The organism is Parabacteroides sp. AF18-52 (assembly GCF_003479145.1).
In the GTDB taxonomy this organism is placed as follows: Bacteria; Bacteroidota; Bacteroidia; order Bacteroidales; family Tannerellaceae; genus Parabacteroides; species Parabacteroides faecis.
The window spans coordinates 57,672-115,342 of sequence record NZ_QUGR01000007.1; the positions used below are offsets into that span (position 1 = coordinate 57,672).

Here is a 57,671-nt window from a genome sequence, read left to right on the forward strand (position 1 = left end):
CAGCTTCGAACGGTAATAGTTGAAATTGTGTACAACGGCATCCAGATTTACCTCGAGTATCGTTTCGTGTACTTTCTTTTCCAATAATTCGGAGATACGTTCGAAATGGAAATGGCGCGAACCTTTTATCAGTATCAGTTCGTCCCTGAAATTCTTAAAGGTCGGCGATTTAAGGAAATCATCCGTACTCAGGTAGAATTCCTTTTCTATATCGAATGCATTGCCATATTCTTTCAGATCCCGTCCGATGCCGATAATACGGTCTATGTTTTTACGCCGTACCAGGTCGGCCACCTTTTTATAAAGCGATTTAGGCAGAGTGCCCGATTGCAGGATATCGGAAAGGATCAGCGTACACTTGAGGCTCTTATCCACATGACGGCTCTGCTGGAAGTCGAGGGCGATGTCCAGCGAGTTGATATCCGAATTATATGTATCGTTGATCAGTATGCAGTTGTTGATACCCTGCTTAACGTCCAGGCGCATGGCGACAGGTTCCAGCTGTGTAAATTTATGAGCGTCATTTACACTGGTGGGCTTTAAGTAAAGCATTACCGCCAGGCAGTGGATGACATTCTCGATGGAAGCGTCGTCGATGAAAGGAATGACATATTTCTGAGTCAGTCCGAGCAGCGTGCAACGGATGATCGTTTCCGATTCTTTTTTCTCGATCGTTTCGATATAAAGCGGTGCTTCCGAGTCTGTCCGGCTCCAGGCTATTGCCTTGTGCGAAAGGCAGGCCGATTCGATGCAGTTGGAGATGAAAGCGTCGTCACCGTCATATATGATTGCTTCGCAGTCGTTGAACAGCGTCAGCTTTTCCAGGCATTTCTGGGTAGTAGAAATGAAATTTTCCTGATGCGCCTCTCCTATATTAGTAATGACACCGATGGTTGGGGCAATGATCGGGCGAAGGTTTTCCATCTCGTCCGGCTGTGAAATACCCGCTTCAAAGATACCCAGCGTATTCTTGTCGCTCATCTGCCAGACAGACAGCGGCACACCCAGCTGCGAGTTGTAGCTGCGCGGCGAACGGACAATATTGAATTCCTTATGCAACAGCTGATAAAGAAACTCCTTTACGATCGTCTTTCCGTTACTTCCTGTAATACCTATTACGGGGATATTAAACCGCTTCCGGTGATAGATCGCCAGCTTTTGAAGTGCTTTCAACGTGTCTTTGACCACCAGGAAGTTCGCTTCCTGAAGAGATTCGAACTCCGGAAGCATTTCGCTCACTACAAAATTGCGGACGCGCAGTTTATAGAGCTCTTTTATATATCTGTGTCCGTCGTTGGTCTTTGTCTTTAGGGCAAAGAAGAGACTTTGTTCCGGAAAAGAAAGCCGGCGACTGTCAGTCAGCAAGATACTAATGGTACTATCTTGTAGGTTTCTTGCTTTGGCACCAATAACTCCTACTATTTCTTTTATCGAGTATTCCATTTTTTACATTAGTTTAGACTTTATTATTTCCATCTCTTTTGTACTATCAAAGGAAGGAAATTTCTCGTTAATTCGTTCCATCTTTAACAAAGTTTGCGAGATGAAACGTTTATAGGCTTCACTTTCGGGTTGAAACGGGCGGTGATTAATAGCCTTTTGTATCTCTGCCCATTCTTTAAGAAAACCTTTCGTTTCATCGGATAAGAAATTTTCTGTAAAACGTTGCCAAATATAATCAACAGCCAGCTCCGAAGGGTGTAGCATGTCGTTGGCATAGAAGCGGTAATCGCGCAGCTCGTCCATCATGATCTCGTAGGCAGGGAAGTAAGCGATACGTTCAGGATAGGTCGTTTGAAGCGTATTGACAGCCAGCAGTAGAGTCGCTTTACTGAGCTGGTTCCCATGTGCCCCGTCTTTCCAGTGACGGATAGGGCTGACGGTGAAAAGAATCTTCAGTTCCGGGCATTGCTCCCAAAGGGAAAGCAACAGTTCTTTCCATTCCGACACGATTTCTGCTACGGATAACATCGAGCGGTCGAACATCTTTTCGGGTAGTTTATGGCAGTTTGCCACCACTTCGCCCGTACTTTTCAACCGGTAGACATAAGCTGTCCCCAAGGTAACCACGATGTATTTCGTCTCCCGGAGTTCTCCCGCCGAAGCAAACAGCCTGTCGTTTATATTCTCCAGGCATTCCGTTTCCGAAGTGGAAGAAAAGCGGCTGTGGTGCGTAAAGCTGTGAAATACGCCTTCGTGACGGAACAGATCGTTGGAAGTGAACCGCTCCGGATGCAGCAACCTGCGTAACGCCGCTGCGATGGATGCCGGATTATACAGTGTCCCGAACGGATTAATGTCGACATTGAACCGGTTCTCAGCCAGCTTCGTCCCGATATTTTCTGCAAAGCAGGAGCCGAGCAACAGCGTATGTTCCTGCCACGAAAAGCGGAAAGGCGGCTTGGGTAGTTGGATTGCAGTGTATAGTTCCATATTATTCTGTTGGATCGTTTGGTAACGGATCTGTCGGTGGTTGTTGTGCCGAACGTCTGATATAGAACGCCCGTTTCCCGCACCAGTTTTTTTGTATCTGGTTGTCTTCCAGTAGCTGTTCCAGGTCCTTTTTAGTCTTCTGACGTGTACACTGGTTCAGGCTGGCTGCTACTGTCAGGTTGATCGTTCCGTAGTTCTTTATATACCACAGGATACGTTTCTGCCGGATATCCGAATTGTAGTTTTTTTTCTCGCTGGTCCCTTGCCGCCGTTCGATGCGTACGCCCCGGAAACGCTTCTTCATTTCCGGATCAGCACGGAACTCTATGTTCTTGAACTCGATGGATGCCGACCGGATATCTTTTTTATTTTCCACCTGTTGCTTGCATCTCAGTGTTACGGAAAACGTTCCGATCCCTTCCAGATGTACGCTCTGACTGTTGCTTAGGCAGAAGAACAATTGTTCGCAGATCGCTTTGATGGCTCCCTTGATATCGGCAGACGTAAAGGTACTCATGCTTTCGATCATCCGTGCCAGCTCGTTGGTGTTGACGGTCTGGATATTGATAGCTCTGGCATGTAACGTCGGCTTCTCTTCCCCGTTTTTGGGAGGATTGGCAAATAAGTCGTATTCAATACTCATACACTTCCTTCTGTTTAAGGTTTAACGTCGTAACTATTAAGGATTTTCCTCCCTAATCTTATTTATGAAATAAATTCTCTTCATAAAAGTAAGGTTAAGGATGCAAATAAGTAAGGTATGCTTTTCATTTTCGCAATGTATTCCTTACTTATTTAAAAGTCCGTACCAAAGGTAATAAATCTCCTGATATAAAGAATTAATTGTCCGGTGGTTTTTTCTTGCTTCTGCCGGGTTATTTGTGAAGTGTTGTAAGGTGCTGAAAGAAAAGGAGTATAGTTATATATATAGATGTACGGGCGTACATTATATTAATTGCTATACAATAGAATAAAATATGTGTGTAATTAGCTGAAAAATAGAAATATGAGTGGAATAACGAAGTGACGAATTTAATCGTTCCTTTTTTCTCGTCAACAAAAGTAAGAATTAGTTTCGTATCAACCATTCTTTTTAAGATATTTTTTATTCGTCTATATGCTTTCTTATCAATTGAATAGCAAACAATGTACAAAACGGGGGCTTTCACAAACGAAAGGAAATGCCCTCTAAAAAAATGGCGAGATTAAAGGAACGTTTAAACTCGCCATTTTTAAGGGGAGTGAGGCGTTTCAATTGTGAATTGAACTTATTACACTTTAGTATTAATATTAAATTATTTATTATGAACAAAAAGTTTTCTACTCTTTTTGCAGGTGTAGCATTGTTAGGTGCAACATCTGTTTTTGCAGCAGATAACGTTACTTCTTTAGTTGAAGGAACCAATAGTGGTTTGTATCAATTGGTTGTAGGTGATGGTACTGCTCGTGATCAGTTTTTGTCGGTTAATGCTGACGGAAAGTTGGTCGCTGTTCCTTCTATTGAAGCAGACAATGTAGCGAGTACTTTGTGGTGTGTTACTGTTACAGAAGAAAATAAGGGAAAAGCACCTTATTTTGACTTTGTAAACAAAGGTGCTGAAGCGTTGCTGGCCATTACAATGGAAGAATTTGCAGCTGGTGCCACAGTAACAACTGCTGCTCCTGAAGTTGGTGGTGAAATCAGTGGTTGGGCATTTTCTTCTACTTATGAAACATTGCAATCTAACAAGTCTTTGTATTCTTATTTTACAACAGACTCTGTTGTTGGTTTTGTTGTTGGTGCTGATAATGCAGTAACTTTAAAGAAAGAGTTAGCAAGTAAAGTCGTTGATGGAACTTTCACTTCTTTCTCTTTGGTTGAAGCTGATTCTGTAACTTTGAATGCAACTCAGATCAATACTAAGCTGGGTATCCAGAAGGCAGATGCTGGCGTTACGCTGAAATTTACTCCGGATGCAAACAAAACAAGTTTGAAAAATCCGTTTAGCCAGGAATCTTTCTTAGCTGCTGATGCAGAAGACGGTTTTGTTTATATTACAAGAAAAGCTGATGATAAAGCTTTATTCGTAGATACTGCTTTCATCAACACAACAGGTTCTATGTTCCTTGCATTTAATTATATGGAGGATCTGGATGAGTTGAAAGATAGCGATTTGGAAGGACATGGTCAGTTCTTGTTCACTTATTTCCCGACAAATGACTCTTTGGTTATTCAGGTAAAGAGTATCATTAAAGAACCGACTGCTGGTAGCTGGGCTGCTACGGCTGCTACATCTATCACTGATAATGATGATGATTTTAACTATGTAACAGTTCAGGATTTGGTAAAAGCAGATCAAATTCGTGTCGTAACAATTGGTGAAAAGAAAGAAACTGATATCGTATTAGGTTTCACTTCTTGTAAAGAAAGCGATACAGACAGAGTATCTTTAGAAGATGGTGTATATTTCATCCAGAGTGCTACAAACAATAAGTATTATGCATCTCCGATACATATCGACGGTGAAACAGAAGAATGGGTAAGCGTTGACGCTAACGAACAGAATGTTAACCACATGCCTGCTTATCAGTGGGTTGTTCTGAAAACTAAAACATCTGAATACTTCTCTGCTACTTCTCCGGTAGATGTTACAAATCGTGAATATGCAAGCTTGAATGGAACTTATCAGTTTACTCAGGCAGCCGGTTCTTCTAAATATTTCTGTGAAGCTATCTCTACTACTGACTCTTTGGTTATTACTAAGATTACAGATACAAAAATCTTAGGAGATGAACATCTGGGTTACAAATATCTGACTGACGATGAATTGATGATCACTAACTATGCATTCAACTACTTCAACCCCTACACAATGAAGAAATACATTGCTCAGGTGGCTGGTAGCAACACATTGAATGTATTGCAGGAAACTCCTACTTATTTTGAAATCAAGCCGATTGGTAATAATGTTGCTGCTAATTATGGTTATACAGTAACAGCAGACGTTCAAAAAAGAATCAAAGGATTGGCTCAGTTGAAGAGAGTAGCTTATACAATCAACACTAAAAATGCATCTATCGCATTAGGTGAAGAAAATAACTTTGTGATCACAGACAAAGTTGCTGCAAGCGAATTCTTCTTCAAAGAAAATAACCAATTGGATGCTACTTGCTATTATGCATTTGTAGATGCTGCTAAGCTGGAAGATAATGGTTCATTCAAATTCAAAGCAGGTGTTGCTGACCAGAGTTTAACTGCACTGTTGCAACAGCAGGTTATTAATGAAGTTAGAACATCTGCTTTCTCTATCGGTTTGGCTGACCAGCCTCTGTATCGTCGTTTCAACCATGTTGAATTGGATGGTGCCGTAGAAGGTAATGAAGATGCGACTAAACTCCTGAAGTTCAAAGAAGCATACGTAAATGACTACTTAATGGACGAAACTAACATAAACTTCAAGCGTGAAGGTATGAACTACTTAGGTATCGGCGCTGCTAATATTGCTGCAGCTGGTCTGTCATTCAATGTACGTCCGTTCAACATTGGTAAATCTGCACAGTATCAGATCAAACCGCAATACCTGATCTATGTAGGCGAAACTGTAAATGAAGGTTCTGAAAATATTCCTTGTGATGCAACTAATCACAAGCACATGAATGCTGCCGGCGAAGAATGCGGACCTGAAGATTGTATCCACGCAACTCCGGCTGTAGAAGGATTCAACCGTTACAAACTGTTGGTTAGCTTCGCTGACTCTACAGATGCAAATGTTGTTACAGAAGAACAACTGTACAAATTCGGTAAATATGTTCGCGTAGGTTTCGTTGATGCAGTAGAACAGGATAGCGTAATCTATGTTTTGGGTAACGAATTTGCAGATGTTGCAACTAAAGACTTGAAAATGGATAATGTTAAGGCTGCTTTGAAAGCTAAACAGATCTCTTCTATCAACATGAAAGCTGCTGTTAAGGATGATAAACATCATAACTATACTTGGTCATTCCGTTATATCGATCCGGCTAAGGCTGCTAACGAAGTAGAGGAAGATCGCGCGTTCTTGATCGAATCAAATGCTGAATCTGCTATTGCTCCGAAGAATGCAGCATGGATCAAAAACCAAAATAACTGCTTGGTATTGTCTGATATGGATGCTTCTTTCGATGATGCTAAGACTGGTGGTGATGCAGCCCTGATCTTCAACATCGAAAAGGGTGCTGCAGACGATATGGCAACAGACAATGAAGGTATCAGCACTTCTGAAGTATCAGTAGTTGCTACTAGCGGTGCCGTAATCATTAAGGGTGCAGAAGGTAAGAAAGTTGCTATCAGCAACGTTCTTGGCCAGACAATCGCTAACACAGTTCTTTCTTCTGACAACGCTACAATCTCTGTTCCTGCAGGTGTAGTTGTTGTAGCTGTTGAAGGTGAAGCTGCTGTTAAAGCAATCGTAAAATAAGAGATTTATAATCAAAAATAATTCTAAAATTTCCACGAGGTGGTGTAGAGACGTTGTATTCAACGTCTCTACTATCCCATCAATTACCCTGTGACAGGCGAACAAGTGGTTATTAATATTAAGTAATAAAATAAAGTTCTTACTGTAATTTCTCCCGTGAGGAAGGAATACAGAAAAAAACAGCCTCTGCGATCATGTATCGTGGAGGCTTTGTTGCTTGTAGTTATTTTACATGACGAAATAGGTTGAAAATAAAAAAATGTAATTAATTTAGCTGCCCTAGAGAAAGTGTTAATTCTTAAAATCGATATGGGAAAACTGGAAAAACAACAAGAGAACTTTGTTTTGTCTGCTTTGAAGCAAGACAGTAAGGAGGCCTTCTCGTTATTGTTCCAGACCTATTATACTGACCTAGTCTTATTTTGTGGAAACTTTATAAAAGACAAAGATTCTTGTGAAGATATTGTTCAATCGATCTTCCTGAAGCTTTGGCGTGACCGAAAAAATATACAGATTGAAACATCCTTAAAATCTTATTTGCTGAAGGCTGTCCGTAACAGTTGTTTTGATGAATATCGGCATTTGGAAATCATCCGTCAGCATGAGGCTGAATATGAGAGTACTATGTTGGATTCTTATGATACGGATAATTATATATTATATTCGGATTTATCTGACCATTTACATCGTGCACTCGAGAAAGTGCCTGATTTATATCGGGAGGCCTTTATGCTGAATCGTTTTGAAGGTCTAAGATACAGGGAAATTGCAGAGCAACTGAATGTATCTGAACGTACGGTGGAAGTCCGCGTCAGTAAAACATTGGATTTATTACGGAAATATTTGAAAGACTTCTTTGTACTTTTACTTTCATTCTGTATTCCATAAAAAAAGTTATAAGCTATGTGGAAAATGATTCCTTGCACGTCTTAACACTATAAAAGAGAAAAAATGACAGATAAAGACCAAATACAACTTATTATATCAGCTTATCTATCCGGAAAAGCGACTGTAGAAGAGTGTCGTGAGTTGGAAGAATGGGTAAGACAATCACCTGATAATAATCGTTATTTCCAGGAAATGCGTAATGTCTGGCAAGTGGTGTATCCCGCCTTTAACCCTTCTGAGATTAATGTATTTGAAGCTGAAAAAAATATTATTGCAAATATTGCAGCCACCAAGAGGAATATACCTCATACTATATTGCTCTATTGGCAACGTATAGCTGCTATTCTTATTATTCCTCTATTAGTACTTAGTGCTTATTTATATCTGAATCAGGATAATAGTACGTATGATATCATAGAGTATCAGGAGGTAAGATCTCCCCATGGAACTTTTTCCGAAGTACGTCTGCCTGATGGGACCAATGTATGGCTGAATGGAGGAAGTTCCCTGAAATATCCTTTGACCTTCCGAAAAGGGGAGAGGAAGGTTTTCTTAAGCGGTGAGGGCTACTTTGAAGTACACTCTGATAAAGAAAATCCTTTTGTCGTAAAAACTGATCAAATGACTTTACGAGCTACAGGTACAGCTTTCAATATAGAGGCATATACTAAAGATTCTATCACTGCTGTTACAATGGTTAATGGTAAAATAGATGTAGTTTTTGAAAACTCCTCTCCTGTTACAATGACACCGGGAGAACGCGCTTCTTTTAATAATCAGACAAAGCAATGTCTGATTACGCAAACCGATCCTTATAAATGGTATGCATGGAAAGATGGATTAATGATATTCCGGGACGATCCCCTGGAATTTGTATTTAAAAAGATAGGCCAAACCTTTAATGTCAATATTACAGTCAAAGATTCAGCTATTGCAAAACAATTATATAGAGCGACATTTGAAGATGAGTCTTTGGATGAAATCCTTAATTTATTGAAGCTGACTGCCCCTATCCAATATAAAAAATATGGTCGAAATAAAACATCCGATAACCAGTTTGATAAGTTGCAAATAGACGTTTTTGGGGATAAAAGAAAATAATATGAAAAAAAACGTGTTTAGGATTGTGGCTTTTTATTCATGATCCGTCTTATAATTGAATGACCAGTTGTTTTATTAATTCTTAAAAAATAATTGCCTATGGAGAACCTACTTTCGTAAATTTCTATTCAAAAAGGCAGACAAAAAAGGGAAGGTCTCGTACACCTTCCCTTCACAAGTCTAGCTGAACAAGAGTGTTGTATAACCTTATTTTCTAACTAAACACAACAAAAATATGTATTCAATTCCAATTAGAGAAATTAAAAAGCAAATATTAACCTCTAAGTCTTTTCTGATTATGAGAATATGCTTGTTTTTATTGATTTGTAGTGTACTGCAATCTTTTGCATCTGAAATTCATTCACAGGTTTCCGCTTTATCGCTGAAGATGAAAAATGCCTCAATAGAGGATGTTTTGAATGAAATAGAAGAGCAGACAGAATATAGGTTCCTTTATAATAAAAGGATGGTAGATGTGACTAAACCTGTCAATATTGAAGTGAATAAAGAAAGCCTTGCAAATGTACTGCATGTTCTTTTCAAAGGAACAGATGTTGTTTACACAGTAAGTGACCGCCAGATCGTTTTGGGGCGCAGCAAAACAGTAGAACAGCAAAAGAGAAGAATTACCGGAAAAGTAAATGATAATAATGGTATTTCGGTAATTGGTGCCAATGTCGTTGAAAAAGGAACGACGAATGGAACAATTACCGATGTTAACGGGAATTTTTCTCTTGAAGTGAACAATGAGGCTATTCTGCTGATCTCATATATAGGATATAATACCCAGGAAATTCCAGTTATAGGTAAATCGACGCTGAATATTACTTTGACTGAAGATTCACAGAGTTTGGAAGAAGTTGTCGTGATGGGATATGGTGTCCAAAAGAAAAAACTGGTTACGGGCGCCACAGTCCAGGTTAAAGGTGATGATATTCAAAAGTTAAGTACTATCTCTCCGCTGACAGCTATGCAAAGTCAAACCCCCGGTGTCTTTATTACATCAACTTCCGGTGAACCGGATGGTGGCTATAAAGTGAATATTCGTGGTTTGGGGACGATTGGAGATGCCAGCCCGTTGTATATCATTAATGGGATTGTTGGAGGCGACTTGAATTCTATCAGTGCTTCAGATATCGAATCTATTGATGTTTTGAAAGATGCGGCATCTGCAGCTATTTATGGGTCAAGAGCTGCAAATGGTGTAGTTCTGATTACGACTAAACGTGGAAAGGTAGGTAAACCTGTAATTACTTATGATGGATATTTTGGTATACAAAATGTAGCTAAATATATGGATGTACTGGATGCGCAGCAATATATGGAAATACAAAATGAATCGTTAACGAATGTCGGTATAACTCCTAATGACTATTCGACGCTTGTTCCAGATTATGTATGGAAAGATTTGCAGAACGGGTGGAAAGGCACGAATTGGTTAAAAGAGTTTACAAATAAGAATGCCCCGGTACACAATCATGCTGTTAATATTTCAGGTGGAACTGAACAATCTATTTATTCTACAGGAGTATCTTATTCGTCTCAGGAAGGTATTTATGGAGAACCTGAAACTGCGAAATATAATAGAATAAGTTTCCGTGCCAATACGGAATATACCCTTGTCAAGAATAACGAATTCGATATTGTAAAAGTCGGAGAAAATATTTTATATACATATAAAAAGAAGAACGGAGGAGTCGGTAATGTTAGAAATATGCTGATTGGGAATCCTTTGATGCCGGTATATGATCCGGATGGTAATTTCCATAAAACTATGGTCCTTGATGCAGACCGGGCAAATCCTATCGGACAATATTACTATAATAATGCTTTAACGGAAAATACTAGCCATGATTTGAAAATAAATGCATTTGTAGAGATACAACCGATAAAGAATTTAATAATAAAAAGTAATGCCGGATATTCTCTATGGGCATATTCTAACAGGTATTATGGTCCTGCCTATAATTTGGGAGACAGGTATTTCAGAACAGAAGATGTTGTAAAGCAAAATCAGACAATAAGTAGAAATTTTCAGTGGGAAAATACGATTTCTTATGATTTCACTATTAAAGAGCACAATATTTCAGCTTTATTGGGTCAATCGATTGAAAAACACGGTTTAGGAGAAAGTGTCAGTGGACAAAATATGGGATCTTTGTTCGATTCCTTTGAATATGCTTATTTGAATAATGTGAAAACAATAGTTCCAGGAAAGACTCTTGTAGAAGGAAGTCCGGCTGGTGAGTCTGCAATATCTTCTTTCTTCGGACGTGTTAATTATAATTTTAAAGAAACGTATCTGGCTTCTGTTATTTTGAGAGCTGACGGTTCTTCCAATTTTGCCAGAGGCAATCGGTGGGGGTATTTCCCTTCTGTTTCATTGGGTTGGGTTATGAGCAACGAATCGTTTATGGAGAATACGAAAATGTGGATGGATTTTATGAAAATACGTGCAAGCTGGGGACAAAACGGTAATCAGGCTGTCTCTCCTTTCCAATACTTGGCCACATATTCATTCAATGCATCTGACTATTTCTTTGGTGCAGATAAAAGTGCTTGGACAACGGGAGCTTATCCTAGTATTTTGCCGAATAAAGATATTACCTGGGAAAGATCAGAACAATTAGATTTGGGTTTAGATGCACGTTTCTTGGATAGTCGCCTGGGGGTTGTTTTCGATTGGTATCGTAAAACAACGAAAGACTGGCTGGTCCAGGCTCCTATTTTAGGTTCACAAGGGGCGGCGGCTCCGTTTATTAACGGTGGTGATATAACTAATAAAGGTATTGAACTAAGCTTAAGTTGGAATGATGCAGTGGGTGATTTTTCTTATGGTATCAACACGAATCTGGCAGTAAACAAGAATAAAATTACCCGTATTGCAAATTCCGAAGGTGTAATAGAAGGTACAAATCCTGGTTTTGGAGATGGACAACCTCCTATTTATCGTGCTCAGGTAGGATATCCGATTGGTTATTTTTACGGATTAAAAACCGCGGGTGTTTTCCAGAATCAGGAACAAATAGATAATTATAAAGGGGCTATCTTGAGTGGAACAGCTCCTGGTGATCTGATATTTGTAGATATGAATAACGATGGTGTGATTGATATGGCAGACCGTACAATGATAGGGGATCCTAATCCGAACATGAATCTTGGAGTAACGATAAATCTGGGTTATAAAGGTTTTGATTTTTCTGTTACGGCAAATGGCGTTTTTGGAAATCAGATTGCTTCATCTTTTCATAAAGTCAATCATTATAAAGAAAATTATCCGAGTGTTCTGTTAGGAAGATGGCATGGTGAAGGCACTTCGAACCGATATCCGCGTCTGACAGCTGACTCCAGTCCTAACTTTATGCAGTTTAATGATATTTATATAGATAATGGAGATTTCCTTCGTATACAGAATGTTACGCTGGGGTATGATTTTAAGAAACTCTTTCCCAAGATGCCCTTGCAACAGGCGAGATTCTATGTGACAGTTCAGAATCTTTATACATTTACTGGTTATTATGGATCCGATCCGGAGATTGGTACTGCACCTGAAGGGTGGTCTAAAGGTGTTGATAGTGGATTTTATCCGATCCCCCGTACCGTATTAGTAGGGGCTAATATTAAATTCTAAAATAAAAGAGCCATGAAAAAGTATTATATAGTATTTCTATTAATAGTAGTGTCTTTAGTATCTTGTGATGATTTTCTTGATACAAAAGATTATACCAATAAGAATGATCAGAATTTTCCATTGACAGAGAAGGATGTAAATATGTCGCTGGCATCTTGTTATCATGTTATGGCTACTTGCCAGGAGTTTTCTTCCTATTATATTGGTGATATTCTTTCTGATGACCGGTTTGGTGGAGGTGGTCCGAACGATTTTAATCAACAGGCATGGGACCAAATGAAAAAATCGACAGAGAATATGCAGCAACAAACCTGGATACGGCTTTATCAAGGTGTTTTTCGTGCAAATAAGTTGTTGGAGGCAATGGATCAAATCATTTTTGAAACTGAGACTTCAAAGAATACATTGACGGGCGAAACTTATTTTATGCGGGCTTATTTCTATTTTGAATTGACTAAAATGTTTGGAGATGTGCCATTGTTGGTGACTTCTGAATCAGTAAATATTCCTAGAACTGCAGCTGCGGAAATTTTTGCACAAATTGCATTTGATCTTAAAACTGCCATAGAATTATTACCTTCTACCAGTTATGCATCTCAACTGAAATCAAATTTAGGACATGCAACTAAATGGGCGGCTGAAGGAATGTTGGCACGTGTGTTTTTATTCTATACGGGTTATTATGGGCAAACCTCACTTCCTGTAGCAGGCGGTGGAGAATTGTCTGATACAGATGTGATAGCTTATCTGGAAGATTGTATGAACAATAGCGGACATCAGTTAGTAGAAGAATTTCGGAATATGTGGCCTTATACAAATCAACTGACCGGAGAAGACTATGTCTATAATCAAGGTAAAAACTTATCGTGGGTAGGCGATGATAATAATATAGAAACAGTATTTGCCATAAAATTCGGGACAAAAGGAGATTGGAGCAATAAAGATTATGCAAATATGGTCGCCTTGTGTTGGAGTTTGAGAGGACAGTCAAGTTATGCCAATGTATTTCCGTTTGGGCAGGGATGGGGACAAGGACCTGTTAATCCCAGATTCATTGATGATTGGATTAAATATGAACCAAATGATACAATCAGGCGTAAAGGTAGTGTTGTGGATGTAAAAGATCCGGAGGAAGGTATCGAGTCGTATGAAGATGGAGGTTGGGAACAAATGCAAGATGGCGGTTTCTGGCAAAAGAAATATATTGCAGTTAATGCCTGGACGGATAAAGAGACCCGGAGTTTTAAAGGTTATTCGACATTGATGTTTGGAGGTCTTGATGATTATAGTTTTATCAATACTCAGGATCAGGTTCTGTTAAGGTATGCTGATATTCTGTTGATGCATTCAGAGTTGACTAAAACGACAAAGGGAATTAACATGGTTCGTGAAAGGGTGAAACTACCTCCGGTTAGTGGATATACTCCTGAGATCTTGAAGAATGAGCGACGTTTTGAACTGGCATTTGAAGGATATCGTTATTTTGATTTGTTACGTTGGTACGGAAAAAATGCCGGTGTAGAGATTGATAAAAATCAAAATGGAGTAAAAGTCTTAAATAATAGAGTGGAGACCGTCATTAACTATAATCTGACCAAACGGATTCAGGAAACAGGCGGCTTCTTACAAGTTCCACAATCTGAAATTGATTTGTCAGATGGAGTTTTAACTCAAACACCGGGTTGGACAAGTTCTGATATCACATTATAATTTAAATGCATCCGGGTGATATAACCCGGATGCTATCAGGTTTTTAATTCTCAATTTTCTATATAATCTGTAAATATATTATGAAAAAAATATTCTTCTTGTTTGTTCTCTTTTTTATTTACTCTCTTCATTCTTATTCTCAGGAAAAGAAATGGATTGATTTTAATCAGAATGGGAAAATAGATGTATTTGAGGATCCGGAAGCCTCTATCGATAATCGGGTAAACGATTTGTTGTCTCAAATGACTACAAATGAGAAGATACTGTTGTTAAGGGAAGTCTCTCCGGCAATACCACGTTTGGGAGTTGCAAAGTATGATCATGGAAATGAAGCCTTGCACGGAGTAGTCAGGCCAGGGAAATTTACTGTGTTTCCGCAGGCAATAGGTTTGGCTGCAACTTGGAATCCGGATCTGATCTATCATGTCTCAACTGCAATTTCAGATGAAGCACGTGCTAAATGGAATGAGTTGGAACAGGGGAAGAAGCAAACAAGTAAATTCAGTGATTTATTGGCGTTTTGGTCTCCAACAGTAAACATGGCACGAGATCCCCGTTGGGGACGAACCCCGGAGACATACGGTGAGGATTGTTATCTGACATCCCGGATTGGAGTTGCATTTGTTAAAGGATTACAAGGTGACGATCCTAGATATTTGAAAGTAGTATCTACTCCGAAACATTTTGCAGGAAACAATGAGGAACATAATCGTTTTGAGTGTAAGATGGAAGTATCGGAGCAGACATTGAGATCTTATTATTTGCCAGCATTTAAGGCTTTGGTTACTGAAGGAAAGGCCGAATCTATTATGAGTGCTTATAATGCAATAAATGGGATACCTTGTACAGCGAATAAATGGTTACTGACAGATGTTCTAAGAAACGAATGGGGATTTAATGGTTATGTAGTTTCAGATTGTGGAGCACCGGGCTTTCTTTATTCAGATCACCATTATGTAGAAACCAGGGAAGAGGCTGCACAGAAAGCTTTAAAAGCCGGATTGGATTTGGAGTGCGGCGGTTATTGTTCGGAATGCTTTATTTTTACCGATTATTTACCAAAGGCATTAGAGCAAGGTCTTGTGACAGAGTCAGAAATCGATAGGGCAGCATTCAGGGTATTAAGGGCTCGTTTTAAATTAGGTATTTTCGATGATCCGGATTTGAATTTATATGCCCAAATATCACCCTCTGTGATAGGATCTGAAAAACATCAGCAATTAGCTTTGGAAACTGCGAGACAATCGATTGTTCTTTTAAAAAACTCGAATGGCCTTTTACCTTTGAATAAAAAGAAAATAAAAAGTATGGCAGTGTTCGGGATAAACGCCGGGGTTGCAGAATTTGGTGATTACAGTGGTACTCCGTTGAATGAACCTGTTTCTCCTCTGCAAGGTATTAAGGATAAAGTGGCAGATGCCCATATTGATATTCGTTATGTACCATGGGTGACAAATCCAATCGAATATGAAACGGTGAATACAGAGTTTTTTTCATTTGAAAAAAACGGGAAAACAGAGAAAGGCCTGACAGTATCTTATTATTCTAATATAGATTTTCGGGGAACGCCAGTGGAATCTACTGATAAATTAATTCAGTTTGATCCTGCGAATCAGCCTCCTAACCCGTTAATACCCAAAGGGCAAATATCGGTTCGTTGGTGCGGAAACCTGAGTGTGCCGGTAACTGGGAAGTATAAGTTAGGTTTAAGTTCAAAGGGAAACACTCGATTTTATTTGAATGAACGACTTCTTCTTGAACAGAATTCAAAAGAAACCGACTCCGGAATTGAGTTGGATTTGACAGCGGGGGATAATTATTCGATAAAATATGAATATGTTTGTGATGCCAATAAGGCTTATACTGCCTTAAAATGGAAATTGTTGGAAATATCCGGGACAGAAGCCTTTAAAAAAGAGAAAAGTATAGCAAGAAAGAGTGATGTCGTTATTGCCGTATTAGGCATAAATAAAACGAATGAGAGAGAAGGACGCGACAGAACTTCTTTGGACTTACCTGCTGATCAAATGAAATTCATACAGGAAATTTATAAGGCAAATCCAAAGACGATAGTTGTTCTTGTGGCAGGTAGTTCTATGACTATTAATTGGATTGATCAGCATGTGCCGGCGATCATTGATGCCTGGTATCCGGGTGAACAAGGAGGTGCAGCTATTGCGGATATTCTTTTTGGAGATTATACTCCCTCTGGAAAGTTGCCATTGACTTTCTATGATTCGATAAAGGATTTACCTCCCTTTGATGATTATGAAATATCGAAAGGAAGGACTTATATGTATTTGAAGCAACCTCCACTTTATCCTTTTGGATATGGTCTAAGCTATACAGAGTTTGAAATTGCCAATTTGCAATTGAGTAAAAGTAAAATTCGAAAGGATGAAAATCTGGAAGTATCTGTTGATATTAAGAATATAGGAAAGAGGGCGGGAGCAGAAGTTGTCCAGCTTTATATACATGATATGACATCAAATACTCAAATGCCATTAAAACAGTTGAAAAGGTTTGAACGTGTTTCATTGGAAAAGAATGAGAAAAAGACAATTTATTTTACTTTGACGCGGGAAGATTTATCTCATTGGAATCAAAATAACGAATTTGTATTAAATACAGGATCTTTTGAGCTGATAGTAGGAAACTCTTCGGCTGATGATCGTATTAAAACTAAATTTGAAGTTTTGGCGCAGGAAGATAAATAAGAATGCTCTGAAATACTATCTTTGTAAGGATTAACTGGTTAGTTTTTTTAGTTACACCTTATAACAATATGTAAGTATGAAGAAAATTCTTTTTATTGTGTTTTTCTGTTTAGCCTTTCTCAATTCTGGCTTTTTGATTGCTCAAAACCGTTGGTCGATCAACCCCGACGGCAGTATCTCATGGGAAATAAAAGACCGTATTCCTCATTATGACCATATTGAAATGAGCGGTTTGAAGGTTTCGACCGTATTTCGTTACGGGGTGAATGCAGACGGCTCTTTCGAGTTGAATAAGAGTTTGATCTGGCCGATGCTGCGGAGTTTGCCGAATAATACGCATGCCAGTTTGATGCGTCGTTTTGCCTGGAACGCTTCGGATATGGTCTCTGTAAACGGGCAATCGCTGTCCGGGGAAAAAGTGAATAAAATTACGCTGGATGGTAAAATGACTGTTGAAAGTACAGTGGAGTTGTCGCGTAATGTAAAGGCAAAGCTGACGCGTGTGATCTTTCCGGCCGTGACAAATCCAGCGGTATATGAAAAATATATCTTACGAAATACGGGAGAAACTCCTCTTGTTGTAGAAGTCCCCGAATCGCGTGCTGTAACGAATACGGAGGCAACAAAAGGTGTAGACGGAAGCTATAAATTAGTTTCGGAAATCATAGGAGGGGCAACCAGGCAACTCCAACCCAAGGAGGAGTTGGTATTTTATGCCGCTATTACCGGATATAAAAATGGAGAAACGGAGTTGAAACCGGATATTGAAAAAGAACTTCAGGCACGTAAAGACCTTATTGCCGGTTTTTGGGATAACCTGATCCTGGAGACACCGGACCCTGTTGTCAATACAATGTTTGCTTTCGCTAAGATACGTGGAGCAGAAAGTATTTACGATACGAAAGGCGGATTCATGCACGGACCGGGTGGAGAGTCCTATTATGCTGCTATCTGGGCGAATGACCAGGCTGAATATATCAATCCTTTCTTCCCTTATATGGGATATAAAGTAGGGAATGGTTCAGCCTTTAATTCATTTAAACACTTTGCCCGTTTCATGAATCCGGAGTATAAGAAAATACCGAGTTCGATCATCGCGGAAGGCATAGACGTTTGGGGAGGAGCCGGCGACCGTGGAGATGCTGCGATGGTTGCTTACGGGGCTTCCCGTTATGCTTTGGCGAGAGGCGATAAGGCAGAAGCCGAAGAGTTGTGGCCCCTTATCGAATGGTGTCTGGAATATTGTCGTCGAAATCTGAATGAGCAAGGCGTGGTCGCCTCTGATTCGGATGAACTGGAAGGGCGTTTCCCTGCCGGAAAAGCCAATCTTTGCACCTCTTCATTGTATTATGATGCTTTATGTTCTGCCGTATATTTGGGAAAAGACTTGCAAAAGCCATTTTCCGTTTTGGCTGATTACGGAAAGCAGGCAAAAGATCTTCGTAAAAATATGGAAGACTATTTCGGTGCTAAAGTCGAAGGATTCGATACTTATCAATATTATGAAGGAAATGATATTCTTCGTTCATGGATTTGTATTCCTTTGACTGTCGGGATCTTTGATCGTAAAGAAGGTACGATTAATGCTCTTTTCTCTCCTCGTCTGTGGACTGAAAACGGCTTGCTGACCCAGGCGGGAAGCGAGACTTTCTGGGATCGTTCAACCCTTTACGCTTTGAGGGGAGTGTATGCCTGCGGAGCAACGGAAAAAGCAACGGAATACTTAAAGTTCTATTCTAACCGTCGCCTGCTGGGAGATCATGTCCCTTATGCCATCGAAGCATGGCCGGAAGGAAGCCAACGCCATCTTTCTGCGGAAAGCGGTTTATATTGCCGTATCGTTACGGAAGGAATGTTCGGTATTCGTCCGACAGGATTGAAATCTTTCACCTTTACTCCGCGTTTACCGGCAGAGTGGGATAAGATGAGCTTGCGTAAAATAAAAGCATTCAATGCAACATTCGATATTGAAGTGATCCGTGAGAATGGAAAGCCGGTTGTTACTGTCAAATCAGAAGGGAAAACACTGCTTCATAAGGCTATAAAAGAAGGAGAAGTTATTTCTGTGAAACTGGACTGATTATTAATTTATTACAGTTTCCTCGTAGTTTCATGTTAAGGAAACTGGAGTTCCCTGCGCGGGGAACTGTAATTTCCTCCCGAGGAAACTCTGGTTTCCTAAGGAGGAAATTGTATTTTATTCCCTGTTCAACCCATTACGGAATTACACATCGGTTACATAACTACCCTGTCGGTATCGGCCATCTTCATAGAACGCAGCGCGTTCTATGAATGGCATCAGTGGGTGAGAGCGTGAAGCGAAGGGGAAAGACGGAGTGTCCGGAGGCTGTGTTGTTTGAGCGAAGCCGGTGCCCCCTTGACTTTTTGCTTACTTTTCTATCAAGAGAAAAGTAAAATCTCCTACCTGTTGATAACTTTTTTGTACTTTTCTCTTATATTTCTTGGAAGGTAATTTGATAAATGTTTAATTTTACCCACAAATAGAGTAAAGTGCCAGTTGCCAACGAAGTACGGTGCTTTTGTTTAAGGGAAAGTTTAACATGTAAGACATAAAATGGAAGAGAAAGAGAACAGCTATCATGTACCGGTGATGCTCGATGAAAGCGTGAAAGGTCTGAATATTCAAGAAGGGGGCATCTATGTTGATGTGACTTTCGGAGGAGGAGGACATTCGCGTGAAATCCTGAAACGGATGGATAGCGATAGCGAACTTTACGGATTTGACCAGGATGCCGACGCCGAACATAATATTCCTGATGATCCCCGTTTTGTGTTTGTCCGCAGTAATTTTCGTTATTTATATAATTTTATGCGCTATCATGGCGTGGATGGTGAAGTCGACGGACTGTTAGCCGACCTGGGTGTCTCCTCTCATCATTTCGATGATAAAGACCGCGGATTCTCTTTTCGTTTCGACGGGGCATTGGATATGCGTATGAACACCCGTGCCGGTCAGACGGCTGCCGATATCGTCAACACCTATACGGAAGAAGCGTTGGCAGATGTTTTTTACCTGTACGGCGAACTGAAAGTGGCCCGCAGGTTGGCTTCGTTGATCGTCAGAGCGCGTGAAAACAAGAAAATAGAAACGATCGGTGACTTCCTGGAGTTGGTTAAGCCCTTCACCGGAAAAGACAAAGAGAAAAAGTTTTTGGCACAGGCATTCCAGGCACTTCGCATCGAGGTGAACGACGAAATGCGTGCCTTGAAAGAAATGCTGCAACAAACCCTGCAGGTATTAAAGCCCGGCGGACGTTTGGTTGTAATCACTTACCATTCACTGGAAGACAGGCTGGTAAAGAATTTCCTGAAAACAGGAAACTTTGAAGGAAAAAGCGAGCAAGACTTTTTCGGAAATGTACAAACGCCATTTCGTATGGTAAACAATAAAGTGATTGTGCCTTCCGACGAGGAGATTGAAAGAAACCCCCGTTCGAGAAGTGCCAAATTGAGAATTGCAGAGAAAAAGTAGACAGGTGCAGTTGCTGGTCGACTGTCAACTAATATAGGGGTTATGGAGGAAAAACAACAACGTAAAAAGTCGAAGAAAAAAGAGAAACGTCTTTCTCTTTTGTATGTGCTGGGCGGTGGTATCCTGAATGAGGATTTTATCGTTAAACACACACGGATGATCGTGCTTGTTGTGATAATGATATTCTTCTTTATCGGAAACCGCTACACCTGCATGCAAAAACTACGTGAGATCGACCGCCTGCAACAACGTCTGCGCGACATACGTTTTGAGGCATTGTCCATCTCATCGGAACTGACGGGGAACAGCCGCCAGTCGCAAGTTGAATTATTGATTGAAGAACAAGGTATTGAACTGGAAGGAGCCAAAACTCCGCCGTATGAATTATACAAATAAATATGGCTGAAGAGATCGAACCAATAGAAACTGCCCCGAAGAGTAACCGTATATTATTCTGTTACTTTATTGTCGTGCTGTTGTTGGGGCTTATAGCGGTTGGAATATTGCTACGCACGTTTGATACAGCTTTCGTGGAAAAGGAGAAATGGGAAAAAGTGGCAGAAAGCCAGAAACGCCCGAACCGTCTGATATTGCCCGGACGCGGAAACATCTATTCTTCCGATGGAAAGCTGATGGCTACCAGTGTGCCTCGTTACTATACCTATATAGACTTCCGGGCCGATGGATTTTCTGTCGATACGTTCCTGAGTTCGAAGGTGAACGGAGTCGATTCTTTGTCGGTCTATTTATCCCGGAAATTCAAAAACCGGACACCGGCCGGATATAAGGCTCATCTGCTTCGCGGACTGAAAAGTAAAAGCCGCCAGTATCCCGTCTATGAAGGCCGTGCTTCTTATACCGACCTGAAAGAGATGAAGAAATATCCGTTCCTTCGTTTAAGCCGGTACAAAAGCGGATTCTATACCAAGGAAATGGTGCAGCGTCAGAAGCCGTTCGGTACACTGGCTTCCCGTACGATCGGAGATATCTATGGTGAAATTGAAGCCGGAGGTATGACCAAGGGAAAGAATGGTCTGGAGTTGCAATACGATTCGTTGCTCCGGGGCGAAGCCGGTTTGAGTTCGGTACGTCGTGTAGGTGGCGGTTGGACGAATGTCGTTGAGGTGGAGCCGGTGGACGGTATGGATATCCGTACGACGATAGATATTAATATCCAGGATATAACCGAGAAGTCATTGGTCGATATGTTGAAGAAGATCGATGCCGAATCGGGAACAGCTGTAGTGATGGAAGTTTCCACAGGCGAGATAAAGGCAATAACCAATATGGGGCGTATCCGTGAAGGTGCTTATGCCGAAACGAAAAACCATGCTGTGGCTGATGAGATAGAGCCGGGCTCTACTTTTAAGGTCGCTTCTATGATGGTGGCGTTGGAAGATGGCGTCTGCCAGCCGAGCGATACGGTGGATGTCGGTAAGGGTGTTTATATGTATAAAGGAGCCCGCATGACCGACCATAATATGAACAAAGGTGGTTACGGTCGTATCTCGGCAGAACAGGCGATCTGGTATTCATCGAATATCGGTGTTGCCAAGATCATTCTGAAAGGATACGAAAAGAACCCGACTAAATATGTGGAGGGCCTGTATAAATTAGGTCTGACCATCCCGCTGAACCTGGAAATACCGGGAGCCGGACGTGCCAAGATACGTATGCCGAATGATACCACTTTATATTGGTCGAAGACTACGTTGCCCTGGATGTCGTTCGGATACGAAACGCAGATACCTCCGATCTATACGCTGACATTTTTCAATGCCATAGCGAACGGTGGTAAGATGGTGCGCCCGATGTTTACCAAAGAGATCATGCACAATGGTAAGACGGTGCAGAGTTTCTCGACGGAAGTCCTGAAATCGTCGATCTGTTCCGACAACACACTGGCTATTATCAAGGATATGTTGTTGGGTGTGGTTGAGCAGGGAACAGGTAAAGCCGTGCATTCGGATATTATCCGTATCGCGGGAAAGACAGGTACGGCACAGATCGCATCCGGCGGTGTTTACCGTACGAGCGGTCACCAGGTTGCTTTCTGCGGATATTTCCCGGCCGATGAACCAAAGTATTCCTGTATTGTTGTGATCCGCCGTCCGCGTATCGGTTATCCTTCAGGGGGTACGATGTCCGGAGGCGTAGTGAAGGCCATTGCCGAGAAAGTCTATGCCAGCCATATGTCGTTCGACGTGCGCGATATGGAACGCGATTCGTTGGCAGTTATGCTGCCGGCGGCAAAGAATGGTAATCTGGATGCGTTGGAAAATGTATTGGGTAAGCTCGATGTCAGTGCAAACACGGATAGCCTGGAAACAAAATGGGTGACCTCTAAGCGGGAAGAAGGAGATGAAGAACTTCATCTGCGTGATCTGACGATCCGTGAAGGACTGGTTCCGAATGTGATCGGCATGGGAGCGAAAGATGCTGTCTACTTGCTTGAAAGTGCAGGTTTACGAGTGGTATTGGATGGAATGGGACGAGTTTCCTCCCAGTCGATGGGACCGGGAACGCGGATTGCCAAAGGACAGTCCATCCGCTTAACATTAAAATAATAGAAGGACAGGTTTTCTGACCTGTCTGCAAACAGATAGAATATGGAACTGAAGAAATTGATTCATACGTTGGATGTACTGGAAACAGTGGGTGCTGATGATGTAAAAATCACAGGTATCCAGTCCGACTCCCGTAAGGTGGAAAACGGCTTTTTATTCGTAGCGGTCAGAGGCACTGCAGTCGACGGACATGCCTATATCGACGGAGCTATTGCCAAAGGAGCCGTAGCGGTCATCTGCGAGGAAATTCCATCCCTTTCGGAAGAAAGGAAAGTTTCATTCGGGAGAAACATTTGTTTTATCCGGGTGAAAGATTCGGCGGACGCATTAGGCAAGGTCGTCTCGACCTGGTATGACAATCCTTCGGACAAACTGACGCTGGTAGGTGTTACCGGAACGAATGGCAAGACGACGATCGCGACTTTATTGTATGAAATGTTCCGTAAGATGGGGCATAAGGTAGGACTGCTTTCAACCGTATGCAATTATATTGACGGCGAAGCGATCCCGACCGATCATACGACGCCCGACCCAATCACCCTCCACGGCCTGATGGCACGCATGGTAGAAGCCGGATGCGAATATGCCTTTATGGAAGTCAGTTCCCATTCGATCGACCAGAAACGTATCAGTGGCCTGTCGTTCGACGGTGGTATTTTTACCAACCTGACACGCGACCATCTGGATTATCATAAAACGGTAGAGAATTACCTGAAGGCAAAGAAGAAATTCTTCGACGACCTGCCTGCCGATGCTTTTGCGTTGACTAACGCAGACGATAAATCAGGTCTGGTCATGCTCCAGAACACGGCGGCCAGGAAACTGACCTATTCGCTCCGTACCTTGGCAGACTTCAAAGGAAAGATTCTCGAATCTCATTTTGAAGGAACCGAAATGGTTATCAACGGACGTGACGTGATCGTGCATTTCGTAGGCCGTTTCAATGCTTACAACCTGTTGGCCGTGTACGGTGCTGCTGTTTCTTTAGGGAAGGACCCGGAGGAAACGCTGATCGTCCTGAGTACGTTGCATTCGGTCTCCGGTCGTTTTGAAACGATACAATCTCCGCTCGGTTATACGGCGATTGTCGATTACGCCCATACACCTGATGCCTTGACAAATGTACTGAATGGCATCCAGGAAGTGCTCGATGGCAGAGGCCGCATCATCACCGTGGTGGGGGCGGGTGGCAACCGTGACAAAGGCAAACGTCCGCTGATGGCGAAAGAAGCTGCCAAACTGAGCGACCAGGTGATCCTGACCTCTGATAATCCTCGTTTTGAAGAACCGGACGAGATCATTCAGGATATGGTGGCCGGACTGAGTAAGGCGGATATGGAACGTACGCTTTGCATCACTGATCGTATGCAAGCGATCAAGACAGCGACTATGCTGGCAAAGAAAGGCGATGTGATCCTCGTGGCCGGTAAAGGACATGAAGATTATCAGGACGTGAAAGGCGTAAAACACCATTTTGACGACCGGGAAGTAATAAGAAATATATTTAATAGTTGACAGTTGACAGATGATGGTTGACAGTTAAATGTACATCACAAATAACTGTCAACTGTCACTTGTCACTTGTCAACTGAAAACAAAGTTTTTATGTTGTATTATCTTTTTAATTATCTGGATCAATTCGACTTACCTGGAGCGGGTATGTTTAAATATGTATCATTCCGTTCCGGATTGGCGTTGATTCTCTCTTTGTTCATCTCGACAGCCATCGGCCGCCGTATTATCGACCGCTTGCAGATGTTGCAGATCGGCGAGACAGTACGTAATCTCGGATTGGAAGGACAGATGAGCAAGAAAGGCACTCCGACGATGGGTGGAATCATTATCATCATTGCGATTCTGATTCCGACCTTGCTTTGTGCGAAACTGAATAACATCTATGTGATCCTGATGATGGTTACCACCGTTTGGCTGGGTGCCCTGGGTTTTGCCGACGATTACATTAAAGTATTCCGTAAGAACAAAGAAGGAATGCACGGTAAATTCAAGATCGTAGGTCAGGTCGGCCTGGGGCTGATTGTCGGGCTGGTGTTGTTTATGAGTCCTGATGTCGTGATCAAAGAGAATATGGAAGTGCGTCACGATAACGTAATTGAGGAAGTTCATTATCACACGGTGGAAACAAAATCGACCAAGACGACCATTCCATTTATGAAGAATAATAATTTCGATTATGCCCAACTGGTTAGCTGGGCAGGCGATTATAAAGAAGAAGCAGCCTGGCTGGTATTCGTTTTGATGACCATATTCGTGGTGACGGCCGTTTCTAACGGTGCGAACCTTACCGACGGACTGGACGGACTGGCGGCAGGAAGTTCTGCTATCATCGGGGTTGCATTGGGTATATTGGCCTATATGTCTGCCCACTTCGAATTTGCTTCCTTCCTGAATATCATGTTTATCCCCGGTGCAGAGGAATTGGTGGTTTTTGCTGCTGCCTTTATCGGGGCGACAGTCGGTTTCCTTTGGTATAATTCATACCCGGCACAGGTGTTTATGGGAGATACGGGTAGTTTGACGTTGGGAGGTATTATTGCTGTGTTCGCTATAATTATACGTAAAGAGTTGCTAATACCGATTCTTTGTGGTATTTTTCTCGCTGAAAGTATTTCGGTTATGGTACAGGTTGCCTACTTCAAATATACAAAAAAGAAGTATGGTGAAGGGCGTCGTATATTTAAGATGACGCCGTTGCACCATCATTTCCAGAAGGCGGGAAACGCAGGAATACAAGCGTTGCTGCAAAAACCGTTCAACGTGGTGCCCGAATCGAAGATCGTGGTACGTTTCTGGTTGATCGGTATTATTCTGGCGGTTATTACGATTGTGACATTGAAGATGAGATAAATTCAGTTGACAAGTGACAGATGACAGTTGACAGATAAGGTTAGCGACTGATACCTGTCAACTGTCACTTGTCAACTGTCAACTAAAAAATAAAGTTTTTTATGAAGCGGATTGTTGTATTAGGGGGAGGAGAAAGCGGTGCAGGTGCAGCCGTGTTGGCGAAGGCAAAAGGATTTGACGTGTTCGTTTCCGACTTTTCGTCTATCAAACCCAAGTATAAGGATATGCTCGACGCCCACGGGATCCGTTGGGAAGAAGGACAGCATACCGAAGCCGACATTCTGAATGCCGACGAGATCATCAAAAGCCCCGGAATACCCGACAAGGCTCCGATGATCCGGAAACTGAAAGCGCAGGGGACGCATATCATCTCCGAAATCGAATTTGCCGGGCGATACACCGATTCGAAGATGATCTGTATCACCGGAAGTAATGGTAAGACAACGACTACCATGCTTACATACCACGTCCTGAAAGAAGCCGGAGTGGATGTCGGCCTGGCCGGAAACGTAGGGAACAGCCTGGCATTACAGGTTGCCGAAGACCCGCACGCGGTCTACGTGATCGAACTGAGCAGTTTTCAGTTGGACAACATGTACGACTTCAAAGCGGATATAGCTATCTTGTTGAATATAACGCCCGATCATCTGGACCGTTATAACTACGAGATGCAGAATTATGTGAACGCCAAGTTCCGCATAATCCAGAACCAAACGTCGGAAGATGCGTTCATCTTCTGGAACGACGACCCGATCATAGCCCGCGAGATCGCTAAACGCCATCCTGCGGCTACTCTTTACCCATTCGCCGAAACGCATGAAGACGGCGTGAAGGGATATACGGATAATAAGCAAATAGTAATTGAAACCTCAAACGGAACATTTACAATGGATCAGGACTTATTGGCATTAACGGGTACACATAACCTGTACAATTCGCTGGCATCGGGCATCGCATCCAAAGTGGTCGATATCCACGATGAAAATATACGAGCTTCACTGAGTGACTTTACCGGGGTAGAACACCGCCTGGAGAAAGTGGCCCGTGTACGCGGAGTAGATTATATCAACGACTCGAAAGCGACGAACGTGAACTCTTGCTGGTATGCCTTGCAAAGTATGACGACCAAACTGGTACTGATACTGGGCGGAACGGACAAGGGTAACGACTACTCCGAGATTGAAGAACTTGTAAAACAAAAAGTACGTGCCTTGATCTTTCTGGGTGTCGACAATAACAAGCTGCATACTTTCTTCGACGGAAAGGTGGCGCAGATTGAAGATGCCCGCTCGATGGAAGAAGCGGTAAGCAAGGCTTATAAACTGGCAGAAAAGGGAGACACCGTGTTGTTATCGCCCTGTTGCGCCAGCTTCGACCTCTTCAAGAGTTATGAAGACCGCGGTGATCAGTTTAAGGCTTGCGTACGTAATTTGTAAAATAAATTAAAATGGATCTGGCAAGTAAATTATTCAAGGGCGACCGGGTGATATGGATCATCTTTATGTTCCTGTGCCTGATTTCGGTGATTGAGGTGTTCAGTGCTACGAGTACGATCGCCTACAAGAACGCGAATCATTGGGCGCCGATCGTCCGGCATGCCACTTTCCTGTTGGGGGGATTTGTGCTTGTCTTGTTGCTGCACAATGTCCCGTGCCGGTTCTTTCCGGCGTTTATTTTGTTGCTTCCCGTATCGGTGTTGATGTTGATCGTCACGCCTTTTGTGGGGATCAATGCCAATGATGCGCACCGTTGGCTGGAGATATTCGGGATACAGTTTCAGCCTTCCGAGTTTGCGAAGCTGGCATCTATTGTGTTCATCGCCTTCCTGCTCAGCAAGCGGAGCAGGTTTACCGACGACCAGATATTCAAGTATATCCTGATTGGGGTGGGAACGACTTGCGTGCTGATCCTTCCGGAAAACTTTTCGACGGCTTTCATGTTATTCGGGGTGTGTTTCCTGATGATGTTTATCGGACAATTGCCACTGTTGAAGCTGGGTAAACTGGCAGGTGTTCTGATATTGGCACTTATCCTGTTTATCGTGTTGTTGCGGTTTACGCCGGCAGGAGTCACCCAATATTTGCCCGATCGTTTTGCTACGTGGCAGGGGCGTCTGGAACGTTTCTTCGACGGGCACGAATCGGATACGGATGAAAATGGTGTATATAAGATAACCGATGATAACTACCAGGTCTCCCATGCAAAGATCGCAATTGCACACGGAGGATTGTTCGGACAGTTGCCTGGTCACGGTCAGCAGAGGGATTTCCTTCCGCAGGCCTATTCCGACTTTATTTATGCGATTATTATAGAAGAGTTGGGGGTAGTCGGAGGCGTATTCGTGCTGATGCTATATATCATGTTGCTGGTACGAGTCGGGATGATCGCCAGGAAATGCGATAAAGCCTTTCCGAAATACCTTGTGCTGGGATGCGGCTTGTTGGTCGTAGTGCAGGCACTTGCCAATATGGCGGTGGCAGTCAACCTGATACCGGTGACCGGACAGCCGATGCCGTTGGTTAGCCGTGGTGGTACATCTACGGTGATATCCTGTATTTATTTCGGGATCATCCTGAGTGTAAGCCGTTTCGGAGCTAATATGGGTAATGAAGAAGATGAGCTTCCGGAAGAGGAAACCGAAGGTGCCGGTGCACCCCCGGCCATCACGGAAGAAGAAATATCCAACTGGGTGCCTGATACGCAACCCGCAACAGAGGAAGAAGTAACAGAAACAAAATAGAAAATGAAACAGTACCGTATAATAATAAGTGGCGGCGGAACCGGAGGTCATATCTTCCCGGCCATCTCCATCGCCAATACCATCAGGAAACGTTTTCCTGATGCGGAAATCTTATTTGTAGGTGCGGAAGACCGGATGGAAATGGAAAAGGTTCCGGCCGCCGGCTATCAGATAGTAGGTTTACCGGTGAGCGGTTTCGACCGTGCTCACCTGTTCAATAATATAAAGGTGCTCAACCGTCTGCGTAAAAGTCTCGGAATGGCGAAGAAGACGATCCGTGAGTTCCGTCCCGATATTGCAGTAGGCGTAGGAGGTTATGCCAGTGGTCCGACTCTGTGGATGGCGGCTTCGCAAGGTATTCCGACGCTGATTCAAGAGCAGAATTCCTATGCGGGGGTGACGAATAAGTTGCTTGCAAAGAAAGCATCGAAAATATGTGTCGCTTACGATGGAATGGAGAAGTTTTTCCCTGCAGAAAAAATTGTGGTAACCGGAAATCCTGTCCGTCAGGATTTAGAGGAAGCACTCGATAAGAAGGAAGAGGCTTTGTCCTTTTTCGGACTATCGCCAGAGAAGAGAACGATCCTGGTGGTAGGAGGTAGCCTGGGGGCAAGGACGATCAACCGGAGTATCCAGGGCGACCTTGACAAACTGTTCGCTTCCGATGTACAGGTGATCTGGCAGACCGGACGTTATTATTACAACGAAGCCACCAAGCATCTGAAAGCCTATCGTGGTATGCCGGTCTGGTGTTCCGACTTTATCACTCGTATGGATTATGCCTATTCGGCCGCCGACCTGATCATATCCCGTGCCGGTGCAAGTTCGATTTCCGAACTTTGCCTGTTGAAGAAACCGGTTATTCTGGTTCCTTCTCCCAACGTGGCGGAAGATCATCAGACAAAAAATGCGCTTGCTTTGGTAAACAAAGACGCGGCGATCATGGTTGCTGATAAAGATGCGGAGCAGGAATTGGTCACGAAAGCGCTCGAAGTCGTTCACGACGACGAACGGCTGGCGTTGATGAGCCGTAATATAGAAAAGTTGGCCCATCATCACAGTGCGGACCAGATTGTCGATGAGATTATTAAAATAATAGAACAGAAAACGATATGAATATAAATACGATAACGGCCGTTTATTTTGTCGGAGCCGGAGGAATCGGGATGAGTGCCTTGATCCGCTACTTCCTTTCAAAAGGAAAGCAAGTAGCCGGATACGATAAAACACCCTCCGACCTGACCGCTCAGCTAAATCGCGAAGGAGCCGTTATTCATTACGAAGATAATGTTTCCCTGATACCGGATACCTTCAGAGATCCGGCTCGAACATTGGTAGTTTACACCCCGGCCGTTCCCGAATCGCATACTGAACTAAGCTATTTCCGTCAGAACGGCTTTGAAGTTATGAAGCGTGCCCGTGTCTTAGGTGAAATAACCAACTGCTCACGCGGTCTTTGTATTGCCGGGACGCACGGAAAGACAACGACTTCTTCCATGCTTGCCCACCTGCTGAAACAATCGCATGTAGATTGTAATGCTTTCCTGGGCGGTATCCTGAAGAACTATGACAGTAACCTGATGCTCTCCGATAAAAGTGACCTGACCGTCATCGAAGCCGATGAGTTCGACCGTTCTTTCCATTGGCTGACCCCTTATATGGCAGTGATCACCGCCGCCGACCCGGATCACCTGGATATCTATGGTACGGCAGAAGCCTATCGTGAAAGCTTTGAGCATTTTACCTCACTGATTCGTCCTGACGGCTGTCTGGTTATGAAGAAATGTATCAATGTGACACCCCGCTTGAAAGAAGGCGTTAAGCTCTTCACCTACACTGGAGCTGAAGAAGATAACGGTCATCTGTCATCTGTCAACTGTCAACTGTCAACTGAAAAAGCCGATTTCCATGCCGAAAACATCCGTATCGGTAATGGTGAGATTTGGTTCGATTTCGTAGGCCCTGATATCCGTATTGCCGATATCCAGTTGGGGGTTCCTGTAAAAGTAAACATAGAGAACGGTGTTGCTGCCATCGCTTTGGCATGGATGAACGGCGTAACACCCGAAGAAATAAGAAGAGGTATGGCTTCTTTCGGAGGTCCGAAACGCCGTTTTGATTTCCACCTGAAGAAAGACAATATTGTCCTGATCGATGATTATGCACACCATCCCGCCGAACTGGCTGCCAGCATCCAATCCGTTAAGGAACTCTATGCCGGACGCAAAGTGACGGGCATTTTTCAGCCGCACCTGTACACTCGTACACGCGACTTTGCACCTGACTTTGCCGCCAGCCTGTCGCTGTTGGACGAACTGATCCTGCTGGATATTTATCCTGCGCGGGAAGAACCTATTCCGGGGGTCACTTCGGAAATCATATTCGATGCTGTCACTATTCCTTCCAGGAAGCTGATCCGCAAAAGCGAATTGCTCGACCTGGTAGCGAAAGAGGCGGATACGTTTGAAGTTGTATTGATGGTCGGCGCCGGTGATATCGACCGGTTGATCGAACCTGTAAAACAAATATTGGATAAGAAATTGTGATTCGTATAGTTTCCATAGTAGTAGCTACACTGTTGTTTTGTTACATCGTGTTTGTTTCCTTTTTCTTCCGGGATATGAGGCAGGACAAGATGTGCCAGGATCTCCAGGTCGTGGTGAAAGACAGTCTTGACAAACATTTCGTAAGCGAAAGCGACCTGGTGTCGATCCTTAAAAAGGCAGATCTGAACCCGATCAAAAAGCCTATGGACGCGATCAATACCGACAAGATAGAAACAGAACTGAAAAAGAACGAGATGATCGCCCGTGTCGAAGCTTATAAAACACCTTCCGGGATCATTAAGCTTGAAGTTGAGCAGAAAATTCCTATCTTGCGTGTGATAAGCTCCAGAGGGAACTTCTACGTGGATAATCTCGGCACTACGATGCCGGTCAGTTTCCGTTATGTTGCCGATGTTCCTTTAGTAAGCGGATATGTCGAAAAAGAGCTGGCGATAACCGACTTATACAAATTTGCATTATTTTTGCAGGAGAATGAGTTCTGGAATAATCAGATAGAACAAATTTATGTTCATCCTGATAACGAAGTGGAGCTGATTCCCCGGGTGGGCAACCATCGTATTGTACTGGGTTCTTTCGACAACTTTGAAGAAAAGCTGGATAACCTACGGCTCTTCTATGATAAAGTCGTTCCGAAAACGGGTTGGGAGAAATACAGTATACTGAATTTAAAATACAAAGATCAGATTGTTTGTACTAAAAGATAGATAATATGGCATACACAGACTTTATAGCAGCCATCGACCTTGGCTCTTCTCACATGGTCGGTATGGTAGGAACGAAGAGCCCGACGGGCGCTCTCTCGATTATTGCCTACGAAGTTGAGAACTCCGCTACCTGTATACGAAGAGGATGTGTATATAATGTGGAAGAAACGGCGAATAAGATCAAACGGCTTATCCTGAAGCTCGAGAATAAACTGAACGGCGCGAAAGTCGGCAAGGTTTATGTCGGTATCGGCGGTCAGTCGTTGCGTTCGATCGACCACACGGTTCCCCGTATCCTGGGCACAGACGGAGTAGTGACGGAGGAAATTATCAAGGGGCTGTATGAGGAATGCTGCAATTACCACCCGGACATGCTGGATGTGCTGGCTGCGGTTTCGCCTACCTATGTTTTAGACGACAAACCAGAACCCAATCCGGTAGGTATTCCCTGTACCCGGATTGAAGCACGTTATAAGTTGATTGTCGGACGGCCTTCGTTGAAGCGTTACGTGGTCAACAGTATTGCCGACCGTGCTAAAATAGAAATTGCCGATATCGTTGTCTCTCCGCTGGCTTTGGCCGATGTAGTGCTGACCGACAACGAGAAAGATTTGGGGTGTGCCCTGATCGGTTTCGGTGCCGGAGTGACAACACTGACGGTTTATAAAGGCGGCCAGCTGGTCAATCTTTCCGTCATTCCTTTCGGAGGAAACCTGATCACCCGCGATATTACCAGTCTCCATCTGGTGGAAGCTGAAGCCGAACGTGTGAAGCTGACCTATGGGAGTGCCCTGATGGAAAAAGACAACGACCTGAGTATTCAGGTGAGTTCCGCCGACGGTATGGGACTGCGTGAGGTTAAACTGGCTGATCTCAATAATGTGATCGAAGCCCGTATGAAAGAGATACTTGAAAATGTATATGCCCGTCTTGAAGCAACCGGCCTGATGAATTCGCTGGGTGCAGGTATCATTATTACCGGTGGCGGTGCCGCCCTGAAGAACCTGCCTGAAGTGATTCGTGAACGCTTGAAGATGGATGTACGCTATTCTGCCGTACGCAAAGGCATCGTGGAAAGTGGCGAGATGATCGCCAACAATCCTGAATATGCTGTCGCTGTCGGCCTGTTGGCAAGGGGAACAGAAAACTGTGCCCTTTATATTCCTCCCAAAGTTGAACCGATACCGGAGAAGAAGGAAGAAGAGCCCGTTGTGGAAGAACCCAAGAGAGCTCCCGAACCTCCCAAGAAGAAACCGGAGAAGAAGAAAGGCCCCGGCCTGTTCGGACGCCTGACCAAGGGAATAGATACGTTTGGCAAGAGCCTGTTTGACGACGAAGACGATATAAAGTAAATCAGCGAATGGATTAAAACCGGAAGACAATGGACGACACAATATTAAGTTTCAATTATCCGACAGATACTCCTAAGATCATCAAAGTAATTGGTGTAGGAGGCGGTGGTGGTAACGCTGTTACCCACATGTACAAAGAAGGTATACATGATGTTACATTCGTTCTGTGTAACACAGACAACCAGGCGCTGAACCGTTCGGACGTGCCGGTCAAAGTGCCGCTGGGCCGTAATATCACCCAGGGACTGGGAGCTGGTAACAAGCCCGAACGTGCCATGATGGCAGCTGAGGAAAGTATGGAAGATATCCGTAAGATGTTGAGCGATGGAACCAAAATGGTCTTTATCACTGCCGGAATGGGTGGTGGTACGGGGACGGGCGCTGCTCCGGTTATTGCCCGCATCGCCAAGGATATGGGAATACTGACCGTCGGTATCGTAACCATACCTTTCGTTTTTGAAGGCGAACGCAAGATTATCCAGGCCCTGAACGGGGTGGAGGAGATCAGTAAGAATGTGGATGCCCTGCTGGTGATCAACAACGAACGCCTGCGTGCTATCTATTCCGACCTGACTATGACGAATGCGTTCGGAAAGGCGGATGATACCCTGACGATTGCCGCCAAGAGCATTGCTGAGATCATCACCCTTCCGGGTATTATCAACCTTGACTTTGCCGATGTCAACACCACCATGAAAGACGGTGGCGTAGCATTGATGAGTAACGGTTTCGGTGAGGGAGAAGGCCGTGTGCGCCAGGCGATTGAAGACGCGTTGAACTCTCCGTTGCTTAACAATAACGATGTATTCAATGCCAAGAAGATATTATTCAACGTATCATTCGGCGAAGAAGCCGAGTTGCGTATGGAAGAAATGAACGATGTGCATGACTTCATGTCACGCTTCGGACGCGATATCGAGGTGATATGGGGTACGGCAATCGACAATACACTCGGAACACGGGTGAAAATGACGATCCTTGCAACCGGGTTCGGTATGGAAGATATTCCGCAGATCGCAGAGAAACGTCAGATCGAACAGGGCCGTATGACCGAAGAAGAACTTCGCTTGGAGGAAGAACGGTTGAACAAGGAACGTGCCGAAAAAGACCTGATCGACAAATATTACGGTGCTTCCGGCCAGCGTATGCGCCGTGTGGCAGCCCGTGCCAAGGCTGTTGTATTAACGCAGGATGAACTGGACGATGACGCATTGATCGCCCTGATCGAAGATAATCCTACTTATAACCGTGATCCGAAAGTGATCGCTCGTGCCCGTTCTAAAGTGCAGGGTGGAGATATTCCGGTATCATCGGCAACCGTAACGGCTCCGTCGGCTCCGCGTCCGGAAGGAAAGAAGCCGGATACAGGAGGTAAGCAGGTGATAAGTTTCCGATAATTTTTAATAAGAAATTAAGATATGGATTTGTTTGAAAGAGTCAGCGAAGACATTAAAAACGCAATGAAGGCAAAAGATAAAGTAGCCCTCGAAACACTGAGAAATGTAAAAAAAGTCTTTCTGGAAGCTAAAACAGCTCCGGGAGCAAACGATACCCTGTCAGATGCCGATGCGACTAAGATGATCCAGAAGCTGGTAAAACAGGGCAAGGATTCAGCAGAAATCTATTCCCAGCAAGGTCGTGCAGACTTGGCGGAGGCTGAACTGGCACAGGTTAAAGTGCTTGAAGCATACCTCCCGAAACAGATGACTGCCGAGGAACTGGAAACAGAAATAAAAGCTATCATCGCTCAGGTGGGTGCTGCCGGTCCGAAAGATATGGGGAAGGTAATGGGTGTTGCCTCCAAAGCTCTTGCCGGAAAAGCGGAAGGACGTGCCATTTCAGAAACGGTAAAACGTTTGCTGAATAGCTAATATATCGCTTTGAAAGTAACTTATCCCCTCTTGAAAGGGGCAGGGGTGTGTTAGAGTCAGTCTAACGAAACTATAACACACCCTTTTTCCCCATTTATTTTTCTTTAGACTCATTCTTTTAGAACATAGACCGCATTCTAATAACTCTTATACAATGATAACCTTTATCTGCTGCCTGGTAACCCTTATTGCAGGCTATTTCATCTACGGTTCTTTTATAGAACGTATCTTCGGGATCGATTCTTCCCGTAAAACTCCCGCTTATACTCATCAGGACGGAGTCGATTATATCCCGATGTCTTCCTGGAAAGTCTTTATGATCCAGTTCCTGAATATCGCAGGTCTCGGACCGATTTTTGGTGCCATAATGGGGGCGAAGTTCGGTACGGCTTCTTTCCTCTGGATCGTTTTGGGAACGATCTTTGCCGGAGCGGTTCATGACTACCTGGCAGGAATGCTTTCCTTGCGGCATAATGGAGAAAGTCTGCCTGAGATCATCGGCCGTTATCTCGGAAACAACTTTAAGCAGTTTATGCGTGGTTTTACTGTGGTTCTGATGATATTGGTCGGTGCTGTCTTTGTTGCAGGTCCGGCAGGTTTGCTGGCAAAGCTGACACCTGAATATCTTGATGCTACTTTTTGGATATTTGTTGTATTCATCTATTATATCCTGGCTACCTTATTACCGGTCGATAAGATTATCGGTAAGATATATCCGTTGTTTGCCGCAGCCCTGCTGTTTATGGCTGTCGGTATTTTGGTGATGTTGTTTGTGAATCATCCGCCGTTACCGGAGTTGACAGACGGTTTGACAAATAAGCATCCGGAGAATCTGCCTATTTTCCCGATCATGTTTGTCAGTATTGCCTGTGGAGCGATTTCCGGATTCCATGCGACTCAAAGTCCGCTGATGGCACGTTGTATCAAAAATGAAAATATGGGACGTCCGGTCTTTTTCGGCGCTATGATTACCGAAGGTATCGTAGCTTTGATCTGGGCTGCAGCTGCTACTTATTTCTATCATAACAACGGAATGGGGGAGAGCAATGCCGCTGTTATTGTAGATAGTATCACAAAAGAATGGTTAGGCACGGTCGGTGGTGTACTGGCGGTGTTGGGGGTTATCGCAGCGCCTATTACTTCCGGCGATACGGCATTCCGTTCGGCTCGTCTGATCGTTGCCGACTTCCTGCATAAGGAGCAGAAAAGTATGGTAAGTCGTTTGATGATCTGTATCCCTCTGTTTATCGTAGCTATAGGCATATTGCTTTACAGCTTGAAAGATAAAGACGGTTTCGATATGATCTGGCGTTATTTCGCCTGGACGAACCAGACTCTGGCTGTATTTACTTTATGGGCATTGACAGTCTTTCTGGCGCGTTCTAAAAAGCTGTATATTGTTACCTTGATTCCGGCTTTGTTTATGACAGCCGTTTGTTCTACGTATATCTTTGTCGCTCCGGAAGGATTAGGTATGGGGGGTGCTATTTCGCAGACGATTGGCGTGGTGATTACAATCATCACATTGATCGCATTTTTATGGTGGAAAAGAAAACAGTAAAATCTCCATCCGTATAAACGCTACTGGTCTTTCATCTTTTCCAGAATTTTCGGAAACTGCCAGAAAAACAGCAGCGTGCAGCAGATAGCTGCGGTGGCGTCGGATATAGCTTCTGCTGCATATACACCGGTCACACCCATAAAGTGCGGAAGTATCAGTGCTAACGGAATCAGCAGGATTACCTTGCGGAGCAAAGCAATGAAAATGGATATCCGGGCCTGCCCTAAAGCGACAAACATATTCTGACAGGCACGCTGTAATCCGAAAATGGTCATGCCACCCAGAAAGACGGGCATTGTCCAGCGGACTGTTTCTATCAACCTTTCGTCGCTTGTAAAAGCTGACGCTATTGTGGAAGGGAACAGGATCATAAACAGCATCAGAATCAAATTGAAAGAGAACATCGTGATCAGCGCGATACGGAAACATTCTTTCACACGCCGTTTGTCGCCATGGCCGTAATTATAACTGACTATCGGGACGAAACCTTGTGCAAATCCTGTCAGCGGAACACTGGCGAATTGCATCGAGGTTTGCAGAACCGTCAGGGCACTGACATAAATATCTCCGAACTCTTTCAGGCTGCTGTTTAGTACAAAGCCGACCAGACTCTCGGTGCTTGCCATAATGAATGGAGAGATTCCCAGAGCAAGCATCGCAACCACGATTCCCTTGTCTGGTTTCATATAACGTCTTTCTAAAGGCAAAGAGGCACGTCGGGAAAAAAGAAAGAGCAACACCCATATGGCGCTGCAAGCCTGTGAAATCACTGTAGCCAAAGCTGCTCCTTTCACCCCCATGTCAAGCCAGAAAATAAAGATCGGGTCGAGAATGATATTCAGGAAAGCACCGATCAGCACTGAACCCATGGCAATAGCAGGCCGCCCCTGGGCATTGATGAAAGAGTTCAGTCCGGTGGAGATCTCCACAAAGATTGTCCCCAGCAAATAAATGGAAAGATAATCGACCGCATATCCCAGTGTATGTTCCGAAGCACCTGTAAAGAGCAGGATGGGTTCCATAAAGGTATAGGCTATGGAAGAGGTCAGGATGGTGAACAGGATCAGCAGAATAAAACCATTTCCCAATATCTTCCCGGCACGCTGGCGGTCGCCTTGCCCGAGGGCTATCGCAGCCAATGGCGCACCCCCTCCTCCGACGATCGCCGAGAAAGAAGAAATCAGCACGACGAGGGAGATGGTTACTCCCACGCCTGCCAATGCGTCGGTTCCAATGCCCGGAATATGTCCGATATAGATACGGTCGACAATGCTGTAAAGCAAGTTGACGAACTGGGCTGCTACAGCCGGGAGTGCCATCCTGAAGACCAACGGCAACATGCGCTCGGTCCCCAGGCGTTCTTCATATTTATTTACCATCTTGAATCTTATCGCCTGAAAATGGCTACAAAGATACAAGAAATAGCGTTAACCGACTACGCTATAAATATAAACCTCCGGTGCGGCCTGGAAGAAAGGCTTCAACTCGACCACTACATCCTGATTGAATAAATCGGAATGCAGATATCCTTCGGCTTCCGCTACGGAGGAAAAACCGTGAAGAACCTGCACATCCTCTTTTCTTACAAGCAATTGTTTGCTGACAGCTCCCGAAATCGTATCCAGAAACGGTTGCCGATACTTGGTGTACACTGCCGCAGCTGCGCCACGGTCGCTTTCATTCACTTTGAGAGTTATCTCCAGATAAGCTCCTGCTTTTTTTTCTGTTGTCATAATCTTTTTGTTTTTAATGAACGATACAAAGGTAGGAGTGCCAGTAACGGTATTCAATGCGGATTCAGGACAAAGAATGGTAAATTTGGGAATGTGGTCTTGTCTTTATTCCCCTGTTTCCCAAATATACCATTTTATGTTTGCATTTTACCATCATCGGAATCAAAGAACAAACTACCTTTGCTCCGGACAAAAACAGGAACCGTATGAAGAAGAATGAAGTATTTACAAAATATGATCTGGAAAAGGATGCACCTGACGGGATACAGTTCGATATCATGGAAATGCCCTCCTTCTTTATTGAGAACGGGGATAACCCTATGTATCCGCATATTCATGGTTTTTACCAGATCATTTGGTTCAGGAAAGGGACAGGAGCGCATTATGTCGACTTTAAAGAATATAGCATAACAGACAATACCCTGTTTTTTCTTTCGCCGGGACAAATACATTATTTCGATGGGAAGCGCGATCAGGAAGGGATCATCATCCACTTCAACGAGAGTTTTCTTTCCGATGAAGGAAGCAGCGAGAACGTTTTCCTCAAATACAATGTATTCAATGCCTTCGATGCCGTTCCTTACTATAATATAGCGCCTGCAGATACCCGACGGCTGAATTATATCGTGGAAGAAATGGAAATAGAGACGCAACATACGAATGCTTTTGCTCATAAAGATTATCTGAAATATCTGGTAAAAATGTTCCTGATCTACGTGCAGCGGACAGGGCAGAAGGGAACTGGCCTTCCGTTATGTATCAACAATTCATCCAACCGTACTTTTGTCCAGTTTCGGCAAATGCTGGAACACCATTATCGGCATATGCATACGGTAAAAGAATATGCGAATCGTCTGAATGTCTCCACCAAGACATTGACCAATTGCGTATATGAGAGTTCCCGCAGCACCCCTTTAAAGATTATCAACGACCGGATCATCCTTGAAGCGAAACGGCAGCTCCTCCATTCCAGTTTAAAGATCAAAGAGATTGCTTTTTACCTGGGATTTGAAGATCCGTCATATTTCGTAAAGTTCTTCAAGCGCCAGACGGGATATTTGCCGGTAGAATTCAGGGAGTAAATCAAACAAACTAACAGAAGATGAATATTGTATATCGAAAAACGAAAGATTTCACAGAAAAGGAAATAGAAGAGTTATTCCTTTCGGTCAACTGGTTATCAGGTAGATATCCGGAACGTCTGATCAAAGCCTTAAAGGCGTCTTCATGTGTGGTTACAGCATGGGACGGCACAAAGCTGGTCGGCCTTATTCGGGCCTTGGATGATGGCGGGATGGTTGCATTCCTCCATTATTTATTGGTACATCCGGATTATCAGGGGAAAGGTATCGCTGCCACATTGTTGACAATAGTAAAGGAAAAATATAAAGATTATCTCTATCTTAACATAATGCCGGATGAAAAGAAAAATATCTCTTTTTATGAAAAACACGGTTTTTCTCTGTTGGAGGAAGGAGCAGCCATGCAAATAAAACATTTGTGATTTTCCACAAATAAAGGTTCATCTTTTCTTAAAAAATACCGTTGAAGGGTATTGTATATGTAAAAAGGACACTCTACATTTGTCGACCGTTATCGATAGTATAAATTAGCAAATATCTACCTATATGAATGCAAAGGTTAAGGGGTACATGCTGGGAGCCATTGCGGCTGCCACTTATGGCATGAATCCTCTTTTTGCTCTTCCCTTGTATAAGGCAGGAATGGATCCTGACTCAGTGCTTTTTTTCAGATATCTGTTTGCCCTCCCCGTGTTGGGAATAATGCTGAAAGCAAGAGGTCGGAATTTTAAATTATGCCGGAAGGACCTGCCGCCGTTAATTATCCTGGGCTTCCTGGTCGCTTTTTCATCGCTGGCTTTGTTCCAGAGTTATAATTATATGGAAGCCGGTATCGCTTCAACCTTGCTGTTCGTTTATCCGATCATGGTCGCTTTGCTTATGTCGCTGCTTTTCAAGGAGAAGTTAACCCTGCAAACTGTCTTATGTATTTTGCTGGCATTGGGCGGCATCGGACTACTCTACAAAACAGGGAGCGGAGCGACCCTTAGTACGACAGGAGTTCTACTGGTGATGGGATCGGCTCTCTCTTATGCCATTTACATTGTTGGCGTGAATCGTCCGAGATTAAAGGATATAGCCACATTGAAGCTGACTTTTTACATATTGCTTTTCGGAGTGGCCCTTTTTCTGATTCGTGTTGATTTCGGAAAAAGTCTGCATGTTGTCGATGACTGGTATCTATGGGGGAACCTGATCGCTTTAGCAATCTTTCCCACTGCTATATCATTCCTGTGTACCACGCAGGCTATCCAGTATATCGGTTCTACACCGACCGCTATCCTGGGGGCACTGGAACCTCTGACAGCCGTGTTTTTCGGAGTGACTATCTTCGGTGAAGTTCTGACCCCCAGACTGGGTTGCGGGATCGTGATGATCATTCTGGCTGTTACGCTCATCATCGCCGGGAGCAATGTCACGACTTACCTGATCCGCTTCAGAAAGTTATTTCCCCGACTTCCGTTCCCGAAAAAGTAAGAATATATCCTATCGGTTAAGATTCACATTCCCCCGGATTTAACCATTCTGTAAAAGAAATGCCCCGCTAAAACTATTTTATGTGGCGTTAATTCTTTACATTTGCCACAAAAATTAGCGGACATGATAGATTGCAAGGATGAACATATATTGAACGTCATTAATTATCCGGAGGATTTGCGTAAGTTGCCTCCCGAAAAATTGGGCCAGGTATGTGCAGAGTTGCGTCAATACATTATAGATATACTTTCTGAAAATCCCGGACACCTGGGTGCCAGTCTCGGAACGGTTGAACTGACCGTTGCCCTGCACTATGTTTTCAACACCCCGTACGACCGGATTGTCTGGGACGTCGGACACCAGGCTTACGGACACAAGATACTGACCGGACGCCGGGATGTTTTTCATACGCTCCGGAAATTTAAAGGGATCAGTGGCTTTCCTAACCCGGGAGAAAGTGAGTATGACGCTTTTATTGCCGGCCATGCCTCCAACTCCATTTCGGCTGCCATGGGTATGTCGGTCGCTTCCGAACTCAAAGAAGAACATAACCGGCATGTCATAGCCGTGATCGGTGACGGCGCAATGACCGGCGGACTGGCCTTTGAAGGACTGAATAATGCCTCGGCAAATCCCAACAACCTGCTGATCATTCTCAACGACAACGATATGGCTATCGATAATTGCGTAGGAGGATTGAGCCAATATCTGGTGGACATCACCACCAGTCAGGCATACAATAAGATGCGCTATGATGTGTACAGGGGATTGCGGAAGATGAAACTGATCAACAATGACCGTCGTGGAAATATTCTCCGTTTCAACAATAGCCTGAAAGCATTGATCACACAACAACATAACCTGTTTGAAGGATTCAGTATCCGTTATTTCGGACCTGTGGACGGGCATGATGTCAACTATATGATCAAGCTGCTGAACGATATAAAAGATCTGCAAGGCCCCAAACTATTGCATATCAAGACTAAAAAAGGCAAAGGCTTCAAGCCTGCCGAGGAATCGGCAACCGAATGGCATGCACCGGGCAAGTTCAATAAAGAGACCGGACAGCGGATTATCGTCCACAAACTGGACGAACCGCAATTGTATCAGGATGTTTTCGGACATACACTCGTTGAACTGGCTGAACAGGACGAACGGATCGTGGGTATTACTCCCGCCATGCCAACCGGAAGTTCCATGATCTATATGATGAAAGCTTTTCCCAAACGGGCATTCGATGTCGGAATAGCAGAAGGACACTCGGTGACCTTCTCTGCCGGACTTGCTAAAGAAGGGATGATCCCGTTCTGCAACGTCTATTCATCGTTCATGCAACGGGCGTACGATAATCTCATACACGATGTCGCTTTGCAAAAGCTGCATATGGTGATCTGTCTGGATCGTGCCGGGCTGGTCGGTGAAGACGGAGCCACGCATCACGGGGTGTTCGACCTGGCATACCTGCGTCCGATCCCCAACCTGACGATCGCCTCGCCGCTCAACGAACTGGATCTGCGGAACCTGATGTACACCGGGTACAAAGAGGCACCGGGTACTTTTGTGATCCGTTATCCACGTGGCAAAGGAGAGAAGAAAGACTGGCGCAACGAAATGCAGGTCCTTCCCATCGGAAAAGGGAAAAAACTGAACGAAGGAGACGATATAGCTGTTTTATCTATCGGGCCGATCGGAAATGAAGTGATAAAAGCTATAGAGGAAGTGGCCGGTGAAGGACTATCGGTTGCACATTACGACATGATTTATCTGAAACCGATCGATGAAGAGTTATTACATGAGATAGGCAGGAAGTTCAAACGCGTCATTACCGTAGAGAACGGTGTAGTGAAAGGCGGATTGGGCACAGCCGTTCTTGAATTTATGGCAGACAACGGATATACTCCGCGGGTGAAACGCATCGGTATACCCGACACATTCATTGAACACGGATCTATCCCCGAACTTTATAAATTATGCGGTCTGAATGCCGAAAGTTTGGCCGGAGAGATCCGAAAAATGATGAACGATTAAATATTAATGACAACTTGCCGGACGATGCGGCAAACGGAATGAGTAACAATTAGTAAAATGAAGATTATTATTGCCGGGGCAGGCGAAGTGGGTACACATCTCGCGAAGATGTTATCTCAGGAAAAGCAGGATATCATCCTGATGGACCCGAGTGAGGAACGATTGAATATCACCAATTCCAATATGGAGATTCTTCCTATGGTTGGAAATCCGACTTCGATCCGTGACCTGGAAGAAGCCGGTATAAAAAAGACAGACCTGTTCGTCAGCGTTACTCCTGAAGAGACGACGAATATTGCCGCAAGTATCCTGGCTTCCAAGTTGGGAGCACGCAAAACCCTGGCACGTATCAATAACTACGAATATTTGTTACCCAAAAACAAAGAGCTGTTCGAAAAGTTGGGGATCCACTCGATGATCTATCCGGAAATGCTGGCTGCTAAAGAGATTGTCAGTGCGATACGTCGTCCGTGGACACGCCAGTACTGGGAACTGTTCGGGGGCGCCCTGATCCTGCTGGGAGTGAAGGTTCGTGAGAATTCCCGCCTGGTAAACAAACAACTGGTCGAACTGCTGAACGAACAGAAGCTATACCATATCGTTGCCATCAAACGGCAATATGAAACGATTATCCCGCGCGGTACCGATTATATCCTACCCGGCGACATCGTTTTTTTTACGACTACCAAGGAACATATCAAGGATGTGCAGCTACATGCCGGTAAAAAAGATCCGGAAGTGAAAAAGATCTTTATCATGGGAGGTAGCCGTATCGCCATCCGTACCAGCCAGTATCTGCCGAATAATATCCGGGTAAAGATATTGGAGACAAATAAAGAGAAAAGTCACCGCATAGCCGAAGTGGTGCCGAGCAATGTCCTGATCATTAACGGCGACGGACGCGATACGGAACTACTGATGCAGGAAGGAATCAAGGATGCTCAGGCATTCGTTGCCCTGACGGATAATTCAAGTACGAATATCCTTGCCTGTTTGGCTGCAAAACGTTTCGGCGTATTCAAAACGGTGGCCAAGATCGAGAATATCGATTATATCCCATTAGCCGAAAATATGGATATCGGTTCGGTTATTAACAAAAAGCTGATCGCCGCCAGCCATATCTATCAGTTCCTGCTGGATGCCGATGTTTCCAACGTAAAGTTCCTTACCTTTGCCAACGCCGATGTGGCTGAGCTCGTTGCCCGTCCCGACTCGAAGATCACCCGCAAACAGGTGAAAGACCTGCATTTGCCGAAAGATCTGACTTTAGGAGGGTTGATACGAGACGGAGAGCCGATGATGATTAAGGGAGACACCCAGATACAAGCCTACGACCACGTGGTGGTGTTCTGTCTGGAGACGGCTATGCGCAAACTGGAAGATTATTTTAATTAGTATGTTACTGAATATACGTTTCATAATAAAGATGCTGGGGATGATGTGTATCCTCGAAACGCTGTTCATGCTGATGGCAACGGTTGTCGCCTTCCTCTACAAAGGCGGTGATTTCTATACGTTGCTTTTGTGCAGCGGAATACTGTTCGGGGTGGGCGTATCGCTTTATGCTATCGGCTTCCGTGCAAACGAATATATGGCCGGACGACGGGAAGGGATGCTGACGGTGACATTCACCTGGATATTACTTTCTCTATTAGGCATGTTGCCTTTTTACCTGGGAGGCTATATAGATAACGTGACGGATGCCTTTTTCGAAACGATGTCGGGCTTCACGACGACCGGATCGACCATCCTGACCGATATTGAGTCATTGCCGAAAGGAATTCTGTTCTGGCGTAGCCTTACCCAATGGCAGGGAGGTATCGGGATGATCGTGTTCACCGTAGCATTGATGCCTATCCTGGGCGGCGGTGCGACACAGATGTTCAATGCTGAGACGCCGGGGATTACCCATGAGCGTTTCCGTCCTCGCGTGACACAGGTAGCCAAGCGCCTTTGGGGTGTTTACCTGTTCCTTACTTTTCTGTTGATCGGGTTGTTATGGATCGGGCCGATGGATTTGTATGACGCTGCCAACCATGCCCTGACGGCTATCTCTACAGGAGGGTATTCCACAAAGAATGCCAGTATTGCTTATTGGAATTCCGCTTATATCGAATATATTATCACGATCTTCATGTTCATCGGGGCGACCAATATCACATTGATCTATTTCTGCCTGAACGGGAATGTGAAGAAATTGTTTTTTGATGAAGAGTTCCGTTGGTTTTTCTGGTTTGTCATGCTTATGATAGCCGTGACAACCGGATGGATCATGTATAAGGGGTTCTTTACCGACTTCCCGACTGCATTCCGGCAGGCAGCCTTCCAGGTGGTGACATTGGTCTCTACGTGCGGATTCGCTACGGAAAACTATATTCCCTGGGGACCGTTCTTCTGGATGATCGCATTGATATTGATGTTTATTTGCGGTTGTGCCGGCTCTACCTGCGGAGGGTTGAAGATGGGACGTTTCGTGATTCTTTCGAAGAATCTCTTCAATGAATTCAAGAAACAGACACACCCGCATGCGATTATACCTGTACGGATGGATTCGCACATCGTATCCGGAGATATTGTGCATCGCGTGCTAGCATTTGCTTTCGCTTATATGTCCCTGATCGTGATCAGTTGTATCGTTCTGATGCTCGACGGTTTGGGATTCGAGGAGTCGATCGGTGCTGCAGTCTCGGCCATCAGCAATGTCGGTCCGGGGCTTGGCAAGCTGGGACCGGTGGATAACTTCTCTGAAGTGCCTGTCGTATCCAAATGGTTCCTTTCCTTCCTGATGATGACGGGACGTCTGGAAATATTTACCGTATTGACATTACTTGTTCCGGGATTCTGGAAACAATAAAATAACAGCTGATATGAAAACACGTACAATGCTTCTTACGATTATGAGTTGCCTGTTTATCGGAGTAACGACCGGAGCACAGACAGCTGCACAGCGCGAAACGATCGACTTACTGCCGGAAGGTACTTTCACCAACGGAATAGAAGGCCCTGCCACCGACAAATCCGGTAATCTGTACGCCGTCAACTATGGTAAAGAAGGAACGATAGGCATTGTACGCCCGGACGGATCGCACGAATGTTTCGTGACACTTCCCGAAGGCTCTACGGGCAACGGTATCCGTTTCAATAAGGCCGGAGAGATGTTGGTCGCAGATTATACCGGCCATAACATTCTGAAAGTAGACATGAAAACCAAAGGCATCAGCGTCTATGCCCACGAGCCGAAGATGAACCAACCCAACGATATCGCCCTGGCACCCAATGGCAACCTGTATGCCAGCGACCCGGACTGGCCGAACAAGAAAGGACAGCTTTGGCTGGTCACTCCGGACGGTAAAGTCACCCTGCTGGAAGGTGATATGGGGACGACCAACGGCATCGATGTCAGTCCTGACGGTAAAAAACTTTATGTTAATGAGTCTGCACAACTTAAAGTATGGGTGTACGACATAAAACAGGACGGAACACTTAAAAACAAGACACTTTTCCATACGTTCGAAGGTTTCGGTATGGACGGTATCCGTTGCGATGTAAAAGGTAACCTGTATCTCTGCCGTTATGAAAAAGGAACAGTAGCCCTTATAAATCCGAAAGGGAAGCTGATCCGTGAAATACAGCTGAAAGGAAAGAAACCGTCGAACATTACATTCGGAGGCCCTGACAACCGTCGCTGTTTCGTCACGCTACAGGACCGCGGCTGTTTCGAAACCTTTACTGCCGAATACCCTGGAAGGGAATAAATATTTACCTATTTGAATATTTCTTTAGGTCTGATATACGCTTTTGCTTAATTTTGCGTTATTATATGTACGAATAACTAGAAGAGACGCAAAATGATAGAATATATTAAGGGGGATATCGTAGAACTTACTCCCACACAGATGATCATCGAATGTGCAGGGATTGGCTACGAACTTAACATATCTCTGACTACATACAGCGCTTTCAGCGGGAAACCTACCGGGAAAATTTACGTATATGAAGTCATACGTGAAGATGCCCATCTTTTGTTCGGTTTCGCTCAAAAGGCTGAACGTGAGTTGTTTTTATTGTTGACATCGGTATCCGGAGTCGGCCCTAATACAGCACGTATGATCTTGTCTTCTCTTCCTCCTGCCGAATTGATCCAGGTAATTGCCAACAAAAATGAAACGGCCCTGACTTCGGTAAAAGGGATCGGACAGAAAACTGCACAGCGTATTCTGGTCGACCTGAAAAATAAGGTAAAGGCCGGCGATTCGATAGCAAGTGCAGGAGCTCCTGTTACGGGGGGAAACGGTGCGGTTGCCCAGGAAGCGGTTGCCGCCCTTGTGATGTTGGGATTCCAGAAGGTTGCTTCGCAAAAGGCAGTCAGTTCGATACTGAAAAGTTCGCCGATGCTGGCAGTGGAACAAGTGATAAAAAGTGCACTCAGAATGCTTTAATAGTTGACAGGCAGGGGAGGTTTGCCGACCACCCTTACAAGTACAGTTGACAATTTAAAATGAAAAAGAAAACTCTTAAATATCTTATCTGGGTTACAATACTGCTATTCGGGGTCAGTATGGTCTCATTGAATGCCGATTACCTGACTTATACCGCTGAGTTGCCGGATATACAGTTGCTTGAAGAACAGGATTTTCCGGATGGAAAAGATACGGTTCCGGCAACCCGTTATCCGGTGTCGAAAACCATACCGGAAGGTTATGAGGACCTGGGCAAAAAGTTGCCGATGGACTTACGTGACCCGGAAAACGTAAAGACGGTCGTTGAATACGACATCAATACCGGAAGATATGTAGTCCGTACCCGTTTAGGTGAGAAAGACCTGACCACGCCGATCGACTTGAGTCCGGAAGAATATCAGGACTATAGCATGAAGCAATCGCTCCGCTCTTATTATCGTCAGAAAAACGAAGAAGAATTTCAGAAAGAAGCGGATAAGCAGTTTAACCTGGCAGATATGCAGTTCGGTATCGGTGCGGCAGAACGCATATTCGGTCCCGGAGGTGTACGTGTAAAGACACAAGGGTCGGCAGAAGTTACTTTAGGTTTAAAGAGGAATAGTACCAAAGATCCTTCGCTGCCTGAACGTGCCCGTAGCAATACCATTTTCAACTTCGATGAAAGCGTGCAGTTGAATGTACAGGCATCCGTGGGCTCGAAAGTGAATTTCGATATGAATTATAATACGGAGACTTCCTTCGACTTCGACTCCAAAAAGCTGAAACTGGCTTATACGGGTGAAGAGGATGAGATCATCAAATCATTGGAAGCCGGTAACGTATCGATGACGACAAGCAACTCGCTGATCAATGGCGGGGCGGCTTTGTTCGGTATGAAAGCAGACCTTCAGTTCGGTAAACTGAGGGTTAACGCGTTGTTTGCACAACAGAATTCGGAGTCTAAAACAGTGAACTCCAAAGGCGGTGTGCAGACCAAAGATTTTGAGTTGAAGATCGACGAGTATGATGAGAACCGACATTTCTTTCTGGCACATTATTTCCGGAATAGATATAACGAGGCTGTGGCTAGTTTACCCCAGATATATGCAGATATAAACATTACCCGCCTGGAAGTTTGGGTGACGAATAAAAGAGGCAATTACGATCAGTCACGTAATATTGTTGCCTTTACCGATATTGGTGAAAATGATGATGCATACATGGCTAACCCCGGTGCTTTTCCGGTCAGTGGTAGTAAGTACCCTGCCAATAGTGCGAACAGCTTGTACAACCAAATGACTACGACTTACTCGGGTGCCCGTCAGATTAGTCAGGTGGCACAGGTGTTGTCGGGTTTTACAGGAGGTGCTGAATATGAAGAGGTGGAGAGTGCCCGTTTGTTGGATGCTAACTCTGAATATACATTTGACAAACAGTTGGGATATATCTCATTGAATACAAGTTTGCAGACAGATGAAGTGTTGGCTGTCGCTTTTGAATATGAATACAATGATGTTTCCGGTAAACGTACGGGAAGAGTCGGTGAATTTTCCGACAGTGATCCGGCTAACCCCAACAACTGTCTTTATGTCAAGTTGCTGAAAGGTGTAAACATGTCTCCGCCCATGATGTACTGGGACCTGATGATGAAAAATATCTATTCTCTCGGTGCCTATTCTGTCCAGAAAGAGAAGTTCCGCCTGGATGTCATGTACCAGAGCGATACGACTGGTACTTATGTAAACTATTTGCCGGAAGCCAGTCAGGATACCGCTTCCAGGAAAATCTGGATACGCTTGATGGGAGCAGACCGTCTGAATGCCCAGAACGAAAAGCATCCCGACGGATATTTTGACTTTGTGGAAGGATATACTGTACAGCCTGCTACCGGTAGAGTGATTTTCCCGACCATCGAGCCGTTCGGTTCCAGCTTGAAAGAGAAATTGCAGGGTGTCGTCAGTCCGGCTATCGCAGACAAATATGTATTCCAGGAATTGTACGATACGACACAAACCGCCGCCCGCCAGATCGCAGAAAAGAACAAGTTCATCATGCGGGGGGAATATAAGGCATCTTCCGCTTCCGAGATACAGTTGGGAGCCAGCAACGTGGCACGCGGCTCGGTACGTGTAACGGCAGCAGGTGCCACATTAACGGAAAATGTGGATTATGCGGTCGATTATACATCCGGTACCGTTACTATTCTGAATGAGAGTATCATTGCTGCCGGAACCCCCGTAAGCGTTTCGTTGGAAAACCAGACGGCATATAATATGCAACGAAAGACAATGATGGGGTTGGATCTCAACTATCAGTTCAATCCGGACTTTTCGCTGGGAGCCACCATTATGCATATGTCGGAAATGCCGTTGACAACAAAAACAGTATTTGGCGACGAATCCATCAAAAACACTTTATGGGGATTTAATATCGCTTATAAAACGGAAAGTCAGTGGCTGACGAATGCATTCGATAAATTACCGTTGCTGAACCTGACAAAACCCAGCCAGATTGCATTTACGGGTGAGTTTGCTCATCTGATAGCTGGGCATTATGAAAACAAATACAGTGGAGGCTACTCTTATCTGGACGATTTCGAATCGACGCAGAGTGGTTTCGATTTGTTGAACCCGTATCCGTGGAAACTTGCCAGCACGCCTTGGGACAACAGCACCGAAGCTCTTTTCCCCGAGGCTAGAGCGACAAACGATATCAGTTATGGTAAAAACCGTGCTCTAATGGCATGGTATTATGTCGATGGATTGTTCAACCGTAAGAACTCCAGTCAGGCCCCACAGCATATCCGTAATGATAAGGACCAATTATCCAACCATTACGTCCGTGCTGTATACGTGGACGAATTATTCCCGGACAGAGACCAGAGTTATAATGAGACAAGTACGATCCAGGCGCTCAATCTTGCCTTTTATCCGAATGAACGTGGTCCGTATAACCTTGATGCCGATTTAGTTAATCCAGATGGTACATTGCAAAATCCGGAAAAGCGGTGGGGAGGTATCATGCGTAAGATCGATCAGAGTGACTTCGAAACGGCCAATATTGAATATATTGAGTTCTGGATGCTTGATCCTTACATTTATGAAGAACGGGACGGTGTCCCGGTAAAAGGAGGCGATTTGTATTTCAACCTCGGTGAAGTATCGGAAGATGTGCTGAAAGACGGAAAGAAGTTTTATGAGAACGGCTTGCCTGTCGATGGTGATAGAAGCAGGGTCGATTCTACTGTCTGGGGACTTGTCCCGAAGCAACAAAGTACTGTTTATGCTTTCGACAATACTTCCGGCTCGCGTGCTAAACAGGATGTCGGACTCAACGGCTTGTCAGCAGAGGAAGAGCGTGACTATCCGGCATACAAAGAGTTTATCGAAAAATTAATGCCAAAGCTGTCACCGGGGAAAAGAGATTCTATGTTATTGGATGAATATTCTCCTTTAATGAACCCTGGAACCGATAAATACCGCTATTTCCGAGGTGAAGATTTAGATGATGAGAAAGTTAGTATTCTGGATCGTTACAAACGTTACAATGGAACGGAAGGTAACTCTGCTGAAAACGGCAGTACCGGAGAACGTTACGACACTTCTGCTTCCAAGAATCCAGATGTGGAAGATCTGAACCAGGATAACACGATGAATAAAAACGAAAAGTATTTTGAATATAAGGTATCTATTCGTCCGGAAGACCTGAAAGTAGGAAAGAACTTTATTGTGGATATGAAAACTACTTATCCCAAATTACCGAATGGAAATAACGATGGGGATAACAAAAGAGATCCTGCAAAATGGTATCTGTTCAAGATTCCCGTAAAGAAATATAACCGCTCTATCGGAGCTATCAGTGACTTTAAGAGCATCCGCTTTATGCGTATGTTTATGACTAATTTCAGCAAACCGACCGTACTGCGTTTCGGAACTTTCGAACTGGTACGTGGTGAATGGCGTTCATACGAACAGGATTTGTCCGATCCCAAAGTTCCGCCATTATTCAACGGATCACTGGAAGTTTCTTCTGTTAATGTGGAAGAAAACAGCCGACGGACTCCTATCCCTTATAGAACACCTCCCGGAGTAAGTCGTACGCCAGATCCCGGTCAGCCTCAGTTAAGTAGGCAGAATGAACAGGCACTGTCGATGAAGATTAGTGATTTGGCTACCAGAGATGCACGGGCTATTTATAAGACGACTTATTACGATTTGCGTCAGTACAAACGGTTGCAGTTGTTTACTCATGCTGAAGCATTGCCGGACAGTGCAGATAAATATACGCCGCTGGTTGATGGAGACCTGTCCGTGTTCATCCGTTTGGGTTCCGATTATAAAAATAATTATTACGAATATGAAGTTCCGTTGAAGGTGACTCCGACAGGGAAAGGTTCATACGAACCTATTGATATCTGGCCGGCAGAGAACATGCTCGATTTCCGTTTTGAAGTATTAACCAATCTCAAACTGAGTCGGAACAAAAAGAAGCGGGCGGGTGACAAAGGTATTACTTTCAATACCGTTTATTCGGAGCCTGACCCTGAGAATTTAAGCAATACGATCAGTATCGTAGGTAACCCGAGCTTATCGGAAGTGAAAACGATTATGATCGGTGTCCGTAATGTATCTGGCTCGAATGCTGTCAGAAGCGGTGAGGTGTGGATCAACGAATTGCGTCTGAGTGAATTCAACGAAGAGGGCGGTTGGGCGGCCAATGCCAACCTGAACGTGGCCGTGTCTGACCTGGCTACGGTGAATGTAGGCGGGCGTATCGAAACGGCTGGTTTCGGCGCACTCGACCAGTCGCTGGCTGAACGCCGCATCGACGACTTTACGCAATATAACGTAGCGGCCAACATCGAATGGGGTAAATTCTTCCCCGAAAAGGCAAAGGTCAGCATCCCGATGTACTATGCTTACTCTAAAGATCAGACGAAAGCAAAATACAATCCGCTCGATCAGGATATCAAGCTGGACGATGCTTTGGATGCTGTCGAGACGAAAGCAGAAAAAGACTCCATCAAGAGCATGGCAGTCGATCAGACAGTTATCAAGAGTATCTCATTCAACAACGTGAGGGCAGATATCCGTAGTAAGACGCCGATGCCTTACGACCCGGCGAACTTCTCGATCGGCTATTCATTCAGCCAGACGAAAAGGCAGAATCCGGAAACGGAATATGAAACGACAAAAGATTATCGCGGCAACTTCGCCTACAACTACACACCGTATGCGAAACCGTTCCGTCCGTTCCAGAAGATGAAGAAGAACAATGGCTACACCCGTTATATCAAACAGTTCAGCTTGAACTATCTGCCGTCGAATATCAGTTTCCAGACGGCTATGATGCGTAATTATAACGAAATGCAGCTGCGCGACCTGGAAAACACCGGCTACAAACCGGAGGTAACTTTCAGCTCCGAGTTCTACTGGGACCGTGCTTTCAGCTTGCGCTGGGACTTTACGAACAACCTGAACATGACCTTCACTTCCGGAACAAATGCCCGGATCGAGGAACCGTATGTTCAGGTCAACAAAGAACTGGCTGCCGACCAGTATCAGATTTGGAAAGATTCTGTTAAACAGAGTATCGCCGACCTGGGTACGCCTTTGAAATATGACCAGACATTCAATGTCACCTGGAACATGCCGTTGCAGTATATCCCGGTTCTGGACTGGGTGAACAGTTCCGTTACATACAATGCGCAATACAACTGGGATCGCGGGGCGGTCACCGATACGCAATATGAGCTCGGTAATACGATCACCAACCAGCGTCAGATCGACTGGCAGGGTAGCTTGAACCTGCAATCGCTTTACAACAAGAACAAGTTCCTGAAGAAAGTGAACCAGAAGTTCTCGGCAACCCGTACGGCAACCAAGAAGAAAGAACCGAAAGAGATAAAGCTGGAAAGAGACATCCAGCTGAACATGGACAGCGGTACGGTCGTGCAGCACGGAATGTTCACCAAAAAGGTGCGTATCACTGCCCGCGGAGCCGACGGCAAAGTGTATGCGATTAAGTATAAACCGCTCAACTATGCGCAGGTAATGATCCTGAATCAGGATACGGCCCATTTGAAACTGACCATCAAGCCGGGCCCGAAAGCAACGGAAGACTTCCTGTATAAAGCTGCCGAACACGCCAGCCGCTTCCTGATGATGGTTCGCCGCATCAATATCCAGTATGCCACTACGGATGGTATGATGGTGCCCGGATTCTCCCCGATGATCGGTGATATCTTCGGGCAGGGACGTTCACCGTTCGGCCTGACACCGGGATTGGGTTTTGCCTTTGGAGCCGTGAACCGCGACTTCCTGTATGATGCCAAAGACCGTGGCTGGCTGATCGAAAATACGACCAATGTCAACCCGGCTGTCATGACCAGCGCGAAGAACCTGAATATCCGGGCGAACCTGGAACCGATCACCGGATTGAAGATCGACCTGAATGCCAATCGCGTGGACACCCGCAGCACCGATATACAATATATGTATGCTGGTATGCCGGAACTGACCGGAGGTAATTTCACAATGACGACCGTCGCTTTGGGCAGTTTCTTCAAAGGCATCGGCAATGCAGGTAACAACTATGCCTCCAAATCGTTCGAAAAATTCATCGAGAACCGTGAGATCATAGCCCAGCGCCTTGAAAACCGTTATGCCGGGACTTTCTATCCGTATGGAGGCTTCCTTAGCCAGACCGGATATACCGGGCAACTCTACGATCCGGGAGATAACAATGAACTGGGAATCAGCCGTAACTCGTCTGACGTGTTGATCCCGGCGTTCCTTGCCGCTTATACCGGGAAAGATCCGAACAAGATTTCGCATTCACCGTTCCCCGCCATCCGTAGCATGTTGCCGAACTGGCGTATCACGTACGACGGGTTGATCCGTATTCCGGCGATAAAGAAATACTTCAAGACGGTTATGTTGAGCCATCAGTATCGCTGTACGTACAACGTCGGTGCTTACGAAACCTATTCAACCTGGGTCGATGCCGGTCTGGGCGATAATCTCGGATTTATACAGAATGCATCCGATAAGCCTATTCCTTCTTCGCCTTACTCGATCTCTTCCGTCAGCCTGACTGAGAGTTTCAGCCCGCTGTTGGGAGTCGATGCCACGATGTTGAACAATATAACGATCCGTGCAGACTATACGACTACACGCAATCTGAACCTGAATATCTCGTCTTACCAGATCGTAGAGGCGCTGTCCAATAAATACACGATCGGGTTGGGATACAAGTTTGCCGAGTTCAACAAGATATTGAAGATGAAGAAAACACGTGATTTCAGCAACGACCTGACCGTGCGCCTGGACTTCTCGTACAATAAGATGCAATCATTGATCCGTAAGATCGAGGATAGCTTCACGCAGGCTACCAGCGGTAACGTTGCGAAGACAATCCAGTTCTCTGCCGATTACGGTTTGAGCCGCGCGTTGACCCTTCGTGCGTTCTACGACCTGCAGATCAATGAGCCGCTGATCTCTAATGCAGCTTATCCGACAAGTAACTCGAATTACGGTGTCGCCCTCCGGTTCTCACTGGCGCAGTAAGCATTAACGAGGCTTTGTCACCCTTATGACACAACCTTGCCATGCCTTTGGCACAACTCTGCCAAAGGCATGGCAAAAGATTGTCACTTGCATGGCAAAACTCTGCCAACACAGTGGCAAAACATTTTGTCCGGCACAAGAGGTCGGTTACAGAATAGACTTATCCAACAGATTACAGCATGTGGTAACCCTTAAGCTCATGGCGTAAAGCAAGCGCCTTATTGTCTGTCACGCTGTTCAGTAGTTTCCAGAAACGGTCGCTGTGGTTCATCTCTACCGTATGGCAAAGTTCATGGAGCAGGACATAATCGACCAGATGCCAGGGGAGAAGCATCAATGATAAAGACAGATTAATGCTTTTGCGTGTGCTGCAACTTCCCCACCGGGTCTTGCTGTTCATGATCCGTACGCCTGTGCAGGTGAAACGATGGCGGGCGGCCAGCGCCATCAGCCGGTCGGGTAACAACCGCTTGGCTTCGTGGCGGAGTGCTTTCTCCAGTAAATCCTTTAAGATCTCCTGTACCCTGTCCGACTCGAAACGGGTTCCGGACGGGCAGGCGATACGAAGTATCCCTTCCTTCAGAGTCATGTAATAGTTGTTGCGGTCGGTACGGAATATTTCCACCCGGAAGGTAGTCGCCTGCAATGCGGTCGCTTCGTTCAGCAACGGGCGTGCCGGGTGTTTCTTCAGGGCGGCGAGCAGCTTTTGGCGGTTTTCTTCGATAAAAGACAACATCCGTCCTTCATCCCCTCCCTCCGGCATGGTGGCGGTGATCATTCCCTTTGATATTTTCAGCGTATAACGGGTGGCTCGCGGGGTAGTACGGAGAAGGATGGTTCCCAGATCGTTGTCGTATATCTTCTTTTCCATATTTACCACAAAAGTAATACTTTAAAGGGAAATAATATTACGTCGGAAATGCTTATCTTTGCAGCAAAGCGAAGATAAGCTGCGCCTCGGCATAAAAAATGAACGAGTTCATTTTATTCTACTCTCGACTTGCATTATCTTTGCACCCGGTATTAGATATTTAATAAGTATAAACTATATAAATAAGGCAATCATGAGCAAAAAAGCACTTTTATTGATCTGCGATGGCTGGGGAATCGGCGACCGTGGTAAAGATGATGTAATCTATAACACACCCACTCCCTATTGGGATTATCTGTTGAAAACATATCCTAACTCTCAGTTGCAGGCTTCCGGCGAAAACGTAGGTTTACCCGACGGACAGATGGGTAACTCGGAAGTAGGACACCTGAACATCGGTGCAGGCCGTATCGTTTATCAGGACCTGGTGAAGATCAACATCGCATGTCGTCAGAATACAATCCTCGACAATCCCGAAATCAAACGTGCTTACAGCTACGCCAAAGAAAACGGCAAACAGATCCATTTCATGGGACTGGTTTCCGACGGTGGTGTGCACAGCTCATTGGAACACCTGTTCAAACTGGCTGATATCGCTAAGGAATATGGAGTGGACAAAGCATACGTTCATTGCTTTATGGACGGTCGCGACACAGACCCGAAGAGCGGTAAAGGTTTCATCGAACAACTGGAAAACCATTTAAAGACGACAGGCGGCAAGATCGCGTCTATCATCGGACGTTACTATGCTATGGACCGTGACAAACGTTGGGAACGTGTGAAAGAAGCCTACGACCTGATCGTGAACGGTACAGGCAAACCTGCCGAAGACATGGTTGTTGCGATGGAAGAATCGTATGCAGAAGGTGTAACGGACGAATTCATCAAACCGATCGTACACGTAGAAAACGGCAAGCCGGTGGCTACTATCGAAGAGGGCGACGTGGTTATCTTCTTCAACTACCGTAACGACCGTGCGAAAGAACTGACAGTCGTTCTGACTCAGCAGGATATGCCGGAAGCTGGAATGAAGACTATTCCTAACCTGCAGTATTTCTGTATGACTCCGTACGATGCCAGCTTCAAGGGTGTCCACATCCTGTTCGACAAGGACAATGTAGAAAATACACTGGGCGAATTTCTGGCATCAGTTGGCAAAACACAGTTGCACATTGCCGAAACAGAAAAATATGCTCACGTTACTTTCTTCTTCAACGGCGGACGCGAAACTCCGTTTGATGGCGAAGACCGTATCCTGGTTCCGTCGCCGAAAGTGGCTACTTACGACCTGAAACCGGAAATGAGCGCGTTTGAAGTAAAAGACAAGCTGGTAGAAGCTATCTACACCAAGAAATATGACTATATCGTTTGTAACTATGCAAACGGCGATATGGTGGGCCACACCGGTATTTACTCGGCTATCGAAAAGGCTGTCGTAACGATCGACGCTTGCCTGAACGATACGGTAGAAGCAGCGAAAGCAAACGATTACGAAGTGATCATCATCGCCGACCACGGTAATGCCGACCACGCTTTGAACGAAGACGGTACACCGAACACGGCTCACTCTTTGAATCCTGTTCCTTTCGTATATGTAACGGAAAACAAAGAAGCTAAAGTAGAGGACGGTATCCTGGCAGACGTTGCTCCTTCCATCCTTCACATCATGGGATTGAAGCAGCCGAAAGAAATGACAGGCAAATCGTTGATTAAATAACAACTCTTAGAAGTTGACAGTTGACAAGTGACAGTTGACAGTTAGCAGTTGGCAAGTAACGGTTATTGTTTTTCGTAAGAAAGAGATAACTGTCATCTGTCAACTGTTATCTGTCAACTGT

At 44.6% G+C, this 57,671-nt stretch carries 37 protein-coding genes (1 of these 37 only partly in view); 31 read left to right on the plus strand and 6 right to left on the minus strand.

Annotation, left to right across the window (positions count from 1 at the left end; genetic code table 11):
• The 3 genes in view from DWX23_RS13115 to DWX23_RS13125 are tightly spaced (at most 3 nt apart) and all read right to left on the minus strand, a layout consistent with a single transcriptional unit that may run on beyond the window.
• On the minus strand, positions 1–1,443 hold the 5' portion of the coding sequence (locus DWX23_RS13115; RefSeq protein ID WP_122374815.1) for a bifunctional UDP-N-acetylmuramoyl-tripeptide:D-alanyl-D-alanine ligase/alanine racemase. Its footprint begins 1,023 nt before the window's first position; the window shows 1,443 of its 2,466 coding nt (coding positions 1–1,443); the start codon lies at positions 1,441–1,443; its stop codon lies off the left edge, out of view.
• Between the two features lie 3 nt (positions 1,444–1,446).
• Positions 1,447–2,433, minus strand: a complete 987-nt coding sequence (locus DWX23_RS13120) for a GSCFA domain-containing protein (protein WP_122374816.1) — start codon at positions 2,431–2,433, stop codon at positions 1,447–1,449.
• Position 2,434: 1 nt separating this feature from the next.
• Positions 2,435–3,076 carry an HU family DNA-binding protein gene (locus tag DWX23_RS13125; protein WP_122351868.1) on the minus strand — a complete coding sequence of 214 codons (642 nt, stop codon included), beginning with the start codon at positions 3,074–3,076 and terminating at the stop codon, positions 2,435–2,437.
• 661 nt (positions 3,077–3,737) lie between these two features.
• On the opposite strand from DWX23_RS13125, the gene DWX23_RS13135 reads away from it, so the two are divergent.
• The 21 genes from DWX23_RS13135 to DWX23_RS13235 all read left to right on the plus strand — a co-directional run bounded on the left by DWX23_RS13135 (position 3,738) and on the right by DWX23_RS13235 (position 36,636).
• Positions 3,738–6,869 (plus strand): DUF6383 domain-containing protein, encoded by a 3,132-nt coding sequence (locus DWX23_RS13135; RefSeq protein WP_122374818.1) that lies wholly within the window; start codon positions 3,738–3,740, stop codon positions 6,867–6,869.
• 309 nt (positions 6,870–7,178) lie between these two features.
• Positions 7,179–7,757, plus strand: a complete 579-nt coding sequence (locus tag DWX23_RS13140) for an RNA polymerase sigma-70 factor (protein ID WP_122374819.1) — start codon at positions 7,179–7,181, stop codon at positions 7,755–7,757.
• Positions 7,758–7,820: 63 nt separating this feature from the next.
• Complete coding sequence (locus DWX23_RS13145) at positions 7,821–8,858, plus strand: FecR domain-containing protein (protein WP_122374820.1); 1,038 nt, start codon at positions 7,821–7,823, stop codon at positions 8,856–8,858.
• A 388-nt stretch (positions 8,859–9,246) separates the two neighbouring features.
• The gene (locus DWX23_RS13150; RefSeq protein WP_233587600.1) at positions 9,247–12,489 is read left to right on the plus strand and encodes a TonB-dependent receptor; all 3,243 of its coding nucleotides are present in this window, start codon (positions 9,247–9,249) and stop codon (positions 12,487–12,489) included.
• A 12-nt stretch (positions 12,490–12,501) separates the two neighbouring features.
• A complete protein-coding gene (locus DWX23_RS13155) occupies positions 12,502–14,199 on the plus strand; it encodes a RagB/SusD family nutrient uptake outer membrane protein (RefSeq protein ID WP_122351863.1) in 1,698 nt (565 codons plus the stop codon).
• Positions 14,200–14,279: 80 nt separating this feature from the next.
• Positions 14,280–16,916, plus strand: coding sequence for a glycoside hydrolase family 3 C-terminal domain-containing protein (locus DWX23_RS13160; RefSeq protein WP_122374822.1), 2,637 nt, complete (start codon positions 14,280–14,282; stop codon positions 16,914–16,916).
• 76 nt (positions 16,917–16,992) lie between these two features.
• A complete protein-coding gene (locus DWX23_RS13165; protein ID WP_122374823.1) occupies positions 16,993–18,996 on the plus strand; it encodes a hypothetical protein in 2,004 nt (667 codons plus the stop codon).
• Between the two features lie 495 nt (positions 18,997–19,491).
• Complete coding sequence (gene rsmH, locus DWX23_RS13170; protein WP_122374824.1) at positions 19,492–20,409, plus strand: 16S rRNA (cytosine(1402)-N(4))-methyltransferase RsmH; 918 nt, start codon at positions 19,492–19,494, stop codon at positions 20,407–20,409.
• 42 nt (positions 20,410–20,451) lie between these two features.
• Positions 20,452–20,805 (plus strand): FtsL-like putative cell division protein, encoded by a 354-nt coding sequence (locus DWX23_RS13175; RefSeq protein ID WP_009859918.1) that lies wholly within the window; start codon positions 20,452–20,454, stop codon positions 20,803–20,805.
• A 2-nt stretch (positions 20,806–20,807) separates the two neighbouring features.
• Complete coding sequence (locus tag DWX23_RS13180; RefSeq protein ID WP_122374825.1) at positions 20,808–22,976, plus strand: penicillin-binding protein; 2,169 nt, start codon at positions 20,808–20,810, stop codon at positions 22,974–22,976.
• 42 nt (positions 22,977–23,018) lie between these two features.
• Entirely contained in the window at positions 23,019–24,491 is a 1,473-nt protein-coding gene (locus DWX23_RS13185; protein ID WP_122374826.1) for a UDP-N-acetylmuramoyl-L-alanyl-D-glutamate--2,6-diaminopimelate ligase, read from the plus strand.
• A 90-nt stretch (positions 24,492–24,581) separates the two neighbouring features.
• The gene (gene mraY, locus DWX23_RS13190) at positions 24,582–25,841 is read left to right on the plus strand and encodes a phospho-N-acetylmuramoyl-pentapeptide-transferase (RefSeq protein WP_122351857.1); all 1,260 of its coding nucleotides are present in this window, start codon (positions 24,582–24,584) and stop codon (positions 25,839–25,841) included.
• Between the two features lie 101 nt (positions 25,842–25,942).
• Positions 25,943–27,277: a UDP-N-acetylmuramoyl-L-alanine--D-glutamate ligase gene (murD, locus tag DWX23_RS13195; RefSeq protein ID WP_122374827.1), complete on the plus strand. Its 1,335-nt coding sequence runs from the start codon at positions 25,943–25,945 to the stop codon at positions 27,275–27,277.
• An 11-nt stretch (positions 27,278–27,288) separates the two neighbouring features.
• Positions 27,289–28,581, plus strand: coding sequence for an FtsW/RodA/SpoVE family cell cycle protein (locus DWX23_RS13200; protein WP_122374828.1), 1,293 nt, complete (start codon positions 27,289–27,291; stop codon positions 28,579–28,581).
• Positions 28,582–28,584: 3 nt separating this feature from the next.
• Positions 28,585–29,697 carry an undecaprenyldiphospho-muramoylpentapeptide beta-N-acetylglucosaminyltransferase gene (gene murG / locus DWX23_RS13205; RefSeq protein WP_122374829.1) on the plus strand — a complete coding sequence of 371 codons (1,113 nt, stop codon included), beginning with the start codon at positions 28,585–28,587 and terminating at the stop codon, positions 29,695–29,697.
• Positions 29,694–31,127 (plus strand): UDP-N-acetylmuramate--L-alanine ligase, encoded by a 1,434-nt coding sequence (murC, locus tag DWX23_RS13210; protein WP_122374830.1) that lies wholly within the window; start codon positions 29,694–29,696, stop codon positions 31,125–31,127. The genes murG and murC overlap by 4 nt, the downstream gene beginning before the upstream one ends.
• Entirely contained in the window at positions 31,124–31,852 is a 729-nt protein-coding gene (locus DWX23_RS13215; protein ID WP_122351852.1) for a cell division protein FtsQ/DivIB, read from the plus strand. Before murC ends, DWX23_RS13215 begins: the two co-directional genes overlap by 4 nt.
• 5 nt (positions 31,853–31,857) lie before the next feature.
• Positions 31,858–33,204, plus strand: a complete 1,347-nt coding sequence (gene ftsA, locus DWX23_RS13220; protein WP_122351851.1) for a cell division protein FtsA — start codon at positions 31,858–31,860, stop codon at positions 33,202–33,204.
• Positions 33,205–33,233: 29 nt separating this feature from the next.
• Positions 33,234–34,601, plus strand: a complete 1,368-nt coding sequence (gene ftsZ, locus DWX23_RS13225) for a cell division protein FtsZ (protein WP_122351850.1) — start codon at positions 33,234–33,236, stop codon at positions 34,599–34,601.
• Between the two features lie 21 nt (positions 34,602–34,622).
• A complete protein-coding gene (locus tag DWX23_RS13230; RefSeq protein WP_122374831.1) occupies positions 34,623–35,075 on the plus strand; it encodes a GatB/YqeY domain-containing protein in 453 nt (150 codons plus the stop codon).
• Positions 35,076–35,229: 154 nt separating this feature from the next.
• On the plus strand, positions 35,230–36,636 hold the full coding sequence (locus tag DWX23_RS13235) for a carbon starvation protein A (RefSeq protein WP_122374832.1): 1,407 nt from the start codon (positions 35,230–35,232) through the stop codon (positions 36,634–36,636).
• Positions 36,637–36,656: 20 nt separating this feature from the next.
• Here DWX23_RS13235 and DWX23_RS13240 read toward each other — a convergent pair whose 3' ends face one another.
• The gene (locus DWX23_RS13240; protein WP_122374833.1) at positions 36,657–38,015 is read right to left on the minus strand and encodes an MATE family efflux transporter; all 1,359 of its coding nucleotides are present in this window, start codon (positions 38,013–38,015) and stop codon (positions 36,657–36,659) included.
• Between the two features lie 48 nt (positions 38,016–38,063).
• On the minus strand, positions 38,064–38,369 hold the full coding sequence (locus DWX23_RS13245) for a hypothetical protein (protein ID WP_122374834.1): 306 nt from the start codon (positions 38,367–38,369) through the stop codon (positions 38,064–38,066).
• A 206-nt stretch (positions 38,370–38,575) separates the two neighbouring features.
• Here DWX23_RS13245 and DWX23_RS13250 point away from each other — a divergent pair, with 206 nt between their 5' ends.
• The 9 genes from DWX23_RS13250 (at position 38,576) to sprA (ending at position 54,962) form a co-directional block, all read left to right on the plus strand.
• Entirely contained in the window at positions 38,576–39,451 is an 876-nt protein-coding gene (locus DWX23_RS13250; RefSeq protein WP_122374944.1) for an AraC family transcriptional regulator, read from the plus strand.
• Between the two features lie 20 nt (positions 39,452–39,471).
• A complete protein-coding gene (locus DWX23_RS13255; protein ID WP_122351845.1) occupies positions 39,472–39,873 on the plus strand; it encodes a GNAT family N-acetyltransferase in 402 nt (133 codons plus the stop codon).
• 124 nt (positions 39,874–39,997) lie between these two features.
• A complete protein-coding gene (locus DWX23_RS13260; protein ID WP_122351844.1) occupies positions 39,998–40,927 on the plus strand; it encodes a DMT family transporter in 930 nt (309 codons plus the stop codon).
• 123 nt (positions 40,928–41,050) lie between these two features.
• Positions 41,051–42,955 carry a 1-deoxy-D-xylulose-5-phosphate synthase gene (gene dxs, locus DWX23_RS13265; protein ID WP_122374835.1) on the plus strand — a complete coding sequence of 635 codons (1,905 nt, stop codon included), beginning with the start codon at positions 41,051–41,053 and terminating at the stop codon, positions 42,953–42,955.
• A 57-nt stretch (positions 42,956–43,012) separates the two neighbouring features.
• Complete coding sequence (gene trkA, locus DWX23_RS13270; protein WP_122351842.1) at positions 43,013–44,350, plus strand: Trk system potassium transporter TrkA; 1,338 nt, start codon at positions 43,013–43,015, stop codon at positions 44,348–44,350.
• 1 nt (position 44,351) lies between these two features.
• On the plus strand, positions 44,352–45,809 hold the full coding sequence (locus DWX23_RS13275) for a TrkH family potassium uptake protein (protein ID WP_183671262.1): 1,458 nt from the start codon (positions 44,352–44,354) through the stop codon (positions 45,807–45,809).
• A 13-nt stretch (positions 45,810–45,822) separates the two neighbouring features.
• Positions 45,823–46,710, plus strand: coding sequence for an SMP-30/gluconolactonase/LRE family protein (locus DWX23_RS13280; protein WP_122374836.1), 888 nt, complete (start codon positions 45,823–45,825; stop codon positions 46,708–46,710).
• Positions 46,711–46,803: 93 nt separating this feature from the next.
• Entirely contained in the window at positions 46,804–47,394 is a 591-nt protein-coding gene (gene ruvA, locus DWX23_RS13285) for a Holliday junction branch migration protein RuvA (protein WP_122374837.1), read from the plus strand.
• A 59-nt stretch (positions 47,395–47,453) separates the two neighbouring features.
• Positions 47,454–54,962 carry a cell surface protein SprA gene (sprA, locus tag DWX23_RS13290; RefSeq protein ID WP_122374838.1) on the plus strand — a complete coding sequence of 2,503 codons (7,509 nt, stop codon included), beginning with the start codon at positions 47,454–47,456 and terminating at the stop codon, positions 54,960–54,962.
• A 172-nt stretch (positions 54,963–55,134) separates the two neighbouring features.
• Here sprA and DWX23_RS13295 read toward each other — a convergent pair whose 3' ends face one another.
• The gene (locus tag DWX23_RS13295) at positions 55,135–55,833 is read right to left on the minus strand and encodes a M48 family metallopeptidase (RefSeq protein ID WP_122374839.1); all 699 of its coding nucleotides are present in this window, start codon (positions 55,831–55,833) and stop codon (positions 55,135–55,137) included.
• Positions 55,834–56,026: 193 nt separating this feature from the next.
• Here DWX23_RS13295 and gpmI point away from each other — a divergent pair, with 193 nt between their 5' ends.
• Positions 56,027–57,550 carry a 2,3-bisphosphoglycerate-independent phosphoglycerate mutase gene (gene gpmI / locus DWX23_RS13300; RefSeq protein ID WP_122351837.1) on the plus strand — a complete coding sequence of 508 codons (1,524 nt, stop codon included), beginning with the start codon at positions 56,027–56,029 and terminating at the stop codon, positions 57,548–57,550.
• The last annotated feature ends 121 nt before the right edge of the window (positions 57,551–57,671 follow it).

Excerpts from the sequence above, each read along its gene's own strand:
- sprA (WP_122374838.1), top strand. The coding sequence starts at position 47,454 with ATGAAAAAGAAAACTCTTAAATATCTTATCTGGGTTACAATACTGCTA.
- DWX23_RS13250 (WP_122374944.1), top strand. The coding sequence starts at position 38,576 with ATGAAGAAGAATGAAGTATTTACAAAATATGATCTGGAAAAGGATGCA.
- DWX23_RS13165 (WP_122374823.1), top strand. The coding sequence starts at position 16,993 with ATGAAGAAAATTCTTTTTATTGTGTTTTTCTGTTTAGCCTTTCTCAAT.
- DWX23_RS13155 (WP_122351863.1), top strand. The coding sequence starts at position 12,502 with ATGAAAAAGTATTATATAGTATTTCTATTAATAGTAGTGTCTTTAGTA.
- rsmH (WP_122374824.1), top strand. The coding sequence starts at position 19,492 with ATGGAAGAGAAAGAGAACAGCTATCATGTACCGGTGATGCTCGATGAA.
- trkA (WP_122351842.1), top strand. The coding sequence starts at position 43,013 with ATGAAGATTATTATTGCCGGGGCAGGCGAAGTGGGTACACATCTCGCG.
- DWX23_RS13255 (WP_122351845.1), top strand. The coding sequence starts at position 39,472 with ATGAATATTGTATATCGAAAAACGAAAGATTTCACAGAAAAGGAAATA.
- DWX23_RS13160 (WP_122374822.1), top strand. The coding sequence starts at position 14,280 with ATGAAAAAAATATTCTTCTTGTTTGTTCTCTTTTTTATTTACTCTCTT.
- ftsZ (WP_122351850.1), top strand. The coding sequence starts at position 33,234 with ATGGACGACACAATATTAAGTTTCAATTATCCGACAGATACTCCTAAG.
- DWX23_RS13140 (WP_122374819.1), top strand. The coding sequence starts at position 7,179 with ATGGGAAAACTGGAAAAACAACAAGAGAACTTTGTTTTGTCTGCTTTG.
- murG (WP_122374829.1), top strand. The coding sequence starts at position 28,585 with ATGAAACAGTACCGTATAATAATAAGTGGCGGCGGAACCGGAGGTCAT.
- DWX23_RS13175 (WP_009859918.1), top strand. The coding sequence starts at position 20,452 with ATGGAGGAAAAACAACAACGTAAAAAGTCGAAGAAAAAAGAGAAACGT.
- mraY (WP_122351857.1), top strand. The coding sequence starts at position 24,582 with ATGTTGTATTATCTTTTTAATTATCTGGATCAATTCGACTTACCTGGA.
- DWX23_RS13180 (WP_122374825.1), top strand. The coding sequence starts at position 20,808 with ATGGCTGAAGAGATCGAACCAATAGAAACTGCCCCGAAGAGTAACCGT.
- DWX23_RS13145 (WP_122374820.1), top strand. The coding sequence starts at position 7,821 with ATGACAGATAAAGACCAAATACAACTTATTATATCAGCTTATCTATCC.
- DWX23_RS13245 (WP_122374834.1), bottom strand. The coding sequence starts at position 38,369 with ATGACAACAGAAAAAAAAGCAGGAGCTTATCTGGAGATAACTCTCAAA.
- DWX23_RS13135 (WP_122374818.1), top strand. The coding sequence starts at position 3,738 with ATGAACAAAAAGTTTTCTACTCTTTTTGCAGGTGTAGCATTGTTAGGT.
- gpmI (WP_122351837.1), top strand. The coding sequence starts at position 56,027 with ATGAGCAAAAAAGCACTTTTATTGATCTGCGATGGCTGGGGAATCGGC.
- murC (WP_122374830.1), top strand. The coding sequence starts at position 29,694 with ATGAATATAAATACGATAACGGCCGTTTATTTTGTCGGAGCCGGAGGA.
- DWX23_RS13200 (WP_122374828.1), top strand. The coding sequence starts at position 27,289 with ATGGATCTGGCAAGTAAATTATTCAAGGGCGACCGGGTGATATGGATC.
- dxs (WP_122374835.1), top strand. The coding sequence starts at position 41,051 with ATGATAGATTGCAAGGATGAACATATATTGAACGTCATTAATTATCCG.
- DWX23_RS13185 (WP_122374826.1), top strand. The coding sequence starts at position 23,019 with ATGGAACTGAAGAAATTGATTCATACGTTGGATGTACTGGAAACAGTG.
- ftsA (WP_122351851.1), top strand. The coding sequence starts at position 31,858 with ATGGCATACACAGACTTTATAGCAGCCATCGACCTTGGCTCTTCTCAC.
- DWX23_RS13275 (WP_183671262.1), top strand. The coding sequence starts at position 44,352 with ATGTTACTGAATATACGTTTCATAATAAAGATGCTGGGGATGATGTGT.
- DWX23_RS13260 (WP_122351844.1), top strand. The coding sequence starts at position 39,998 with ATGAATGCAAAGGTTAAGGGGTACATGCTGGGAGCCATTGCGGCTGCC.
- DWX23_RS13150 (WP_233587600.1), top strand. The coding sequence starts at position 9,247 with ATGAAAAATGCCTCAATAGAGGATGTTTTGAATGAAATAGAAGAGCAG.
- DWX23_RS13240 (WP_122374833.1), bottom strand. The coding sequence starts at position 38,015 with ATGGTAAATAAATATGAAGAACGCCTGGGGACCGAGCGCATGTTGCCG.
- DWX23_RS13235 (WP_122374832.1), top strand. The coding sequence starts at position 35,230 with ATGATAACCTTTATCTGCTGCCTGGTAACCCTTATTGCAGGCTATTTC.
- DWX23_RS13125 (WP_122351868.1), bottom strand. The coding sequence starts at position 3,076 with ATGAGTATTGAATACGACTTATTTGCCAATCCTCCCAAAAACGGGGAA.
- DWX23_RS13295 (WP_122374839.1), bottom strand. The coding sequence starts at position 55,833 with ATGGAAAAGAAGATATACGACAACGATCTGGGAACCATCCTTCTCCGT.
- DWX23_RS13120 (WP_122374816.1), bottom strand. The coding sequence starts at position 2,433 with ATGGAACTATACACTGCAATCCAACTACCCAAGCCGCCTTTCCGCTTT.
- DWX23_RS13280 (WP_122374836.1), top strand. The coding sequence starts at position 45,823 with ATGAAAACACGTACAATGCTTCTTACGATTATGAGTTGCCTGTTTATC.
- DWX23_RS13230 (WP_122374831.1), top strand. The coding sequence starts at position 34,623 with ATGGATTTGTTTGAAAGAGTCAGCGAAGACATTAAAAACGCAATGAAG.
- murD (WP_122374827.1), top strand. The coding sequence starts at position 25,943 with ATGAAGCGGATTGTTGTATTAGGGGGAGGAGAAAGCGGTGCAGGTGCA.
- ruvA (WP_122374837.1), top strand. The coding sequence starts at position 46,804 with ATGATAGAATATATTAAGGGGGATATCGTAGAACTTACTCCCACACAG.